This window comes from Streptomyces sp. NPDC043812, from assembly GCF_056436245.1.
Window position 1 is genome coordinate 1 of record NZ_JBWKCY010000041.1, and the last position, 47,581, is coordinate 47,581.

Sequence of the window (47,581 nt, forward strand, 5' to 3'; positions counted from 1 at the left end):
GGACCCTGAACGACCTCCCGGAACGCATGCTCCTGTTCGACCGCTCCATCGCGTTCATCCCGGCGAGCAGCGACCGGCACGTCGCCCTGGAGCTGAGGCAGCCAGCCTTGATCGCCCATCTGGCATCCGTCTTCGAGTGGTTCTGGCACCGAGCATTGCCGATGTACGGTGCTGCGCCGATGCCGGCCTCGACGGGCGTCTCGGAGCGCCAGCATTCGATCGCGCGGCTGCTGGCGGAGGGGCACACCGACGAGGTCGTGGCCCGTCGTCTGGGGATCAGTGTGCGGACGTGCCGCAAGCACGTGGCCCTTCTTGCAGGAGGCCTTCGGGTCCACGAGCCGGGTACAGCTTGGGGTGTGCATCGCCCGGTCCGGGGTGCTCGACACGCCCGGGCACCCCGGCTCCACTTGATGCAGTGCAGCAAGATGGCGGTAGTAACCGCGCCCTCTCGCAGGCATCGAGTGATGTACGGGTCGCGGGCACTCAGTCTTTCTCGTCCAGGATCCCCGACTGTGCGATGAGGTACCCGAGTTGCGCACGACTTCCGCTTCCCAACGTGGCGTTCAGCTTGGCGATATGGGCTCGACACGTACGGACGTTCATGCCCAGTCGTCGGGCGATCGCTTCGTCGACCTGACCCTCGACGAGGAGCCTTGCGATCGAGCGCTGTACACCTGTAACGCCGTTGGAAGAGGGCGAGTAAGGCAACTGCTCGGTGAGCGGGGTGGCACGCCGCCAGAGCTGTTCAAAGACTTGGGCCAGGTAGTCCACCAAGCCGGGGTGGCGCAGCTCCAATGCGATCCGGCGGTCCGAGCGGGCAGGGATGTACGCCACGGTACGGTCGAAGATGATCAAGCGCTCGATCAGTTCTTCGAGCGTGCGGATCTCGACTTTGCCCTCGGCGAGTCGCTCGGCATAGGCGAGGGTGCCCTGACTGTGCCGCACCGTGTGCTGATACAACGTGCGGATGCTGATGCCGCGTTCGACAACGGCCTTCCCGCGCTCCAGCGCCTCGCTCAGCACGTGTTCGCTGCGTCCCCCGCCGGGTTGGACGGTCAGGACTTCCGTGTGGCATTCCATGGTCGCCAGGTCGAGCGCCGCGTTGATGCGACTGACGCCCTCCAGCACAGTGATGGCGTGCGTCGTCGAAGGGTCCTGCGCACTGATATTCATGAACGGCTCGAACGAGTCGGTCAGTTCGACGGTGAGATGCCGCCGCTCCTGGATCTCTCGCTCGATGGGTTGGAGGCGCTGCGCGAGAGCTGCAGACGGTGGAACGGGACGAAGCCAGTCCGGGTCGTCAGGATCCGGGTGCAGAAGTGCGAAGTCCATCAGGCAGGGAGCGACCGCCGCTTCGGCGCGGGTCACGCGGCCCGAGCGCAGCGCACTGGCGTAAAGACGTCTTCCCGCCTCGCACATATCGGTTACGCCATGGGGATGCGCCCGTTTTGTGTTTTCTATGCTCAAATCTCCACCCCCCAGGGTCCTGAACGTGCAAGAACATGATGCATCGGTTCTGTGGCATTCGTGTCCTTGGGTGAGGCATCGTCGAAAGGGCGGGGGAGAGGAATCCATCAAGTGAGGACGAAGCTGAGTATGTACAGGAGAATGCTTCGCTCGGTGCTTGTCACGACCTTCTCCGCGGCTGTGATCTACGGCGGGGTAGCCGCCGGTGACATCGGGTGGGACACCGCACCGGCAGGGATGGCTACCGCCACCAGCACAATGGCGGGCGGGGACATCGGTTGGGACATCGCGCCGTCTCGTGCAGATTCGCGCCCTTCGAAGACGGGTTCAGACGCATGACCATCCCCCCGGACGACAGGGTCTTCCGACGCGAGATGGCGACCGCTTACCGCTCCGGGTGGCACTTCATCGACCTCGTCACGGCGATCCCGCACCGTGGCGACTCGTTGATGGTCACCCTGTTCGGCGAGCCGATCGTCGTCGCCCGCGAGGAGGACGAGGACGTCCGTGCTTACCGGTGCCTTCGTCGGCCGCGAGGTGCGCCGCAGCCAGTTCGCTGTGCCATCAGGTACGGCATGATTTTTGTCAATCTCGACGCGCGTGATCACCAGCTCGTCGAGTCCGACACCACCGCCACCCCCCGCAGTGCCTGAGCGATTCCCCCGTCGTTTCAAATCGCTCAGGTGCTTCCCCCACACAACGGCGCCATCGTGGACCTGAAACACGATGGCGCCGTTGTGCTGCCCGGACACAGTCCGGGCCCGCCGGGTGCTACGCCCTGCCCATCGCCCTGGTGAGCGCGATCTCGATGACGACCCGGTCCGGATTAGGCGTCGGGGTGCGGCCGTAGCGGTCCGCGTAGCGGCTCACCGCGTCGGCGACCGTCTCGGCCTCCGTGCGGATCGTCGCCACGCCCTCCAGCGTCGCCCAGCGGCCCTTGTCCACCTGGCAGACCGCCACCCGTGCGCCCTCCGGGCCGGCGGCCAGGACGTTGGCGACCTTGCGGCTGTGCTTGTTGGTGATCACCCGGGCCAGCCCGCGCGCCCCGCCCTCGGGGTCGTACGTCACCCCCACCGCCACCACGTGCGGAGTGCCGTCCGGGCGCGGTGTCGTCAGCGTGCACATGTGATAGTCGCGCCAGAAGCTGAGATATGACGGGTCGGGGTTGCGTGGGTCGATGGCCATGGGGCGGAAACTACCTCCGCGTTTCGCCCGAGGCACACCCTGAGTGGAATAGACTCAACTTTGTGCACGCTGACTGAGTCAGTGTTGGGGAAGAGCCCATCAGCAAGGAGGAGAAGCGCACGTGGACGCCGAGCTGACCAACAAGAGCCGTGACGCGATCAACGCGGCGAGCAACCGGGCCGTGCAGGACGGCCACGCCGATCTGACCCCGGCACATCTGCTGCTCGCGCTCCTGGCGGGCCGGGAGAACGAGAACATCACCGACCTCCTGGCCGCCGTCGACGCCGACCAGGCCGCCGTGCGCTCCGGGGCCGAACGGATCCTCGCCTCGCTGCCCAGCGTCACCGGCTCCACCGTCGCGCCGCCCGCCCCCAACCGGGAGCTGCTGGCCGTCATCGCGAACGCCGACCGGCGGGCCAAGGAGCTGGGCGACGACTATGTCTCCACCGAGCATCTCCTCATCGGCATCGCCGACAAGGGCGGACCGAGCGGTGAGGTGCTCGACGGTCAGGGAGCCACGGCGAAAAAGCTGCTGGACGCGTTCGAGAAGGCAAGAGGAGGGCGCCGGGTGACCACACCCGACCCCGAGGGTCAGTACAAGGCGCTGGAGAAGTTCGGCACGGACTTCACCGCGGCCGCCCGCGAGGGCAAGCTCGACCCGGTCATCGGCCGGGACCAGGAGATCCGCCGCGTCGTCCAGGTGCTGTCGCGGCGCACGAAGAACAACCCCGTGCTCATCGGCGAGCCCGGCGTCGGCAAGACCGCCGTCGTCGAGGGGCTCGCCCAGCGCATCGTCAAGGGCGACGTCCCCGAGTCGCTGCGCAACAAGCGGCTCGTCGCGCTCGACCTCGGCGCCATGGTCGCGGGCGCGAAGTACCGCGGTGAGTTCGAGGAGCGGCTGAAGACCGTCCTGTCCGAGATCAAGGACAGCGACGGCCAGATCATCACCTTCATCGACGAGCTGCACACCGTCGTCGGCGCGGGCGCCGGCGGCGACTCGGCGATGGACGCGGGCAACATGCTCAAGCCGATGCTGGCCCGCGGCGAACTGCGGATGGTCGGCGCGACCACGCTCGACGAGTACCGCGAGCGGATCGAGAAGGACGCCGCCCTGGAGCGCCGCTTCCAGCAGGTGCTGGTCGCCGAGCCGACGGTCGAGGACACCGTCGCCATCCTGCGCGGGCTCAAGGGCCGCTACGAGGCCCACCACAAGGTGCAGATCAACGACTCCGCGCTGGTGGCCGCGGCCACCCTCTCCGACCGGTACATCACCTCTCGTTTCCTGCCCGACAAGGCCATCGACCTCGTCGACGAGGCCGCGTCCCGGCTGCGTATGGAGATCGACTCCTCGCCCGTCGAGATCGACGAACTGCAGCGCGCGGTCGACCGGCTGCGCATGGAGGAGCTGGCGCTCAAGAACGAGTCCGATCCCGCCTCCAAGCAGCGCCTGGAGAAGCTGCGCCGCGACCTCGCCGACAAGGAGGAGGACCTGCGCGGCCTGACCGCCCGCTGGGAGAAGGAGAAGCAGGGCCTCAACCGCGTCGGTGAGCTGAAGGAACGCCTCGACGACCTGCGCGGCCAGGCGGAGCGCGCCCAGCGCGACGGCGACTTCGACACCGCCTCCAAGCTGCTCTACGGCGAGATCCCCGGCCTGGAGCGCGAGCTGGAGGAGGCCGCGGAGGCCGAGCAGGAGGCGTCGAAGGACACCATGGTCAAGGAGGAGGTCGGCCCGGACGACATCGCGGACGTGGTCGGCTCCTGGACCGGGATCCCGGCGGGCCGGCTGCTGGAGGGCGAGACACAGAAACTGCTGCGCATGGAGCAGGAACTGGGCAGGCGGCTGATCGGGCAGTCCGAGGCCGTGCAGGCGGTCTCCGACGCGGTCCGGCGCACCCGGGCCGGCATCGCCGACCCCGACCGGCCCACCGGTTCCTTCCTCTTCCTCGGCCCCACCGGTGTCGGCAAGACCGAGCTGGCGAAGGCCCTCGCGGACTTCCTCTTCGACGACGAGCGGGCAATGGTCCGCATCGACATGAGCGAGTACGGCGAGAAGCACACCGTCGCCCGCCTGGTCGGCGCACCGCCCGGCTACGTCGGCTACGAGGAGGGCGGCCAGCTCACCGAGGCCGTGCGCCGCAGGCCGTACAGCGTGGTGCTGCTGGACGAGGTGGAGAAGGCGCACCCCGAGGTCTTCGACATCCTGCTGCAGGTTCTCGACGACGGGCGGCTCACCGACGGCCAGGGCCGGACGGTGGACTTCCGCAACACCATCCTGATCCTGACCTCCAACCTGGGCAGCCAGTACCTGGTCGAGCCGCTGACCGGCGCGGAGGAGAAGAAGCAGCAGGTGCTGGAAGTGGTGCGGGCCTCCTTCAAGCCGGAGTTCCTCAACCGCCTCGACGACCTGGTGGTCTTCTCGGCCCTGTCCGAGGACGAGCTGGCGCGCATCGCGGAGCTCCAGATCGGCCGTCTGGCGAAGCGGCTGGCGGACCGCCGCCTGACGCTGGACGTCACGCCGGGGGCCCTGGCCTGGCTCGCCGACGAGGGCAACGATCCCGCGTACGGCGCGCGGCCGCTGCGCCGGCTGATCCAGACGGCGATCGGCGACCGCCTTGCGAAGGAGATCCTCGCCGGAGAGGTCAAGGACGGCGACACGGTCCGGGTGGACCGCTTCGGGGACGGCCTGATCGTCGGTGCCGCCACGGAAGGCGCAGCCACGGAAACCGTCGCCACGGAAGGCGCCGACGAGGGCGGGCAGGGCCCGGCGAAGACGCTCTGACCCGAACGCCCGGACCCGGGCCCGGTGGCGTACCGGGGCCGGGTCCGGGCGTGGGCGGGCCGGTACGGCCGGAACCTTGTCAGCTCGCAGCGGATCGCCGGTGGCAGGGCTTGCCACGGCCCCGCCGGGATGGGGGAGGATGGCAGGAACCGTACGAAGGGAAATACACGGTGACCATCGATCCGTCCTCGATTCCGAACTTCGGGGGCCAGCCCCAGCCTCAGGCCGCAGGACCGGCGGGCCCCGTCGTTCCCGACCAGGACCTCGTCAAGCAGCTCCTCGAGCAGATGGAGCTGAAGTACGTCGTCGACGACGAGGGCGACCTTGCGGCGCCGTGGGAGGAATTCCGCACGTACTTCATGTTCCGCGGCGAGAACGAGCAGCAGGTCTTCTCGGTGCGGACCTTCTACGACCGGCCGCACGCCGTCGAGGACAAGGCCAAGATCCTCGACGCGATCGACGACTGGAACCGCCGCACCCTGTGGCCCAAGGTCTACACGCACCTGCACGACGACGAGGAGGGCGCCGAGCCGTCGCTCCGCCTCATCGGCGAGGCGCAGATGCTGATCGGCACCGGCGTCAGCCTGGAGCACTTCGTGTCGTCCACGGTCAGCTGGGTGCGCGCGTCGATCGAGTTCGACCGCTTCATCGTGGAGCAGTTCGACCTGGAGAAGGCCGACGAGAACGCCGACGAGAAGCCGGCCGACGACGCCTGACGTGTCCCGCGCCGACAAGGCCCGGTGGGGGTGTCCCCCGCCGGGCCTTCGTGTCGTTCAGGACGCCAGGGACTTGAGCCGTCCGACCGCGTCGGCCAGCACCTCGGCCCTCTTGCAGAACGCGAACCGCACGAACGGCGCGCCCTGCGCCCGGTGGTCGTAGAAGACCGCGTTCGGAATCGCGACCACCCCGCAGCGCTCCGGCAGCGCACGGCAGAAGGCGAAGCCGTCGCTCTCGCCGAGCGGGCGGATGTCCGTGGTCACGAAGTACGTGCCGGCCGGGCGGTACACCGTGAAGCCGGCCGCCGCGAGTCCCTCGCTCAGCAGGTCGCGCTTGGCCCGCAGGTCGGCGCGCAGATTCTCGAAGTACGTTTCCGGGAGCCGCAGGGCCTCGGCGACCGCGTACTGGAAGGGGCCCGCCGAGACGTAGGTCAGGAACTGCTTCGCCGAGCGGACCGCGCTCACCAGGGCGGGAGCCGCCGTCACCCAGCCGACCTTCCAGCCCGTGAACGAAAATGTCTTTCCGGCGCTCGAGATCGTGACCGTACGCTCCCGCATGCCCGGGAACGACGCCAGCGGCACATGCTCCCCGTCGAAGACCAGATGCTCGTACACCTCGTCGGTGATCACCAGCAGATCGCGCTCGACGGCGAGCGCCGCGATCGCGGCGAGCTCGTCGCGGGACAGCACCGTGCCGGTCGGGTTGTGCGGGGTGTTGAGCAGGATCAGCCGCGTGCGGCTGGTGACCGCGTCGCGCAGTTCGTCGAGGTCGAGGCGGTAGGCGCCCTCGTGGGGACGCAGGGTCACCGGTACGCGCACCCCGCCTGCCATCGCGATACAGGCAGCGTACGAGTCGTAGTACGGCTCCAGAGCGATCACCTCGTCGCCCGGCTCCACGAGCGCGAGCAGGGAGGCGGCGATCGCCTCGGTCGCCCCGGCGGTGACCAGGACCTCGGTGTCCGGATCGTGCGCGAGGCCGTAGCGGGCGAGCTGGTGCTCCGCGACGGCCGTGCGCAGCTCGGGGACGCCGGGGCCCGGCGGGTACTGGTTGCCGCGGCCGTCGCGCAGCGCCCGGACCGCCGCCTCCCTGACCTCCTCGGGGCCGTCGGTGTCGGGGAAGCCCTGGCCGAGGTTGATCGATCCGGTCCGCGCGGCGAGCGCGGACATCTCGGCGAAGATCGTGGTGCCGAACTCGGCCAGCCTGCGGTTCAGCAGCGGTCGTGCTCCCGCTTCGGGTCCTGTCATGGTCGCCATCCTGGGCCGAACCTCTGGACTTGCTCAAGTCTGCTTTGGGTCCGTGGGCGCGAGGGCATTTCCTTGTCACGCAACGAGGCGTCCAGCAGGAAGCGGTCGCGCAGCGTCGCGGGGGCTCGCTTCGGGGGAACGAGGAAGACGGTGATCGGCATGTTCGGTGCAGGGATTTTCGAGATTCTTCTCATCGGCCTGGTGTTCTTCGCGGTCGTCGCGGTGGTGGCATCGATCGGCAGGAGCAGGTCCAGGGCCGGCAGGGGGCACCGCAGCGGAGCGGGTGGTGGCAGCGGCAGCGGCAGCTGGTGGGCCGGTGACGGGGGCAGCTCCTCGTCCTGCGGAGGATCCTCATCGTGCGGGAGCAGCTCCTCGTCCTGCGGTGGTGGGGGCGGTTGTGGCGGAGGCAGCTGACACGGGGCAGCTGGTCCGCGGCAGGTGAAGGTGCCCGGTGGGAGAACTCCCGCCGGGTGCCTTTCTGTTGGTGGACCGTCCTTCGTGCCCCCGACGACTGTTCTTCGTTGAACAGATGAACCGGTGGGCCCCCTAGGGGATGGAAACCATGCCAACTTGGGTAAAAACACTGTGGACGCCGCTTAGTTCGTGATTCCCTCGTTGAGGAACCTGACGGTTCCATCCAGCCCTCGGATTTCCAGCGGACCCGAGCAGGCCACCCCCCAAGTCGTGCGCCCCGTTTCCGGGGCGCCTGGTCCACGTGTCCACCCCGCCGAAGCGCGCTTGCGGAGCCGACCCATGCTCACGATCATCGATACCGCCTACACCGACACCCGTGCCGACGACCTCGCCTGGGCTCTCGGCCGGGAGCCGCTGCCCGCACTGGCCGTGCTCGATCTCGAACTGTCCGGGGCAAGGCTCCAAATGCGGCTGCTCGGCGCGTCCCACCAGGTGCTGCTCGAACAGGAACAGGGTTCCTGTTCGGAGACCGTCGCCTGCATCCCGGGCAGCAGTACGCCGCTGCCGCTGGGCGTGGCCAAGCGGCTCGGGAACTGGGAGTACGAGTTCGCCGCACGGGTGGAGACACTGTCGCGCCAGTCTTTCGCCGGACGGGCGCAGGAGTTGCTCGCACTCGTGGCCGACCATCCCGACGGCCTCGCCGGCACCTTCCCCGGTTCCCCGCACGCCTTCACCGCGATGCTCGCCCAGCGCGGCGACGGCCAGGTGCGGTGGCGCACCTGGCACGCGTATCCCCAGGAGGGACGGCTCGTCGTCACCCGCACGCGGGTCGGCGTACTGCCCCAGGGGGCTCGGGGCGCGGAGCGGCGCCCCCAGCCTGCCTCGCTGTAGTCAACTCGTATGGGCGACATGGCGTCGGCCGTTCGTGACGTAGCGTTACCCGGATGATCGACCGGCCCCGGACGTCTCCGCCGCCGGATGTGGTGCTGCTGCCCGTGCGTCCCGAGGCCGGCCGCTTCCTCGTCCTGGCCGCGGTCTTCATCTGCGCCGCCTGCGGACTCGTGTACGAACTGGAACTGGTCGCCCTCGCCTCGTACCTGACCGGCGACTCCGTCACCCAGGCGTCCGTCGTGCTGTCCGTCATGGTCTTCGCGATGGGCGTCGGTTCACTGCTCGCCAAACGGCTGCGCTGTCACGCCGCCATCGGCTTCGGAGTGCTGGAGGCGTTGCTCGCGCTCGTCGGCGGCAGCTCGGCGATGGCGCTGTACGCGGCCTTCGCCTGGATGGGCGGTTCCCGAGTCGTCCTCGTCGTGTTCTCGCTGGCCATCGGCGTGCTCATCGGTGCGGAGATACCCCTGCTGATGTCCCTGATCCAGCGCATCTCGCGAAGGGACGCGGACGGCACGGTCGCCGATCTGTTCGCCGCCGACTACGTGGGCGCGCTCGTCGGCGGGCTCGCGTTCCCGTTCCTGCTGCTGCCCTGGTTCGGCGAGCTGACGGGCGCGCTGGTGACCGGAGCCGTCAACGCGGTCGCGGGCGGGGCGCTCGTGCTGTGGCTTTTCCGCTGGGACATGACGGCGCGCTGGCGCGTGCGGCTGCTCGTCCTCAATGGCGTGGTGCTCGCCCTTCTCGCCCTCGCGACCGCGCTCGTCGGCGACTTCGAGCAGGCCGCCCGGCGGGCGATCTACGGCGACCATGTGCGGGTCGCCCTGCACACCGGTGTGCAGGAGGTCGTGCTCACGGGCAGGCCGTCCGAGGCGCCCGATCTCTTCATCGACGGGCGGCTGAAGGTGCGCGGCCGGGACGAGCACCGCTACCACGAGGCACTCGTCCACCCGGCGATGAACGGGCCGCACGCGCGGGTGCTGATCCTCGGCGGTGGCGACGGCCTCGCCGCACGCGAGGTGCTGAAGTACGGGGACGTCGCCTCGGTGACCGTCGTCGACCTGGACGAGGGCCTGGTCCGGCTGGCCCGCACGGACCCGGCGCTCACCGCGCTGAACGGCCGCGTCCACGACGACCCGCGGCTCCGCACCGTCGCGGGGGACGCCTTCTCCTGGCTGCGCCGCGAGGCACACCGCGGTCGCTACGACGTGATCGTCTCCGACCTGCCCGACCCGGGAATCACGGCGAGCACCAAGCTGTACTCCCAGGAGTTCTACGGCCTCACCCGGCGGGTCCTCGCGCCGGGCGGCCGGCTCGTCGTCCACGCGGGGCCCGCGGCCGCCAGGCCGCGCACGTACTGGACGGTCGACGCGACATTGCGGTCCGCCGGCTATGCGACCGCCGCGTACCGCGAGGGCGGCACAGGCGCCGGGAGCAGCGGAGCCGACCGCTTCCCGGGCAGTGCGGCGGCTGCGAACGACTGGGGGTTCCTGCTCGGTGCGGTGGAGGGTGCCCCGCCCCTCGGGCTGGACGACGGCGCCCCGCGGCTGCGGTCGCCGCTCGCGGGCTCGCTCGACGCGTACGGACACGCGGCCGAGCGCGCCCGGCCGGCGGAGCTGGAGCCGTCGACGCTGGTGCGTCCGCGCTACTCCCACTGAGGGGCACTGGTGCGTCCGGCCGGACCGCACGGCGTACGAAAGGCAGACGTGAGGGGTCTCTCTGAGTAGGCTCGGCTCCTATGGAGCATGAGGTGTTCGTACCGGTTCCGGCTGAGACCCTCCGACAGGCGCTGCGGGACCCCGCCCGGGTCGCCCGCTGCGTGCCGGGGCTCCAACGGGACGCGGACGCGGCCGCCGGGCCGCTGTCCGGAAGACTCAAGGTCCGTGTCGGCAGCCACACGATCACCTACCGAGGCGCCCTGCGTCTGGTGGAGCAGGCGCGTGTCTTCGGCATCGAGGGCGAGGGCGTGGAGGCACGCGGCGGCGGCTCGGTGAAGATCACGCTGACGATCCGACCGGAACCGACCGACGGCGGCACGACGCTGACGTTCAGCGGCTCGTCGATGGTGGAGGGGCGCCTGGCGGACATCGCTGCCGACACACGGATGCTGACGGGGCACCGACTGCTGGACCGCTTCGCCGAAGCACTTGCGGCCGCGGCGTTCGACGACGCTGCCGACGCGGGCCGGGCGGCGGACGGTGCCGACGCGGGCCGTGCGGCGGACGCGGGCCGCGCGGCGGACGCGGCCGACGTTCCCGATGCGGCCGGCACGGCCTCCGTGGAGCGGGACGACGCTCCCGCCCCCGCCCAGGCCGCCGAAGCCGCCGACACCACTCCGTCCGCCGAAGCCGCCGACACCGCTCCGTCCGCCGACACCGCCCCGTCCGCGTCCGATGCCCGTGTCTCCGACGACAGCGCGCCCTCCGTCTTCGACGCGCCCGTGCCGCCGCCGTCCCTCGGCCCCGATGCCGAGGACGCGTTCGACGACCTCGACGAGGCGGACGATGTGGACGAGGTCGGCGACGCCAGCGACGTCGAGGGGCTGGGCGACCCCGACGGCCCGCCTGAGCTCTCGGACATGCCGGCGGAACCTGCAGCCGAGGCCGCGCACGCCCGCCGGACGATGATCGGCCGCAGCGCCGAGGAGGTGGACCACGCGCCGCCGCGCGGCCGCTACGCGCCCACCCCCGCGGCGGAGGGAGCCGGTAACGGCGACACCCTGCGATGGGTCGCCCCTGCGGCGGCGTTCGTCCTCGCCTCGGCCGTCGTCCTCGGCCGGGCGCTGCGCCGCCGAAGGTAGGCAAAGGCTCTAATGTCGTCGTGTGAGTAGCGAAGAGAGCATCCGGCTCACCGCCGGGGACGTCGAGTTGACCGTGCATCCGGAGAACGGCTGCCGCATCGGGAGCCTGCGCGTCGGCGGCACCGAACTGCTGCGGCAGGGCGATCGGTACGGCGCGTTCCCCATGGTCCCCTGGTGCGGCCGCACGAAGGACGGCCGGTTCCGCAACGGGGACGTCGTGCATCAACTCCCGCTCAACGCAGCGCCGCACGCCATCCATGGCACCGGGCGCGACAACGCCTGGCGCACCGTCAAGGCAGGGGAGCGCGAAGCGGCCTGCACGTACGACCTCGCCGAGCCCTGGCCGTACACCGGGCGGGTCACGCAGACGTTCGAGCTGACGGAGGATTCGCTGACCGTTGCGCTGGGCGTCGAGACGTACGGGACGTCGTTCCCGGCCCAGGCCGGCTGGCACCCGTGGTTCCTCCGCAATACGGGCGGCGGCGAGGACGTGCGGATCGACTTCACCCCCGCCTGGCAGGAGGAGCGCGGTGAGGACCATCTGCCGACCGGACGGCGTATCGATCCGGTGTCCGGGCCGTGGGACGACTGCTTCGGTATGCCGGACGGCGTCCTGGTCACCCTGACCTGGCCGGGGCAGCTGGAGCTGACGGTCGCGAGCCGCGCCGAGTGGGTCGTGATCTACGACGAGCAGGCCGAGGCGGTCTGTGTGGAGCCGCAATCGGGTCCCCCGAACGGCCTCAACACCCATCCCGAACTGGTCACTCCCATCGAACCGCTGGAGATCGCGACCACCTGGACCTGGCGACGGCTCTGAGCCGACGGCGTCCACGGGCGGGCAGCGGCTCTAAGCTGGCGGGCATGACTGACGTGCGTGCTGAGCTGTTGCAGCAGATCAAGGACAAGGCCGTGGTGCACGGCAAGGTGACCCTCTCCTCGGGCATTGAGGCCGACTGGTACATCGACCTGCGCCGGATCACGCTCGACGGCGAGGCCGCGCCGATGGTCGGCCAGGTCATGCTCGACGCCACGGCCGACCTCGACTACGACTGCGTCGGCGGACTGACGCTGGGCGCCGACCCGGTGGCCACATCGATGCTGCACGCCTCCGCCGCGCGCGGTCGGCGGCTCGACGCGTACGTCGTCCGCAAGGCCGGCAAGGCGCACGGTATGCAGCGCCGTATCGAGGGCACGGACGTGAAGGGCCGCCGCTGCCTGGTCGTCGAGGACGTCTCCACCACCGGCGGTTCCCCGCTGACCGCGGTCGAGGCGGTGCGCGAAGCCGGCGGTGTGGTCGTCGCCGTCGCGGTGATCGTCGAGCGTGGCGCCGCGCCCAAGATCGCCGAAGCGGGTCTGCCGTACGTCAACGCGTACTCGCTCGAGGAGCTCGGGCTCGCCTGATCATGGCCTGACCTGCGGATACGTCAAGGGGCGTGCTGTTTCACGTGAAACAGGACGCCCCTGCCGCATGCAGGCAAGACGGGCACTGTGGAGCCGGGCCGAGAGTCTGGAAAGATGGGCCGCGACGATGACGTCGCCCCCAGGTCAGGGCCAGCACCACTACCCGCACATCACAAGGAGCGGACACATGCCCATCGCGACTCCCGAGGTCTACAACGAGATGCTCGACCGGGCGAAGGCAGGAAAGTTTGCCTACCCGGCCATCAACGTGACCTCGTCCCAGACCCTGCACGCTGCCCTGCGTGGCTTCGCGGAGGCCGAGAGCGACGGCATCATCCAGATTTCCACCGGCGGTGCCGAGTTCCTGGGTGGCCAGCACAGCAAGGACATGGTCACCGGCGCCGTCGCCCTGGCCGAGTTCGCGCACATCGTCGCCGCGAAGTACGACGTCACCGTCGCGCTGCACACCGACCACTGCCCGAAGGACAAGCTGGACGGCTACGTCCGCCCGCTGCTCGACATCTCCGCCGAGCGGGTGAAGGCCGGCCGCAACCCGCTGTTCCAGTCCCACATGTGGGACGGCTCGGCCGAGAACCTCGCCGACAACCTGGCCATCGGTCAGGAGCTGCTGGCGCTTGCCGCCGCCGCCAAGATCATCCTCGAGGTCGAGATCACCCCGACCGGCGGCGAGGAGGACGGCGTCTCGCACGAGATCAACGACGAGCTGTACACCACGGTCGACGACGCGCTGCGCACCGCGGAGGCCCTCGGCCTGGGCGAGAAGGGCCGCTACCTGCTGGCCGCCTCGTTCGGCAACGTGCACGGCGTCTACAAGCCGGGCAACGTCGTGCTCCGTCCCGAGCTGCTGAAGGACCTGCAGCAGGGTGTCGGCGAGAAGTACGGCAAGACCTCCCCGTTCGACTTCGTCTTCCACGGTGGTTCGGGCTCGACCGCCGAGGAGATCGCCACCGCGCTGGAGAACGGCGTCGTGAAGATGAACCTCGACACCGACACCCAGTACGCCTTCACGCGTCCCGTCGCGGACCACATGTTCAAGAACTACGACGGCGTCCTGAAGGTCGACGGCGAGGTCGGCTCCAAGAAGACCTACGACCCGCGCACGTGGGGCAAGCTGGCCGAGGCCGGCATGGCCACCCGTGTCGTCGAGGCCTGTGGCGCCCTGCGCTCCACCGGCACCAAGATCAAGTAAGTACAGGCACGGGCGGCGGGCCCGGCATCCCTTCGCGGGGGTGCCGGGCCCGCGCTGTTGTGGGGAGGGGTCCGTCGGCGTCTCCGACTCGTCCGGACACGTCGTCGCTGGGATGATCCCCTTATGGCCGACCGCCCGGACGACGAGCGCGACAAGAGGGTCGACGGCACGGCCGAACGGGCCCGATCCCGGGACGACTCCGGCGCCGACCGCCGCCCAGGTGTCATCCGGCTGTCCTCGGCCACCGGCCGCTGGGTGGTTCTGACGACCGTTCTCGGCTCCGGCATGGCAATGCTGGACTCCACCGTCGTCAACGTAGCTCTGCCCCGCATGGGCGAGGACCTTGACGCCGATCTGGCCGTCCTGCAGTGGACGGTCAACGCGTACATGCTCACGCTCGCCGGGCTCATCCTGCTCGGCGGCGCGCTCGGCGACCGCTACGGCCGGCGTCGGATCTTCGTGCTCGGCGTCGTGTGGTTCGCCCTCGGCTCGCTGCTGTGCGGAATCGCGCCCAACAGCGGCGTGCTGATTGCCGCCCGTGCGCTGCAGGGAATCGGCGGCGCCCTGCTCACCCCCGGTTCGCTCGCGCTGATCCAGGCGAGCTTCCACCCCGACGACCGAGCCCGCGCGGTCGGGCTGTGGTCGGGGATGGGCGGTGTCGGCGCGGCGATCGGACCGTTCGTCGGCGGATGGCTGGTGGACGGGCCCGGCTGGCGCTGGGTGTTCCTGCTGAACGTGCCGCTGGCCGTCCTCTGTGTGCCGGTGGCGCTGCGGCACGTCCCGGAGTCCCGTGACCCGCAGGCGACGGGCCGCTTCGACGTCCTGGGCGCGGTGCTCGGCGCGGCCGCGCTCGGCCTCGTCACCTACGCGCTGATCGACGCCGCGTGGTGGGCCGGTCTCCTGGGGGCCGCGACCGGGGTCGCCTTCGTCCTTGTCGAGCACCGGCGGGCCGAGCCGATGCTGCCGCTGTCGCTGTTCCGGGTGCGCCTGTTCACCGCGGTGAACGCGGTGACGCTGTGCGTGTACGCCGCCTTCGGCGGGTTCTTCTTCCTCGTCGCACTGCAGCTCCAGGTGGTCGTCGGCTACTCGGCCCTCGGCGCTGGTACGGCGCTGCTGCCGACGACCCTGCTCATGCTCCTGCTGTCCGCGAAGTCGGGCGCGCTCGGGCAGCGGATCGGGCCGCGCATCCCGCTGACCGTCGGACCACTGCTGTGCGCGGGCGGGATGCTGATGATGCTCCGGGTGGGCGAGGACGCCTCGTACGTCCTGGACGTGCTGCCCGCGCTGCTCGTGTTGGGCATGGGCATGGTGGCCCTGGTCGCGCCGCTGACGGCGACTGTGCTGGCGTCCGTGGACACCGCGCGGGCCGGGATCGCGAGCGGGGTCAACAACGCGGCCGCCCGTGCGGCGGGCCTGCTCGCGGTCGCGGCGCTGCCGCTGCTCGCGGGCATGGGCCCGGAGGCTTACCGCTCGGCGGAGGAGTTCGGGGAGACGTTCCGGCGGGCGATCCCGATGTGTGCGGGGGTGCTGGTGCTGGGTGCGCTGGTCGCCTGGACGACGGTCCGCACCCCGGCGGACGGGGCGGCGGAGGACCACTGCCACCCGGCGTGCAGGGTCAACTGCGGGGTCGCCGCACCGCCGCTGGAGAGTCCGGGCCCCGCGCAGCGTTCCTAGGGCCTTTGGTCCGGGCGGCCGTGCCCTGCGGGTACGGGACCGGCCCCACGCGGGGGCGCGCGACCTGTGACACTTGAGGCATGTCCATCCACGAAAACCTGCTCGGGGGACCGCCCCCGACCCATCTGCCCGACGAGGTCGAGCCGCGTGAGCTGCTCGCGAGCGGGACGGCTCCCGCCGACGTCGCGGCGAAGTACCCGACCAGTTCGCTGGCCTGGGCCCGGCTCGCGGACGACGCGTACGAGAACGGCAGCGTCGTCGAGTCCTACGCGTACGCCCGCACCGGTTACCACCGCGGCCTCGATTCCCTGCGCCGCAGCGGCTGGAAGGGGCACGGCCCGGTGCCCTGGGAGCACGAGCCCAACCGCGGCTTCCTGCGGGCCCTGCACGCCCTTGCCCGCGCCGCGCAGGCGATCGGTGAGCAGGGCGAGTACGAGCGCTGCACGACGTTCCTGCGCGACTCGTCCGAGACCGCGGCGGACACCTTGGGCTGAGGCTCCGGCCTCCTCGCTCCCTGGGCCTTCTCGCTCCCCGGCCCGCGCCGTGGCCTCGGTCCCCCGACCGACCGGACCGGGTAAATCCACGTGCCCGTCCGGGATGTGACACGCGCCGCAGGCCCCTGTCCTTTGCACGGGCGGGGGCCTTTGGCCGGGTACGATCGCACGCGCTGTCGATTTACACGAGTGCAGCCGTTGTCGCCGGCCGGTGCAGAGGCCCTTCCCTCTCCCCCAACACCGGCCCGAACCAGGGGAGAGGTCTGTCGTGGGCAAGCGCGCCGCCGCCGGCGGCCGTGGGCGCAGCCGTGGCCGTGATCGGGCGGGACGCCGCAGGACTGTCCCGGTCCTCGTGGTCGGCGCCCTCGTAGGAACCCTGTCCCTCGGCGGTGGCGCCGCACTCGCGCACTGGCGCGGTGGCGAGGCCGGTACCTTCGTGGCCGGCGCCGGGGCGCAGCCGGCCGAGCCGCTGAAGTCCCCCGAGGCGTCGACCGGACCGGCCCCCGAGCCGTCCGCCTCCGCCTCCCCTTCCGCCTCCCGCTCCGTCTCGCCGCGCGTCACCGTATCCGCGTCGCCCAAGGCGTCCCCGCCCCCGAGCAGGCCGCCCTCCGTGCCCGCGTCCGGTGACGGGACCTTCAGCGCCGCCCGGTCCTCCGGCGCGGCGGCCGGCACCGGCGTGCTGCGCCGCTACAGCGTCGAGGTCGAGGACGGCATCGACGTGTCCGCCCGGCAGGCGGCCGCCGAGATCGAGGCGATACTCGCCCACCCGCGGGGCTGGGCCGCCCACGGCCGCGGCCGTTTTCAACTCGTCTCGTCCGATGCCGACTTCGTCATCCGGATAGCCACCCCCGCCACCGCCGACCGGCTGTGCCTCGCCCAGGGACTGAACACCCGCGGCGAGCTGAACTGTGAGACGACCGAGGGCGTCGTCGTCAATCTGCGGCGCTGGCTCCTGGGCTCGCCGACCTTCGCGGGCACGCCCGCCGAGTACCGGCATCTGATCATCAACCACGAGGTCGGACACGAGATCGGCATCCGCGAGCACATGGGCTGCCCGGGCCCCGGGCGGCCCGCGCCGGTGATGATGCAGCAGATCAAGGGCCTGAACGGCTGTCGGTCCAATGCCTGGCCGTACGACGAGAAGGGGACGTATCTCACCGGCCCGCCGGCGTGAGCATCGTTTTATGATGCCGTTGGGGACCGGGGCCCACACCGGACAGGAAGGGGCGGACCGCTACCCGGATCGTCGAGGAGACAGCGATGTCACATGACGCCGCCCCGAATCTGGACTTCGCGGGCACCACTCCGTACGAGGACTACGTCCAGGCGGACGTCCTCACCCACCTCCAGCACCCTCTTTCGGACGACCCCGGAGAGATGGTCTTCCTGGTCACCACCCAGGTGATGGAGCTGTGGTTCACCGTCGTCGTCCACGAGTGGGAGACCGCGACCCGCGCCCTGCGGGAGGACCGCATCCCGGTCGCGATGGATGCCCTCAAGCGGTCGGCACGCGAGCTGGAGGCGCTGAACGCGTCCTGGCGGCCGCTCGCCAACCTCACCCCGGCCCAGTTCAACGCGTACCGCAGCGCCCTCGGAGAGGGCTCCGGCTTCCAGTCGGCGATGTACCGGCGGATGGAGTTCCTGCTCGGCGAGAAGTCGGCCTCGATGCTGGTGCCGCACCGCGGTGCGCCGCGGGTGCACGCGGAACTGGAGAAGGCGCTCCACGAGCCGAGCCTGTACGACGAGGTGCTGCGACTGCTCGCGCGCCGCGGCTTCGCGATCCCCGAGGACGTGCTGCAGCGGGACCTGTCGCAGAAGTACGAGCCGTCCGACGAGGTCGAGAAGGCGTGGGCCGCGCTGTACAGCGCTCAGGACGTCAACGAGCCGGACACCGAGCTGGTGCGGCTGGCCGAGGCGCTGACGGATGTCGGCGAGCTGGTGTGGCGATGGCGCAACGACCATCTGGTCGCGACCCGGCGGGCCATGGGCTCGAAGGTCGGCACGGGTGGCTCGGCCGGTGTCTCCTGGCTGGAGAAGCGGGCCCGCAAGAACGTTTTCCCCGAGCTGTGGACGGCGCGCAGCCATGTCTGAGTCCCTGGCCGAGAAGGCCGTGGCGCTGGACGCCGCAGACGAACTGGCCGGTGCGCGGAAGCTGTTCGCCCTCGACGAATCGATCTACCTCGACGGCAATTCGCTCGGCGCACTGCCCGCACATGTGCCCGCGCGCGTCGCCGATGTGGTGACGCGCCAGTGGGGCGAGCTGCGGATCCGGTCCTGGGACGAGAGCGGCTGGTGGACGGCGCCGGAGCGGACAGGCGACCGGATCGCGCCCCTCGTGGGCGCGGCTCCGGGGCAGATCGTGGTCGGCGACTCCACAAGCGTCAACGTTCTCAAGGCGGTCGTCGGCGCGGTGCGGCTGGTGGACGATCCGTCGCGCACGGACGTGCTCGCGGACGCCACCACGTTCCCCACGGACGGGTACATCGCCGAGTCGGCGGCCCGGATGACAGGCAAGCAGCTCGTGATGGTGGACCCCGCCGATCTGCCTGCCGCGCTCGGTCCCCGGACGGCGGTGGCGCTGGTCAACCACGTCGACTACCGCTCCGGCCGGCTGCACGACCTGCCGGCGCTGACGGCCGCCGTCCATGACGCGGGCGCGCTCGCGGTCTGGGACCTGTGCCACAGCGCGGGCGCTCTGCCGGTCGGCCTGGACGAGCACGGTGTGGACCTGGCGGTCGGCTGCACCTACAAGTATCTGAACGGCGGACCCGGTTCACCGGCGTATCTGTACGTCGCCGAGCGCCACCAGGCCGCGTTCGACTCGCCGCTGCCCGGCTGGAACTCGCACACGGACCCGTTCGCGATGACGCTCGGCTACGCGCCGGCGTCGGGCGCGACACGCGGCCGGGTGGGCACCCCCGACATCCTGTCGATGCTGGCGCTGGAGGCGTCGCTGGACGTCTGGGACGGCATCGCGATCGACGCGGTCCGGGCGAAGAGCCTGGCGCTCACGGACTTCTTCCTGGAGTGCGTGTCGGCATACGCCCCGCCCGGCTCGGTGACCTCGCTGACCCCTTCCGCGCACGCGGAGCGGGGCAGTCAGGTCGCGCTGCGGTGCGAGGACGCCCCGCGGGTGATGGGGGAGTTGATCAGCCGTGGGGTGATCGGCGACCTGCGCCGCCCCGACGTGCTGCGCTTCGGCTTCACGCCGTTGTACGTGGGCTTCGGGGACGCGGAACGGGCGGCGCGGGTGCTGTCGGAGGTGCTGGCCGGCTGACGCGCGGGTGCCCTGCGCGAGCCGGGCTGTTCCCTGCCCGCCCTTCCTCCGCGGCCGTCCGGCCGCAGAGGGAGGGCGGGTCACCGCCCGACGGGCGGTGGCGCCCCCACCGGCCTGGTAGCGTCCGCGCTGGTCAGGTTGAATACGCAACCCCCGCGGGACTGTTGGAGCAACACATGCCGGACCCCGTCGCCCGTGACGCCGCCGAGGAAGAGTCGGCCTTCTCGCATCCTGCCGTCGCGCCGGACGCCTCCGTCGCCTACGGGGACCACCCCGATCAGATCGTCGACTTCTACGCGCCCCGCGGCGGGCAGGCCAGCGTGCCGCTCGTCGTGCTGCTGCACGGCGGGGCGTGGCGAGCGCCGTACGACCGGCAGCATGTGACGCCGTTCGCGGACTTCCTCGCCCGCCGGGGGCTCGCCGTCGCCAACGTCGAGTACCGCCGCGGGCGCGAGATTCCGCAGCAGCGCGGGACCGGGCCTGTCGCCGGGCGGTGGCCGGACACGTTCGACGACGTGGCTGCCGCGATGGACGCCCTGCCCGGTCTGGCGCGGCGTGCCCTTCCGCAGGCCGATCCGCGGCGCATGGTCGTCACCGGGCATTCGGCCGGCGGACATCTCGCGCTCTGGGCGGCGGCCCGGCATGTGCTCCCGGTCGGCTCGCCCTGGCGGCTGCACACGCCGCCCGCGCTGCGCGGTGTCGTCGCACTCGCCCCGATCGCCGACTTCGCGCACGCCGTGGGGCTCGATGTGTGCGGCGGTGCGGTGCGCCAACTCCTCGGCGCGGAGGGCGAGTACGAGCAGCGGGCCGCGCACACCGATCCCGCGGTGCTGCTGCCCACCGGTATCGCGACCGTCGTGGTCCAGGGCCGTACCGACATCGTGGTGCCGCAGGCGGTCAGCGAGGCGTATGTCGACGCCGCGGCCAAGGCCGGCGAGACGGTGGGGCTGACCCTGCTGGAGGAGGTCGGCCACTTCCCGCTGATCGACCCGGCCGCGGACGCCTGCGCCGTCGTCGCGGAGGAGATCGCCCAACTGGCCTGGTGAAAAAGGCTGCTGTTTGCGGACAGAAGCTGACCGCAAACCTTCCTACGTTGTTCCCATGACGAATCTCGTGACGCTCGTGACCGGAGCAACCGGAACCGTCGGCCGCCAGGTCGTGGCCGAACTGCTGAACCGTGGGCACGCTGTCCGTGCCCTCACCCGTGACCCTGCCAAGGCCGCCTTCCCCGCGGAGGTCGAGGTCGTGCAGGGCGACCTCACCGACCCCCGGACCCTGGCCGGTGCGCTGGAGGGCGTCACCGGCCTGCACCTGATCACCTTCGGCGGGCCGTACTTCGCCCCGCTGGAGACCGGCCCCCGCATCCTGGAACTCGCCCGCGAGGCGGGCGTGCGGCGGATCACCGTGCTGCACGGTGGCGGGCCGAGCCCGCTGGAGGACGCGGTCCGGGCCGGAGCCGTTCCGTGGACCGTGCTGATGCCGGTGGAGTTCATGGGCAACGCCCTGGAGTGGGCGGATGCCGTCCGTGCCGCCGACGAGGTGCGGGAGCCGTTCGTCGACCGGCTCAGCGCCATGGTCCACGAGGGAGACATCGGCGCAGTCGCCGCCGTGGCACTCACCGAGGACGGCCATGGCGGACAGACGTATGTGATCACCGGGCCCGAGGTGCTCACCCTCAAGGACAAGACGGACACCCTCGCCGCCGCCCGCGGCCGCGAGATCCGGCTCGTCGAACTGACCGGTGAGCAGGCCGTGGAGCAGTGGCGCGCGTCCGGCCTGCAGGAGGACGTGATCGGCTTCCTGCTGGAGGCGTACGGGAACACCCCGCCGGTGGGCCGCACGGTCGCGGACACCGTCGAGAAGGTCACCGGCCGGCCGGGACGGACCTTCGCCGAATGGGCGAAGGAGCACGCGGACGCCTTCCGCGGATGACGGGGGCGGGGGCGGGGCGGCCGGCTCGGTATGAGGGCCGGGGGCCGCCCGCCCCTACCCGTGATACCTGAGAGCTACGCCGCAAGTGTGCTCCCCGGGTGGACGCAGGCGACAGGGCGATGTTCGTAACTTCCTTTCCGGACACAGCAATCCGGACCGGAAGGACTCCCCATGGCGACCCGCCTGCGCCGCACCCGCCTGCGCCGCACCCTGCTCGCCGCGCTCCTCGCGGCCGCCGTCGCCGTCCCGGTGTCGGCCGCGGCACGGCCGTCCGCCGTTCCCGCGCCGGAGCCCGCCGCGCTCGCACCGCTGACCGCCGCCGAACTGCCGTTGCTGAAAGCCCGTTACGGCATCAATCGCGCGGGTGTCGGGGCCGCCGCCCGTGCCGCGGAGGAGCACGGGGACCGCCGTCGGGCGGGTGCGCTGCGGGCCATGGCGGGGCCGGGGCGCCAGTTCCTCACGTTCGACGGACGCAACGGGGGCCGCACCACGGAGGTGTTCGGGGACCTTGCCCGTGCCGAGCGGATCGCCGTGCTCGTACCCGGCTCGGACACCGACCTCGACACGTACACACGCTTCCACACCGGAGCCGCGGCCCTGTACGAGGAGCTGCGCACGGCCGGCGGGCCGCGTACCGCCGTGGTCGCGTGGCTCGGGTACGCGACCCCCGGGACGATCAGCACCGACGCGCTGACCGCGGGCCGGGCCGATGACGGCGCCGCGCAACTGGCCGCATTCTTGGAGCAGTTGCACGCTCTCAAGGGCAGGGCGCCTGTGGCGCTGCTCTGCCACTCCTACGGTTCCGTCGTGTGCGCCCGCGCGGCCGGTGCCGTCGACAGCGCCGGGGTGCGGGACATCGCTCTCTACGGCAGCCCCGGCACCGGCGCCGACAGCGCCGATGCGCTGCGCACCCGCGCGACTGTCTGGGCGGGCCGCGGCGACGGCGACTGGATCTCCGGCGTCCCGCATGTGCGGCTCGAACTGCTGGACACAGAGGTCGGCTTCGGTACGGACCCCGTGTCACCCGCTTTCGGTGCCGAGGTCTTCGAGGCCGGGGACGGCGGCCACAGCGACTACCTGCGCCCCGGTTCGGCCGCGCTGCGGGCTCTCGCGCTCATCGCCGCGGGGCGTTCGGCGGAGGTGCCCCGTGCCTGATCTGCGCACGCTCGCCCGCCGCATCGAGACCGCGACCCCGCCCGGCCGGGACCGTGCCGTGGACGCCCTGCGCGCCTTCGCGATCCTCGGGGTCGTGCTGGGCCACTGGCTGGTCACCGCGCTCGTCGCCGACGGCGGCGAGCTGCGGGGCGCGAGCCCGCTCCAGCACATGCCGCAACTGGCGCCGGTCTCCTGGGCGTTCCAGACGCTCTCCGTCTTCTTCCTGGTCGGTGGCCATGTGGCGGCCCGCAGCCTGGCGTCGGCCGCGCCGGGCAGCGGATACCTGACATGGCTGCGGGCCCGGCTCGCGCGGCTGTTCCGACCAGTGGCCGCCCTCCTGACGCTGTGGAGCGTCATCTGCGGGGGCATGCTCGCCGGTGGAACGGGGCCGGAGACCGTGCGCACCCTGCTCGCTCTGGCGTTGTCCCCGCTGTGGTTCCTGCTCGTGTTCGCGGCGCTGACGGCGGCTGCTCCCCTCGTCGCCCGGCTGCACCCGCTGTGGCCGCTCGCCGTGGTCCTGCACGTGGACCTGTTCCGGTTCGGCTTCGGTGCGCCCGACGCACTGGGGTGGCTCAACCTCGCGGCGGGCTGGCTCGTGCCGTACTGCCTGGGTGCGGCGTGGGCCCGTCGCGAGCCGGGCCGGGGTGTGCGCTGGGCGCTGTTCGCCGGCGGTACGGCGGCCACCGCCGCGCTCGTCGCCTGGGCCGGCTACCCGGCGTCCATGGTCGGCGTCCCCGGCGCGCACGTCTCCAACCTGAACCCGCCGACGCTCGCGGCCGTCACCTTCGGAATCGCACAGTGCGGTGCCGCCCTGCTGCTGCTCGACCCGCTGCGCCGCGCGCTGCGAAGGCCCCTGGCCTGGGCGGCGGTTGCCCTGCTCAACCTGTCCGCGATGACGGTCTTCCTCTGGCACCAGACGGCACTGATGGCGGTCACGGCGGGGGCGCTGCCCGCGGGCCCGCTGCCCGGACTGCACACCGTCCCGGACGGTCCGGCGTGGGTGTTCGCCCGGATCGCCTGGCTGCCGGTGTTCGTCCTCGCCCTGGCGGTGTGCCGGGCGGCCTTCCACGCCCATGAATCCGGCGCAGGCCGGTCCCGTGTCGTGCGGACCTCGCCCCACCGGAACGCGACGGCCCCCGGCCGAAGGAGTCGAACTCATGTCTAGGGTAGGCACGGTGAGAACGTGGGGATCTGCGGGCACCGCCCTGCGCGACGGGTGGCACGCCACGCGTGCGCATCTCCTGACCGCCCGCCGCGACCCGCTGCCCCCGATGGGCGGTCCGCGCCTGCTGCGCAGGCTGCCGCATGTCGTGGTGGTCTGGCTGGCCGTCGTCCTCACCGTCGCTCACGGCGACCAGCTTGTCGCCAGTTACGGCCTGGCACCCACGACGGGGGTGCCGCTGGCGATCATCATGGGCTGCGCGATCGTGCTCGCGATGTTCCGTCCCGTGCCCGGCTGGTGGCTGTCGCTCGCGGTCGGCGCCCTGGGCGCCGGTTCGGGCAGGACGTACGACATCGGATCGGACGGACCGTGGCCCTGGCCGTTCACCGGGATGCTCGCCCACGGACTCGTCCTCCTGCTGCTCGCGCTGCGCGTGCGGACCAGGTTCGCCTTCGAGGCGTTGGCGATCAGCGTGCTGTGGGGGGTCGCCGCCGAGGGGATGGCGGGCGATCAACCCCACATCTCGTCCGTGCCGCTGTCCGCCGTGATCTTCACCGTGGCCGTCGTCCTCGGGGCCGCGCTGCGCGGCCGGCGTGACGCCCGTGGCCGGCTCGTCGAGCAGGAGGTGCTCACCGCGGAGGAGCGCACCCGCCGCACCGTGCTGGAGGAACGCAACCGGATCGCGCGCGAACTGCACGACGTCGTCGCCCACCACATGTCGGTGATCTCCATCCAGGCCCAGGTCGCCCCGCACCTGGTGCCGGAACCCACGGACGAGCTGAAGGAGAATCTGGCGGGCATCCGGCAGAACGCCCTCGACGCGCTCACCGAACTCCGCCGTGTCCTCGGCGTCCTGCGCTCGGAGCATCCGGAGTCCGCCGAGGCCGCGCCGCACGCCCCGCTGCCCACGCTCTCCCGCCTCGGCGTGCTCGTCGAGAACGCCCGCGCCGCCGGACTCGACGTCGGCTGCGAGACGACCGGGGACCACCGCCCGCTCACCCCGGGCGTCGAACTGTCCGCCTACCGGATCGTGCAGGAGGCCCTGAGCAACGCGATCCGGCACGCGCCTGGCACGACCGTACGGATAGAGCTCGCCCACTCGCGGCCGGGGCTGCGGGTCAAGGTCACCAACACCGCGCCCCGTCGTCCCGCGCCCACGTCGCCGGGAGCCGGTCATGGTCTGCTGGGCATGCGTGAGCGGGCGGCGATGCTGGGCGGCGACCTCGCCACCGGGACGACACCGGACGGCGGCTACGAGGTGACGGCCTTCCTGCCGAGCGATCTGCCGGACGGGATGACCATCACGGGGGAGAGGAAGACATGACGATCCGGGTGCTGATAGCCGACGACCAGATGATGGTCCGGCAGGGCTTTTCCGTGCTGCTGAACGCCGAACCTGACGTCGAGGTCGTCGGCCAGGCCGTCGACGGGCTCGACGCCGTCGCCCTGGCCGCCGAGCTGGCTCCCGACGTGGTCCTCATGGACATCCGGATGCCCGAGCTCGGCGGAATCGAGGCCACCCGCCGCGTCACCACGGCCGACCCGGGGATCAGGGTCCTGGTGCTGACCACGTTCGACCTCGACGAGTACGTCTACGAGGCGCTGCGCGCGGGCGCCTCGGGGTTTCTCCTGAAGGACGCGTCGGCGGAGGAGCTCGCGAACGCCGTGCGGGTCGTGGCGGCCGGGGACGCGCTGCTGTCGCCGAACATCACCAAGCGGCTGATCGACGAGTTCTCCCGTACGGCCGGCGCCCCGCGCGCCCCGCTGAAGGAGCGGATCGGCGACCTCACCGAACGCGAGACGGAGGTGCTCACCCTCATCGCGCAGGGCCTGTCGAACTCCGAGATCGCCGGCGCCCTCGTCGTCGCCGAACAGACCGTGAAGACTCATGTCGGGCGGGTCCTGGTGAAGCTGGGGCTGCGGGACCGGACCCAGGCGGCGGTCTTCGCGTACGAGACGGGTCTGGTGCGCCCGGCCGGTTACTGACCGTCGACGGACCCCGCCCCACCAGGTAGTACTCAGGACGGATACCGCAGGATCCATAGCGATGCTGACGACCCCGGTCACCGCTCCGCTTACCTTTCTTACGTGACCGAGAAGACCCACAGCCCCGAGTACCGCCTGGCCCAAGGGGCGCTCAGCGGCCTGCGCCAGGACCTCTTCCACAATGCTTCCGCCTACCGGCCGCTGCCCCCGCTGCGGGCCGACGGGCCGCTGGTCCGCCGCCTGCCGGGCGAGCGGATACGCAAGGCCGCGGTGTGGCTGCCGCACGCCCTGGTCCTGTTCATCGCCTTCTGCGTGATGTTGCTCGCCGGTGCCAGCGGGGACGGCGACTTCGGCGACCTCCTGTTCGCGCTCGTCCCGGCCGGTGCGGTGGCGATGACGCTGATCAGGCCGGTCGGCGCTTGGTGGGTGTCGATCGCGAGCACGCCGTTCGTGAGTGTTCTCGGCGGCTCCTTCGGCGACTGGCCCTGGTCGCCCGGCGGCTTCCTCTCCCATCTGACCGTGCTGACCGTCGTGGCGCTGCGGACCCGGCCGCGGACCGCGGGCTGGATGTGGGCGATCACCGGCGTCTACGGGGTGTTCGCCGACACCCTCCTCAGCCGCGGCTACGGCTCCGACACCGCCGCGATGATGTTCACCTCCGCCGTGTCCCTGCTGGTCGTGAGCATGTTCCTGATCCGCCGCGACGCGAACGAGGAGGTCGCCGCCCAGCAGACCGTCACCGCCGTCGAACGGGACAAGCGCACGGTGCTGGAGGAGCGCACCACCATCGCCCGCGAGCTCCACGACGTGGTCGCCCACCACATGTCGGTGGTCGCCATCCAGGCCGAGGCGGCGCCCTACCGGGTGGAGAACCCGCCGGAGGAGCTGGAGCGGGCGTTCGCCACGATCCGGGAGAACGCGGTCGCCGCGCTGACCGAGCTGCGCCGCATCCTCGGCGTCGTACGGGCCGAGGACTACCAGGCTCCCGACGCCCCGCAGCCGATGCTCACGGATCTCGACACGCTCCTGGCCAACGTCAGGGAGGCGGGTCTCGACGCCGAGAAGACGATCACCGGCGCGGTACGTGAACTGCCGCAGGGCGTCGAACTGTCGGCGTACCGCATCGTCCAGGAGGCGCTCAGCAACGCGCTGCGGCACGCCCCGGGGTCGACCGCGAAGATCGAGATCTCGTACGTGCTGGGCGGCATCGGCCTGCGGATCGTGAACACCGCGCCTGTCGGACTGGTCAATCCCGCCCGCCGCCCGACCGCCACCCCTGAACGAGGGCTTCGCCCGCCCCTTTCGAAGGGCGCGGGTCACGGCATCACCGGCATGCGGGAGCGTGTGACGATGCTGAACGGCGAGATCACCGCCGAGCCCACCGCGGAGGGCGGGTACGAGGTGACCGCGTTCATCCCCGTCGCCGCCCCCGCCCCTGCCGCCCCCGAGGAGACGTCATGACGATCCGTGTGCTCATCGTCGACGACCAGAGCATGGTGCGCGAGGGCTTCTCGGTCCTGCTGAACGCCATGCCCGACATCGAGGTCATCGGTGAGGCCGTCAACGGCCGCGAGGCGGTCACCAAGGTCGCCGAGCTCGCGCCCGACGTCGTCCTGATGGACATCCGCATGCCGGAGCTGAACGGCATCGAGGCGACCCGCGAGATCGTGGCCGCGGACACCGGGGCGAAGGTGCTGGTGCTGACCACGTTCGACCTCGACGAGTACGTGTACCAGGCGCTGCGCGCCGGGGCGTCCGGCTTCCTGCTCAAGGACGCCTCCGCCCGGCAGCTCGCCGACGGCGTGCGGGTGGTCGCGGACGGCGAGGCGCTGCTGGCGCCGACGGTCACCCGCCGGCTGATCACGGAGTTCTCCAAGCTCGCCGAGAACCCCCGGCCGGCCGCGATGACCCAGGTCGGCGATCTGACCGAGCGCGAGACGGAGGTCCTGGTGCTGATCGCGCAGGGTCTGTCGAACGCGGAGATCGCCTCCCACCTGGTCGTCGCCGAATCGACGATCAAGACGCATGTGAGCCGGGTCCTGGTGAAACTGGGCCTGCGGGACCGTACGCAGGCGGCGGTGTTCGCGTACGAGGCGAGACTGGTCACGCCGGGATAGCCGGGTTAGCGTCCGCCCATGGACGCGCCTTTCGAGCCCTGGTCCCCTTCGTTCGTCGCCGACCCGTACCCGGCTTTCGCCGAGCTGCGGGCGCGGGGGCGGGTGCACTGGTTCGAGCCGACGCAGCAGTGGCTCGTACCGCACCACGCCGATGTGTCGGCCCTGCTGCGGGACCGGCGGCTGGGGCGGACGTATCTGCACCGCTTCTCGCACGAGGAGTTCGGCCGGACGCCGCCGCCCGCCGCGCACGAACCGTTCCACACGCTCAACGACCACGGCCTGCTGGACCTTGAGGCACCGGACCACACCCGGATCCGGCGGCTGGTGACCAAGGCGTTCACGCCGCGGACCGTCCAGTCGCTGGAGCCGGTGGTCCGGAAACTGGCGGCGGACCTGGTCGCGGACTTCGCACGCGCGGGCGGCGGCGATCTGCTCGCGGACATCGCCGAGCCGCTGCCGGTGGCGGTGATCGCGGAGATGCTCGGCATTCCGGAGTCGGACCGGGATCTGCTGCGGCCCTGGTCGGCGGACATCTGCGGGATGTACGAACTGAACCCGTCCGAGGAGTCGGCGGCGCGCGCGGTGCGGGCGTCGCTCGAGTTCAGCGCGTACCTGCGCGAGCTGATCGCGGCGCGCCGGGCGGACCCCGGCGACGACCTGATCTCGGCGCTGATCGCGGCGCACGACGAGGGGGACCGGCTCAGCGAGCAGGAGATGATCTCCACCTGCGTGCTGCTGCTGAACGCGGGCCACGAGGCGACGGTCAACACGACGGCCAACGGCTGGTGGACGCTCTTCCGACACCCCGAGCAACTGGCGGCGCTGCGGGCCGACCACTCGCTGCTGTCCACAGCTGTGGAAGAGCTGATGCGCCACGACACCCCGCTCCAGCTCTTCGAGCGCTGGGTCCTCGACGACATCGAGATCGGCGGGGTGGTGGTGCCACGCGGAGCCGAACTGGCGCTGCTGTTCGGCTCCGCGAACCGTGACGGTGAGCGCTTCGCGCGCCCGGACGAACTGAACCTGGGGCGGGCGGACAATCCGCATGTGAGCTTCGGGGCGGGCATCCACTACTGCCTGGGGGCGCCGTTGGCGCGTATCGAACTGGCGGCGTCGTTCGGGGAGTTGCTGCGGCAGGCGCCGACGATGCGGGTCGTGGTGGAGCCGCGGTGGAAGCCAGGTTTCGTGATCAGGGGGCTGGAGGAGCTGCGTGTGGAGCTGTGACGGTCCCTCACTCCGCCCTTTCCCGTAACCGGGGCATGCCCCGGACCCCGTACCGCACTTCGCGCGGTGCACCCGAGCGCCGGTTCACCTCACGACGTCACCACGTCACGGCGCCGCAGCCCCACCAGCCCCGCCGTCACCAACACCACTGTCACCGCGGTCAGTACCAGCGGTGCGCCCCACTCCATCTCCGCTCCCGGCAGCTTCGGCAGGTGCCCGAACGGCGACAGGTTCATCACCGACTGCGGCACGTTCAGCGCCGGTCCGATCCACCCCAGCAGCAGCGCCGCGCCCGCCGCGCCCCAGGCGGCCACCGCGGTCTGCGGGAAGGCGCCGTGGAGGACCACCGCCGCGCCCCCCAGGGTCCACACGGCCGGCAGCTGGACCAGGCAGGCGCCCAGGATCGGACCGAGGTCCTTGCCGTACGACAGCCACAGGCCGGTGCCGGCGACGAGCATGATCAACGCGGCGCCGCCGAAGGCGATCAGCAGGTGACCCGCGGCCCAGCGCAGCCGGCCGACCGCGTTCGCCAGGATCGGTTCCGCGCGCTGGGAGGTCTCCTCGCTGTGCAGCCGCAGCACCGAGGCCACCACGTACAGCGCGGCGACCATCCCGAACATGCCGACCATCGTGGCCAGGAACGCCTCGGTCAGCACGGTCTGCCCGCCCATCCGCTCGAAGATCTCCCGTGCTTCCTCGTTGTCGCCGACCAGGTCCGCCGCGCCCTCGACCATGCCGCCGAAGACGGCCCCGGCGACGAGGAAGCCGAGCGTCCAGCCGAGCAGGCTGCCGCGCTGCAGCCGCCAGGCGAGGGAGCCCGCGGTGGCGAGCCTTCCCTCCGCCGGTCCCGGCCGGGCGGGCAGGAAACTCATGCCGACGTCACGCCGGCCGGTCAGCTCGTAGGCGATCACGGCCTGCACGGTGACGGCGCCGGCGATCAGCAGCAGGACCCACCAGCGCTCGTCGGAGAAGGCGCGGACGTTCTCGGCCCAGCCGATGGGCGAGAGCCAGGTGAGCGCCGAGGAACCGTCGGCGTTGCCGGCGTCGCCCGCGGCGCGAAGGAGGAACGCGAACCCGAGCACACCGCCCGTCGCGCCCTTCGCGAGCCGTGCGCTTTCGGTGACCTGCGCGATGCTCGCGGCCAGGGTGGCGAAGACCATGCCGGTGCCGCCGACGGCGAGGCCGAGGGCGACGGCGCCGCCCATGCCCTGGCCGGCCAGGCCGCCGATGATGATGAGGGTGACGACGGTGTTGGCGGCGAGCGCCGCGAGCAGCGCTGCGGTCAGCGGCGCACGGCGCCCCACCACTGCGGAGGAGAGCAGCTCCTGACGGCCCGTCTCCTCTTCCTCCCGCGTGTGGCGGACGACGATGATCAGGTTCATCACGGCCGCGAGCACTGCGGCGAAGGTGCCGAACCGCCAGGCGACGAGACCGCCCACCGAATCGTCGAACACCGGCCCGTACAGGGACCGCATGGAGCTGTTGGCGGTCATCGAGGCGGCGATCTCGGCACGGTCGGCGGCCGTCCTGTACAGCGACTCCAGTGTGCCGACACCGCTTGCGACCATGCCGCCGACGACCACGGCCCAGACGGGCAGCATGATGCGGTCGCGACGCAGGGCGAGCCTGAGCAGGGTGCCGGTGCCGGCCAGGTGGCGGCTGCGGCGCCGGCCCGCGGCAACGGCTGGTGCGTGGGCCACGGCGGTCATCGCGACATCGCCTCTTCGGGTGCGTAGTGACGGAGGAACAGCTCCTCCAGGGTGGGCGGGGTGCTGGTGAGGGACCGCACCCCGGACTCGGTGAGCGACCGCAGGACGGCGTCGAGCTTGTCGGTGTCGACCTGGAGCTTGACGCGCCTGCCCTGCACATCGAGGTCGTGCACGCCCGGCAGCAGGGCCAGCCCGTTCGGCGGTCCGGCGAGCTCGGCGGTCACGCTCGTACGGGTCAGATGGCGCAGATCGGCGAGTGAGCCGGATTCGACGGTCCGGCCCTTGCGGATGATGCTCACGCGGTCGCACAGTGCCTCGACCTCGCTCAGCACATGGCTGGAGAGCAGGACGGTGCGGCCGCGGTCCCTGGCCTCGGCCACGCAGTCCTGGAAGACCTCCTCCATGAGCGGGTCGAGGCCGCTGGTCGGCTCGTCGAGGATGAGCACGTCGACGTCGGACGCGAAGGCGGCGACGAGGGCGACCTTCTGGCGGTTGCCCTTGGAGTAGGCGCGCCCCTTCTTGGTGGGGTCGAGCTCGAACCGCTCGATCAGCTCCGTGCGCCGGGCCCTGTCGAGCCCTCCGCGGAGCCTGCCGTAGAGGTCGATGACCTCTCCGCCGGAGAGGTTGCGCCACAGGGTGACGTCGCCGGGTACGTAGGCGATGCGGCGGTGCAGCTCGACGGCGTCCTGCCAGGGGTCCTCGCCGAGCAGCTGGGCGGCGCCGGAATCGGCGCGCAGCAGGCCGAGAAGGACCCGGATGGTGGTCGACTTGCCGGCGCCGTTGGGGCCGAGGAAACCGTGGACCTCTCCGGTCTCGACCGCGAGGTCGAGGCCGTCCAGAGCGTGGGTCCGGCCGAACGACTTGTGGAGTCCGGAGACGGTGATTGCCTTCGTCATGATTCAGAACGTACGCTACTTTCACAAAATTGTGAAGTTAAGGAAGCATATAAACTCGCAGTGCTGAGGTCGACGAGGGAGACGATGACCGGTATGAGCAACGAAGAGGCGGTGTCGCGCTTCGTGGAGCGCTTCGCGTCCGAACTGACCGAGGCGGGGATGCAGCGCATGGCGTCCCGGGTCTTCGCGGCGCTCCTGGCGTCCGAGACGGCGTCCATGACCTCGGCGGAGCTCGCCGAACAGCTGCAGATCAGCCCGGCGGCGGTCTCCGGAGCGGTCCGCTACCTTTCCCAGGTCAACATGGTCAGCCGCGAACGCGACCCCGGCTCGCGCCGCGACCGCTACGTCCTGCACAACGAGCTCTGGTACGAGACCTTCGCCAATCGCGACCAGGTCCTCACCCGCTGGGAGAAGGTGCTGCGGGACGGGGCCGACATGCTGGGCCCCGACACACCGGCGGGCGCGCGTGCGGCGGAGACGGCGGAGTTCTTCGAGTTCGTGCAGAAGGAACTGCTGGGCATGCTGGAGCGCTGGCGCGAACACAAGGCCGCGGGCGGCTCCGCGAAGTGACGGGCGCCGGCGCGGATGTCCGTGCCGGCCTCCCGCCCGCGTCTACGTCGCCGCGGGAAGCGTCAGTCCCCACGCTCCCGGGCGCACGGTCCAGGTCCGCGTCCGGACCGGGCCCGTGACACGGGCGTCCGCGCGGTAGCGGAAGTCCGCGCCCGAGACCGTCACGGTCAGGGCACGCGTGCTGACCGGCTCCGATCCGGAGTGGTGCTGGACGACCACCTCCGCGTGGCCGTCCAGCGCTGCCCGCACGCTCACGCCCTCGACCGGCCGGTCGAGATCCGTCAGCAGCACGCCGTCCGCCTCCACGCGCAGTCGGTGCGTCCGGGCAGTCGGAGCGGGCGGCGGATGGACGAGGGTGCGCACCAGGGAGCGGGCGGCGTGCCACACCGATGCCTCGGCCCGTGCCGCGGCACGCACGGCGGGGATCGTCAGGCTCCCGAGCACCACGCCGTCGGACTCGTCGACCAGCAGGTCCAGCCGGCGCACCACGCCGTCGAGCACGGCCCGCGCCGCCGCGACCGGGCCCGCGGGCACGCCGAGGGAGTGCGCCAGCTGCACCGAGGTGCCCACCGGAACGAGTGCGATTGCCCCGTCGCCGAGCCAGCGATCGCGGTGGAGCAGGGCGACGGTCCGCAGCAGTGCGCGGTCGTCACCCACCACGACCGGCCGTCTCGACCCCCTGCGGGCCAGGGCCCGGGCGAATTCTTCCGGTCCCTCGGGAAGACAGATTTTCGCCTCCGACCCGCCACACAGCACATCCTTCGCGATACGCACGGATTCGCCGTCCATTCGGCGGGCGACCGGGTCGATGACCACCAGCAGCTGGTCGTGATCCGACACCTCGGTCCTTCCTCGGGTAGCATCTTTGTGCAAGAGCCCCTTGCGCTATTGCGCCAGGGGCTTCGTCTATTCCGGGGCAACCGGTCCGAAGACTCAGGCACGGCTCAGGCCCCCTGACCTTGGTCTTGCCCCGCCCGGAAGGGGTGTACGCCTGTGCCCGCACTTGTGCTGCTCGGTGCTCAGTGGGGTGACGAGGGCAAGGGAAAGGCCACCGACCTCCTCGGTGGATCCGTGGACTATGTGGTGCGCTATCAGGGCGGCAACAACGCCGGCCACACGGTTGTCGTGGGCGACCAGAAGTATGCGCTGCATCTCCTCCCTTCCGGAATCCTCTCGCCCGGATGTACTCCGGTCATCGGCAACGGCGTCGTTGTGGACCCGGCGGTTCTGCTCTCCGAGCTGAGCGGGCTGAACGACCGCGGCGTCGACACGTCCAAGCTGCTGATCAGCGGAAACGCGCATCTGATCACCCCGTACAACGTCACCGTCGACAAGGTGACGGAACGGTTCCTTGGCAAGCGCAAGATCGGCACGACCGGGCGCGGAATCGGCCCGACGTACGCTGACAAGATCAACCGCACCGGCATCCGCGTCCAGGACCTCTACGACGAGTCGATCCTGGAGCAGAAGGTCGAGGCGGCGCTGGAGTCCAAGAACCAGCTGCTCGCCAAGGTCTTCAACCGGCGCGCGATCGAGCCGGCGAAGATCGTCGAGGAGATGCTGCAGTACGCCGACCAGATCAAGCCGTACGTCGTGGACACCACGCTGATCCTCAACGACGCCATCGACGAGGGCAAGGTCGTCCTCTTCGAGGGCGGCCAGGGCACGCTGCTCGACGTCGACCACGGCACGTACCCCTTCGTCACCTCCTCGAACCCGACGGCGGGCGGCGCCTGCACGGGCGCGGGCGTGGGCCCGACGAAGATCAGCCGCGTGATCGGCATCCTGAAGGCGTACACGACCCGCGTCGGCGCCGGACCGTTCCCGACCGAGCTGTTCGACGAGGACGGCGAGGCGCTGCGCCGTATCGGCGGCGAGCGCGGCGTGACGACCGGCCGCGACCGCCGCTGCGGCTGGTTCGACGCGGTCATCGCGCGCTACGCGACCCGGGTCAACGGCCTCACCGACTTCTTCCTCACCAAGCTGGACGTCCTCACCGGCTGGGAGCAGATCCCGGTCTGCGTCGCGTACGAGATCGACGGCAAGCGCGTCGAGGAGCTCCCGTACTCCCAGACCGACTTCCACCACGCGAAGCCGGTCTACGAGATGCTGCCGGGCTGGTCCGAGGACATCACCAAGGCGAAGACCTTCGCCGACCTGCCGAAGAACGCGCAGGCGTACGTGAAGGCGCTGGAGGAGATGTCGGGCGCGCCGATCTCGGCGATCGGCGTGGGCCCGGGCCGGACAGAGACGATCGAGATCAACTCGTTCCTCTAGGCACCGCTGAACAGAGCAGGGCCCGGCACGGGAGAACTCCCGTGCCGGGCCCTGGGCGTGACGTCCTAGGGATGCTCGAAGAACTGCAGCACGCCGCCGACCGCGAAACACGCCGCACCGGTGAGCGTGCTCCAGTTCGCGATCTCGGCGCTCACCAGGTCGCCCGTGCCCGGCACGGTGAAGTCCGCGAGCGCCGCCGCCATGAACAGCACCGATCCGAGCTGGTTGACGGCCACGATCCACCAGCCGATGTCGTGCACGCGGACGCCGATCGGTGCATGGCTCACCTCGGCGAGTGCGAGCTGCCCCGAGATCAGGAACAGCACACAGCCGATGACATCGGGCGCCCAGACCAGCCGGTTCGCCTGCTGGGCGGTCAGGCCCTGCAGGAACGAGTCCAGCAGATTGACACCGAAGACGAGCGTCCCGGCGAAGAGCAGGAACGTGCCGAGCCAGTCGATCCGCATGGGCTCGTATCTCCACCACCTCCAGGGCACGGGCTCCAGGGAGCCGGCGCCGCTGCGCTGCCGGGGCGCGTTGATGGTCTGGAGCAGGGAGACATAGCCGCCGGCGGAGAAGAACAGCCCGCCCGCGAAGTAGACCGCAGCGCCCGTGAGCGTCCCCCCGGAGGCGAGCGTGAGAGCCGCCCCGAGGGCGAAGAGCGCGCCGCCGACCGTGAAGCTTGCGGCGGCAACGGTGTTGAGCATGCGCATGCGGGCGAGGGTGTGCGGGTCCGCCGGCCGCGGCAACGCCTCCGCGTCCTCGGCCGCCCGTACCGTGAGCGCCCCGAGCTTGCGCACGGCACGCGACTCCCAGACCGCGATCTCGCCTTCGGCGGAGCGCCAGGTCAGCCTGGTGGTGAACGGTCCGGCGCCTTCTGCGCGTTCCTCGGTGTGAGCCACGCGGGTCAGCGTAGTGACGAGTCCGTCCGTGTACGGGGATTGCGACGCGGCCGGAATTCCCGTACATGACCCCTTCGTCGGTCGGGGTGAACCCGCCTCCTGACGAGTGCGGCGACGGCCGCTCAGTGGTGGCCGCACCTCGACGGGGCGACCCTGCGAGTCGGTCCGGCCGCCGGCGGGCTTGAGGGCGCAGCCCCGGGTGCTCTCACTTGAGCCGGCTGATGCACGAAGCGGTGATGACCAGCCAGGTCAGGAGCCAGAACCAGGTCCAGATCCGAGTGCGCGTGTGCTGCGGCAGGCGGCTCTGCCCTACGACGGTGTGCTCGGGCGGCGGCACATCTGGGAAAGGGTCCTCGTACCGGGCCGGTGGGGGGACGTCCTGGAACGGGTCATGGTGCGTGTCCGGTGGCGTGGGGGCAATGGCGGTCGGAGCGAGAGGGGGCTCGGGCGCGGCGGGTTCCGCGGTGACGGTCGCGAGGTCCGCAACAGCGGCAGCCTTGTCCGGCACCATGAGTGTGCGGGAAGCCGCCGGTGCAGTGTCCGCAGGAGCCGGCGATTCGGCATGCAGCAAATCGGCTGCCCTGCGGCCCAGTTGTACCAGCACCTCGCCCGGAAGTCAGGCGCCGGACGGGAGGTGCGGGAGCCGCTCCACCAATTCTTCCACGGACGGCCGGACATGCGGATCCTTGCGCAGGCAGTCCTCGACGAGCTCCGTGAGTCCTTCAGGTATGCCGGTGGTGTCCGGCGGCTCCTCCACGATGCGCCACATCAGCGCGTGGAACCCCATCTCGGTGGTTCCGAAGGGGAGACGCCCTGTGGCCGCGTAGGCCAGGACCGCGCCGAGGCAGAACACATCTCCCGCCGGCGTGACCCGCTCACCCCGGACCTGCTCCGGCGACATGAAGCCCGGTGAGCCGACCACGACACCGCTCCGGGTCGCGAGCCCGGTCGCAACCGTGTCGAGTGCCCGTGCGATGCCGAAGTCGATGACGCGCGGTCCGTCGATGGTCACCAGCACATTGGAGGGCTTGAGGTCACGGTGCACCAGCCCCGCGGAGTGGATCGCCCCCAACGCCCTGACCAGGCCGCCTCCGAGTGCCCGCACCGAACTCTCCGGCAGCGGCCCGTGGTCACGGCGGACAACCTCTTCCAGCGACGGTCCGGGGACGTATCCCGTGGCCACCCATGGTGTTGTCGCCGTCGTGTCCGCGTCGAGGACCGGGGCAGTCCAGTCACCGCCGACCCGACGGGCGACGGCCACTTCCTGGGTGAACCGCCTGCGGAACTCCGGGTCCGGCGCCAGCTCGGGAAGCACCAGCTTCACCGCGACGGTCCTGCCGCCCTCCGACCGGGCGAGGTACACCCTGCCCATTCCACCGGCGCCGAGGCGCCCGAGAAGGCGGTACGGGCCGGGTCGTCGGGGAGCAGAAGATCCACTCGGTGATCCTTGCACGCGGTTGCGGCCACCGTCAGTCATCTCAGGGGATCCGCAGGTCGCTCGGGCAGGGGTGCGCCCGCGGTCAGGAACGCAGAGATGCCTCACTTGCGGAAGTAGACTCCCGGCTCCCCGTCCGCGCTCATCCCGTACATCTGCAACCGCTCCTTGCCCTCGAAGCGGTCGACCCGCAGGTTCACCGACGCGGCGTCCGGTGTGCATTCGGTGTCGGATGCCTGCTCGTCCGGGGTCGCCGGGCCCACGACCACGAGATTGCCGACGCCCGCGAGCACGGCCGTGGACGCGCACGTGTAGGTCCCGCCCGTCGGCGCGCCCGTCTCCTCGTCCGTACGCGGGGACGTCTGTTGGAAGCGGACGACCGGTGAACCGACCGGGCCCTGCGTGACGGTCACCTGGCGCTCGAACAACTCGGCCTGGCCACCGTCCCATTCGGGACCCGACTCGTCCTCGATCCAGGTGCCGATGAACTTCGCGGGCACCACCTCCGGCCCGGTGCGGGCCTTGCGGAACGTCGCCGTGGCCGAACCCGACGTCCACTCCAGCACGTCGGGGGAGCGCACCGTGAGCGTCTGATGCGCTGCCGGGGTGCACCGCTTCTCCGGGACGCTCACCGTCACGTCGCTCTCGCCGAACACGATCCGGTCCGCATCCGCCGAGACGAGTACGGAGCGGCCCATGCACAGCCGTTCGCCGGTGACCGTGACGTACACCGCCGTCTTCTCGCCCCTGCTGCCCTGGCCGATCTCGATGCGGCCGGTGGAGTACGGGGCGTCGGCGGTGCCGTCGAGCACGCCCTCCCAGGCGCCGATGAACGCCGCGGGGACATCGCCGGCCGGGCGGCCTCCCGAGCCCGTGCCGGGTGGTGTCGTGCCGGACGACGTCGGCCGGTTGCCTGTGCCGTTCGCTTCCTGTTCCGGCCAGAACTGCACCGCCGCGCCGCCCGCCGCGAGCAGCGTCACCACCAACGCGGCCACGAGCGCCGTCCGCCGTCCGCGGCGGCGCGGTGGCGCGGGGTCCACGACCGGCGTCGGATCGCCGAGCCCGGGTACCGGGGTGTCCGCGTCGAGCAGCCGTGCCGCGCTCCTGCCCACCCGGGCGAGCACCTCGGCGGGCAGCCACGCACCGGCGGGTCCCTGGTCGCCTGCGGCGAGCACGGACGCCGGCGGACGGCGGTGCGGATCCTTGTCCAGGCAAGCACGGACGAGCGGTTCGAGCTCCTGCGGCAACCCGCTGAGGTCGGGCTCGTCGTGCGCGATACGGAACATGGTCGCGTGCGCGCCGCTGTCCGCGGACCCGAACGGGGGCACCCCGGTCGCCGCGTACGCCAGGACGGCGCCCAGGCAGAAGATGTCGGACGCGGGGGTGAGCTTCTCGCCCCGCACCTGCTCCGGCGACATGAAGCCGGGAGAGCCGACGACCGCGCCCGTGCCCGTCAGGCCCCCGTCCGTGACGGTGTCCACGGCGCGGGCGATACCGAAGTCGATGATGCGTGGACCGTCCACCGTGAGCAGGATGTTGGACGGTTTGAGGTCCCGGTGCAGCAGCCCCGCCGTGTGGACGTGCGCGAGGGCGTCGGCGAGCCTGCTCGCCAGCGCCCGCACGGTGACCGGCGGCAGCGGGCCGTACTCCTCGCCGACCACGGTCCGCAGCGAGGGCCCCGGCACATAGGTGAGCGCGACCCAGGGCGCGTCGGCGGCGGTGTCGGACTCGATGACGGGCGCGGTACCCACTCCGCCCACGCGTTCCAGCGAGGCGACCTCACGGGCGAACCGCCGCCGGAACTCGTCCTGTTCGGCGAGCTGCGCGTGCACCACCTTCACGGCCACGGTCCGCCCGCCCTCGGACCGCGCGAGATACACCCGGCCCATGCCGCCGGTGCCGAGCCTGCCGATGAGTCGGAACGGGCCGATGCGGGTGGGGTCGTCGGGGGTGAGGGCATCCACGTGGCGATCCTTCCACAGCGCCCGGCGCGGTGGTGACATGTTCACGGTCGGTAATTCCGGGCTCGGCTGAACAGCCGGGCGGGGAGCCACGTATAGACCTGATGACACCCGGACGGTACGACCTTGGGGCCGCGGATGAGGCACGCACGACGGAAGATCCAGCGGATCGTGCGACTGGCCGCTGTCGGTGGGCTGCTCTGCGGCGGGCTGATGGTTTGTCCAACGCGATGGCCGGCGAATCCACCGGCCGGGGCGGAGCCGCGCAGGCCGCCGACCCCGCCGCCGAACTCGTGTCGCAGCTCGGCACGTCCCGGACCGCGGGCAGCTGGATCGGCGCCGACGGGCGGCGGGTCGTCGCCGTGACCGACAAGGAAGCGGCGGACGAGGTACGGGCCGCGGGTGCCGATGCCAAGGTCGTGCGCAACAGCATGGACCGGCTGCGCGCGGCCACCGAGACGCTGCGCACGGCGCCCCGTGTGCCCGGCACCGCGTGGGCGATGGACTACGCGTCCAACGAGATCATGGTGCGCGCCGACAGCACCGTCTCCTCCGGCGACTGGTCGCGCATGACCGGGATCGCCGAGGAGATCGGCGGCTTCGTCCGGATGGAGCGCACCCCGGGTGCCTTCACCACCCGCGTGAACGGCGCCGAGCCGATCTTCGGCGAGGGGCGCCGCTGCTCCGCGGGCTTCAACGTGACCGACGGACGGGACACGTTCATCCTCACGGCAGGTCACTGCGGGCCCGAGGGCACGGCCTGGTTCCAGGACGGTGCGGGCTCCGAACTGGTCGGCACGACCACCACCACATCCTTCCCCGGCAGCGATTTCTCGCTCGTGCGGTACGAGAGCACCGAGACCGTCGACAAGACGAACGTGGTCGGCATCGGGAACGGCCGGGGGGTGCGCATCGTGGGGGTCGCCGATCCCGTCGTCGGCCAGCAGGTGTTCCGCAACGGCAGCACGACCGGTTTCCGGTCCGGCGAGGTGACCGCGGTGAACGCGACGGTCAACTACCCCGAGGGCACGGTCACCGGCCTCATCGAGACCACGGTCTGCGCGGAGAGCGGGGACAGCGGCGGCCCGCTGTTCTCCCAAGGGCTGGCCATGGGCGTGACGTCGGGCGGCGACGGGGACTGCGACAGCGGTGGCACGACGTACTTCCAGCCGGTCACCAAGGTGCTCCAGGACCTGGGGATGAACCTCTCGGGCGTGGCGGCCCCGCCCTCCGCGAGCGGGACCGGGAACGCCGCGGCGCCGCCCGTGGCCACCGGATCGGACGCCGCGGGTGCGCCGGACGGATCCGGATTCCCGGGCAGGGACGCCTCGCAGAGGGTCACCAGCATCGTCGACTTCGACAGCCCCGGGCTGGGGCTGGGGGTGCTCGGTCTGAGCCTGGTCGGGCTGGTGGGCGCGCGCTGGATCGTCTCGGCGCAGGAGCGCAGGGAATTCCGCAGCTTCTACTCCGCGAGCTGGGGGTAGCGCTGCCCGGCGGGGCGTCCTGGGGTCCGGGGGAGGGCGATCAGTCCGTCCTCGTGTAGGTGAGCGGGGCGCCGCCCGAGCCGACCAGTTCGCGCACGATGGTGCCGTCGGTCATGTCCAGGCGGCTCCACTGCCCCGGTGAGCAGGACGTCGGATCACCGAACGTGACGGTCGTCGGGCCCAGTTCGAGCGGCGGACCCGAGGCGCGCAGGGAGGCGGACCAGCGGCAGTCGTAGTTGGGGCCGGTGCCCGAGAGGGTCATCACCTGCTCGCCCGTCCTGCCCTGAGTGATCGTCATGGTGCGGGTGTTGGAGCCGTCCGCGGTGTCGAACGTCGCCTGCCAGCGGCCCACGTACTCCTGCGGGACGCCGCCCGTGGCGGTGGACGGCGAGGACGAAGCCGACGGCGACGGGGTGCCGGGGCCGCCGGAGGGGGTTTCCTCGCCGGACGGCTTCGGCCCGGGCTTCTGGTCCGCCGTCGTCGATCTGTTGTCGTCCTTCGTCTTGTCCTTGGCCATGAACGCGTAGACGGATCCGCCCGCGCCGACCGCGACCACCAGGGCGACGGCAATCAGTGCGAGGGTGCCGCCGCGGGAGCTGCTTCGCCGCGGCGCGGCAGGGGGCGGAGTGTAGGCGGGTGTGGGCGCGGGGGTGTACGCGGCGGGCGGGGTGTACGGCTGCGGGTAGCCGTACGCGGCACCGGCCGGGCCCGGCGGGGGCGGCGGCGGTGTGGGCGCGGGTGGGGTCGCCGGCTGCGGCGCGGGCGCGGCCGTCTGTGTCGGCGTCTGTGCGGCGGGGACGGCCGCCGGCTGCTCGTACTCCAGCAACTCGACGGCATGGCGGCCCAGTTGCGCCACGAGCGCGCCTGGCAGCCACGGCTCCCCGGCCGTGTCCTCCGTGGTGCGCTCGAGGATCTGCGGCAGGGTCGGCCGGGCCGCCGGTTCCTTGTGGAGGCAGTCGCGCACCAGCTCGCGCAGGCCCTCGGGGACACCGTCCAGGGACGGTTCCTCCTGCGCGATGCGGAACATCTGCGCGTGCACCCCGCTGTCGGCAGCGGCGAACGGAAGCCGCCCCGTCGCCGCGTATGCGAGCACGGAACCGAGGCAGAAGATGTCGCAGGCCGGCGTGACGCGGTCGCCGCGTATCTGCTCCGGGGACATGAAGCCGGGGGAGCCGACGAGCGCGCCGGTGCGGGTGAGACCGCCGTCGGTGACCGTCTCCAGCGCGCGGGCGATACCGAAGTCGATGACGCGTGGGCCGTCGATGGTGACGAGGATGTTCGACGGCTTGAGATCGCGATGGATCAGCCCGGCCGAGTGGATGCTCGTCAGTGCGTGCGCGAGTCCTGAGGCGAGGAAACGCACGCTGCGCTCGGGCAGGGGGCCCAGCTCGCCGGAGACGACGGTGTGCAGCGCGGGCCCGGCGATGTACCCGGTGGCGACCCAGGGCACGGACGCCTCGGTGTCGGCGTCGAGTACGGGCGCCGTCCATTTCCCGCCGACGCGCAGCGCCGAACGCACCTCGAGCCGGAAGCGGTTGCGGAACTCCTCCTGCTCGGCCAGCTCCTGCCGGACGAGCTTCACGGCAACGGTCCGGCCCCGGTCGGAGCGGGCCAGGTACACCTGGCCCATGCCGCCGGCGCCGAGCCGGGCCAGCAGCCGGTACTCGCCGATGTTCCGGGGATCCCCCGGTGCCAACTGCTCCATGGCCGTGCGGCCTCCCCCGTAGCCGAGTGTGCGACGGACCGAGGATAGTGCGGCCGCGGGCGTCGATTGGGTCAGGATCCGACCTGTTCGCGGCCTACGGTCGGTCATACGAGCACGAAGCACGAAGCCGGTCCGAGAACCCGGGCCGTGCATCCTTACGCGAGGAGACTGCCGTGACCGTCAAGCCGGTTCCCGAGGGCTACACCACCGTGACGCCGTGGATCATCTCGCACGACACCGCGGGTGTCATCGACTATCTGCAGTCCGCCTTCGACGCGGTCGAACTGGGCCGCTTCACCAACGACGACGGGCGCATCGGGCACGCGGAGGTGCGGATCGGCGACGCGGTCGTGATGCTCTTCGACGCCCGCCCCGAATGGCCGCCGACGCCTGCCTTCCTGCGGCTGTACGTCGAGGACGCGGATGCCGTGCACCGTCGGGCGGTGGAGGCGGGTGGCACATCGGTGTCGGAGGTGACGCATCTGTTCTTCGGCGACCGGGTGGGGCGGGTGCGGGACCCGTTCGGGAACCTGTGGTGGATCCAGACCCACATCGAGGACGTGAGCGAGGAGGAGATGGGGCGGCGGATGGGGGACCCGGTGTTCACGAAGGCGATGGAGTACGTGGCGAACGCGGACTTCGTCCCGGGCCGCGAGTAGGTCCTGTGCCGGCCCGGGTCCGTGCACGGGCGCGGGCGCGGGCGGATCACCGGTCCCGCAGGGACGTCTCCGTCTCGATCGCGTCCATCGCCTTCGAGAGCTGCTCCAGCACCCGTACCGTCTCGGCGAACTCCTCGGGGCCCAGTGCCTCCAGCAGCCGGTGTGCGAGCCGGGCGTGACCGGGGTCTATCTTCGCGATCGCCTCCCGGCCCAGCTCTGTCGCATGCAGCAGTTTCGCGCGGCGGTGGGCCGGATTGGGGCCGTACTCCGCGAGTCCCTGCTCGGCAAGGAGATCGGCGATGCGCTGCACGCTCTGCCGGGTGATGCCCATCGTCCGTGCGATCCCGGCCACCGGCTGCGGATCGCGCAGTACGGCTCCGAGAACCTGCCAGCGCGCGGCCGTGAGCCCCGCGTCCCGGGCCAGTCCGTCGGCGACGGTGATGAACTGGCCGTTCAGCCGGAAGACGCCGAGTGCCGCGCGGGTCAGCAGCTCCTGGGGGTGGTCGTCGGGCCTCATGCGTCGAGTGTCTCGTACGCCGATGCGTCCGAGTCGTGGAACAGCCGGTACCAGGCGTCCAGCTTCTCGTCCTCGTAGACGCCGAGCCTCGCGAAGACCTCGCGGGCGAACGCCACGGGCTCGGTCGGGCCCGCGGTGATCAGATCGCCGTCGGTGACGGCGTCGGCCTCGCGGTAGTGCTCGGCGCCCTTGTAGCCGGTGGCGTCCAGATAGAACGAGACGGCGCTGGTGTGGTCGCGGTCGTCGAGCAGACCCTCGCGGGCGAGGCCGGCGGTCGCTCCGCAGATCGCGGCCACCGGAACGCCCGCGTCGAGGAATGCGCGCGCCTCGGCGGCGAACGGCGCCAGCTCGTCCCCGGTGTCCCACTTGTCCGCCCCGGTGAGGATCAGCAGCGCACTGTCGGCCGGGTCGAGGTCGTCGAGCGCAAGATCGGGCTGGATGCGGACGCCGCCCATGGTGGTGACGGGGGCGGTCGTGGCGCCGACCGTCTTCACGGTGAATCCGTGCTGGGTGAGGTGGGCGGTGGTGTGGCCCGTCTCCCAGTCGGCGTAGGTGTCGTACACGGCCAGATGAACGGTCTTGCGGGACATGGTGTCCTCCTCCGCGTGCCCTGCTTGCTATGACAGTAGCCTGTCATATCGACAGCATGCTGTCAATCGAACGGGCGTCTCCCGCCCGCCCTCCAGGGGGCCGGGCGGCCGACAACCTGCCCAGATAAGTGGCCGAGGCCATACAAGGTGGCCATGTCGGGCACCACCCGCCCCTCCATACGCTGAGTCGCATGACCCCTCATGCCGATCCGCAGACCGGCGCCGCCGTCAAGGCGGCGGACCGTGCGCACGTGTTCCACTCCTGGTCCGCCCAGGGCCTGATAGACCCGCTCGCCGTCGCCGGCGCCGAGGGGGCGTACTTCTGGGACTACGACGGGAACCGCTACCTCGACTTCACCAGCGGACTCGTCTTCACCAACATCGGATACCAGCACCCGAAGGTCGTCGCGGCGATCCAGGAGCAGGCCGGGAAGCTCGCGACCTTCGCGCCCGCCTTCGCCGTCGAGGCGCGTTCGGAGGCCGCCCGGCTGATCGCCGAGCGCACCCCCGGCGACCTCGACAAGATCTTCTTCACCAACGGTGGCGCCGAGGCCGTCGAGAACGCCATCCGCATGGCCCGCCTGCACACGGGCCGTCCGAAGGTGCTCTCCGCCTACCGCTCGTACCACGGCGCCACCTCCACCGCGATCAATCTGACCGGTGACCCGCGCCGCTGGCCCTCGGACAGCGCCTCCGCCGGTGTCGTCCACTTCTGGGCGCCATTCCTCTACCGCTCCCCCTTCTACGCCACGACCGAGGCGGAGGAGTGCGCGCGTGCCCTCCAGCACCTCGAGGACACCATCGCCTTCGAGGGCCCGGGGACGATCGCCGCGATCATCATGGAGACGATCCCCGGCACGGCGGGCATCATGACGCCTCCGCCCGGCTATCTCGCGGGTGTCCGCGAGATCTGCGACCGGTACGGGATCGTCTTCGTGCTCGACGAGGTCATGGCGGGCTTCGGCCGCACCGGCAGGTGGTTCGCGGCGGAGCACTTCGACGTGGTGCCGGACCTGCTGACCTTCGCGAAGGGCGTCAACTCGGGATACGTGCCGCTGGGCGGCGTCGCGATCTCGGCGGAGATCGCCGCGACGTTCGACAAGCGCCCGTACCCGGGCGGTCTGACGTACTCCGGCCACCCGCTCGCGTGCGCGGCCGCGGTCGCCACCATCCAGGTGATGGAGGACGAGAAGGTCGTCGAGCACGCGGCGGCCCTCGGCGAGACCATCCTCGGCCCCGGCCTGCGCGAACTGGCCGAACGCCACCGGTCGGTGGGCGAGGTCCGCGGAACGGGCGTGTTCTGGGCCCTGGAACTGGTCCGCAACCGCGAGACCCGCGAGCCGCTGGTGCCGTACAACGCGGCGGGTGAGGCGAACGCGCCGATGCTGGCGTTCGGCGCGGCCTGCAAGAAGAACGGCGTGTGGCCCTTCATCAACATGAACCGCACGCACGTGGTCCCGGCGTGCAACGTCACGGAGGCGGAGGCGAAGGAGGGCCTGTCGGCCCTGGACGCCGCCCTGTCGGTGGCGGACGAGCACACAACGGCCTGACGTGCCGTTTCGGTACGGGGCCGGGGGCAAGCCCCGGGCCCCGTACCGCGTTTCCGCCCGCCCTCCGGGAAGGGCGGTACGGGAACGTCACACCACCGACAGCACCACCTTCCCCGCCGTCCCGCCCGCCTCACCCAGCTCGTGCGCCTTCGCCGCCTCCTCCAGCGGCAGGACGGTGTCGACGTGCACCCGCAGCCGGCCCGCTTCCACGAGCGCCGCGATCTCCCGCAGGCCGCCGTTGTCCGGTTCCACGATCGTGAACCCGGCGCGCAGGCCGCGCCGTTCGGCCACCTCCGCCAAGTAGGCCTCCGCGGGTGAGGCGATCGAGACCAGCGTCCCGCCCGGGCGCAGAACATCGAGCGAGCGCGGACCGTAGTCACCGCCGACCGCGTCGAGCACGACGTCCACGTCCCGGACGGCCGTCGTGAAGTCCGTGGACCGGTAGTCGACGACCTCGTCCGCGCCCAGGTCCTTCACGAAGGCGTGCTTCGACGCGCTCGCCGTGCCGATGACGTACGCGCCGCGGGACTTGGCGATCTGGACGGCCAGATGGCCGACCCCGCCCGCCGCGGCGTGGATCAGTACGCGCTGACCCGCACGGACGTCCGCGGTGTCGACGAGCGACTGCCATGCCGTCAGCGCCGCCACCGGCAGCGCGGCGGCCTCCGTGTGGGAGAGCACGGCCGGTTTACGGGCCAGATGGCGGGCGGGCGAGGTCATGAACTCCGCGTATGCGCCCGCGGGTTCGGGCAGCCGGGGCATGCCGAAGACCTCGTCGCCCGGCCGGTACATCGTCACCCCGAGCCCCACCGCCTCCACCACGCCCGAGACGTCCCAGCCGAGCGGTACGGGGCCGTCCGCGAGCAGGCCGCCCGTCGCACGGTGCCATCGGTCCGTCGGGTTGACACCCGCCGCGTGGACCCGCACCAGAACCTCGGACGGCCCGGGCTCGGGCCGGTCCACCTCGACGAGTTCGAGTACGTCGGGACCGCCGAGGACGTCCTGGCCGATGGCACGCATGATCCGCTCCTTCAGGGAGGTGAGTGGCTGTGGGAACCACCCTGCGGCAGCGGCGAGGACCGTTCGAGTGGCCGTATGGCCAACGTGTGCAAGGATCTGGCCATGCCCGTGGCCACGCACCGAGTCGTCGTACTCGCCCTCGACGGCGTCTACCCCTTCGAACTGAGCATCCCGGTACGGATCTTCGGCACCGCGGCCGGCCCGGACGGCGAGCCTCTGTACGAGGTGATCACGTGCAGCTCGGACGCCGGCACGGTCCGCACCAGCGCCGACTTCACCATCAATGTCGAGCACGGCCTCGACGTACTCGGGACCGCGGACACCCTCGTCGTGCCGCCGTTCGCCTGCGGCCCGCAGGAGGGCCGGGACCGGCTCCCCGCCCCACTCGCACAGGCCCTCGGGGACCTGCGCCCCGGCAGCCGCATCGTCTCCATCTGCACGGCGTCGTACGTCCTCGCCGCCGCCGGCCTCCTCGACGGCCGCCGCGCCACCACGCACTGGAACGACGCGGACGACTTCCAACGCGCCTTCCCGCACGTGGAGGTGGACCCGGGCGTGCTGTTCGTCGACGACGGCGACGTGCTCACGGCCGCGGGCGTGGCCGCGGGCGTCGACCTGTGCCTGCACCTGGTCCGCCGCGACCACGGCAGCGAGATCGCCAACCGGGTCGCCCGGCTGTGCGTCGTACCGCCGTGGCGGGACGGCGGCCAGGCGCAGTTCATCGAACGCCCGGTCCCTTCGCCGTCCGCGGCCTCCACGTCCGCGACCCGCGCCTGGGCGCTGGACCGGCTCTCCACCCCGCTCACCCTCGCCGAACTCGCCGCACACGCCCGCATGAGCGTGCGCACCTTCTCCCGCCGCTTCCGCGACGAAGTCGCGATGACGCCGGTCCAGTGGCTGACCCAGCAGCGCGTCGCCCACGCCCGACGCCTCCTGGAGTCCACGGACCTGCCGGTCGACCGGGTGGCAGCGGAATCGGGCTTCGGCACGGCGGCTTCCCTGCGGCAGCACATGGCGGCGGCGATCGGGGTGTCCCCGATGACGTACCGGCAGACGTTCCGCGCAAGGCCGGGGGAACTGGTCAGCAGCTAGTGACCTGAGTCGGAGGTTCGTCGGCAGTAGGTGGCGACTTTGTCGAGGATCTCGTCGGCGGTCTTCGTCCAGACGAAGGGCCGTGGCTGGT

Annotated in this window: 40 protein-coding genes and 2 pseudogenes; 29 read left to right on the forward strand and 13 right to left on the reverse strand. The window is 71.3% G+C overall.

Features of this window, described 5'->3' with window-relative positions:
- Window positions 1–483 precede the first annotated feature (483 nt).
- Window positions 484–1,419 (reverse strand): helix-turn-helix transcriptional regulator, encoded by a 936-nt coding sequence (locus AC067Z_RS35965; RefSeq protein WP_478793890.1) that lies wholly within the window; start codon window positions 1,417–1,419, stop codon window positions 484–486.
- Window positions 1,420–1,802: 383 nt separating this feature from the next.
- Between AC067Z_RS35965 and AC067Z_RS35970 the strand changes: the two genes are divergently transcribed.
- Entirely contained in the window at window positions 1,803–2,120 is a 318-nt protein-coding gene (locus AC067Z_RS35970; RefSeq protein WP_147987356.1) for a Rieske (2Fe-2S) protein, read from the forward strand.
- Between the two features lie 118 nt (window positions 2,121–2,238).
- On the opposite strand, the gene AC067Z_RS35975 is transcribed toward AC067Z_RS35970, so the two are convergent.
- Window positions 2,239–2,652, reverse strand: coding sequence for a pyridoxamine 5'-phosphate oxidase family protein (locus tag AC067Z_RS35975; protein WP_478793853.1), 414 nt, complete (start codon window positions 2,650–2,652; stop codon window positions 2,239–2,241).
- A gap of 121 nt (window positions 2,653–2,773) precedes the next feature.
- On the opposite strand from AC067Z_RS35975, the gene clpB reads away from it, so the two are divergent.
- Window positions 2,774–5,431, forward strand: coding sequence for an ATP-dependent chaperone ClpB (gene clpB / locus AC067Z_RS35980; protein WP_478793854.1), 2,658 nt, complete (start codon window positions 2,774–2,776; stop codon window positions 5,429–5,431).
- Window positions 5,432–5,601: 170 nt separating this feature from the next.
- Complete coding sequence (locus AC067Z_RS35985) at window positions 5,602–6,147, forward strand: YbjN domain-containing protein (RefSeq protein WP_478793855.1); 546 nt, start codon at window positions 5,602–5,604, stop codon at window positions 6,145–6,147.
- A gap of 57 nt (window positions 6,148–6,204) precedes the next feature.
- On the opposite strand, the gene AC067Z_RS35990 is transcribed toward AC067Z_RS35985, so the two are convergent.
- The gene (locus tag AC067Z_RS35990) at window positions 6,205–7,392 is read right to left on the reverse strand and encodes a pyridoxal phosphate-dependent aminotransferase (RefSeq protein WP_478793856.1); all 1,188 of its coding nucleotides are present in this window, start codon (window positions 7,390–7,392) and stop codon (window positions 6,205–6,207) included.
- A gap of 753 nt (window positions 7,393–8,145) precedes the next feature.
- On the opposite strand from AC067Z_RS35990, the gene AC067Z_RS35995 reads away from it, so the two are divergent.
- The 20 genes from AC067Z_RS35995 (at window position 8,146) to AC067Z_RS36090 (ending at window position 29,123) form a co-directional block, all read left to right on the forward strand.
- Window positions 8,146–8,697, forward strand: a complete 552-nt coding sequence (locus AC067Z_RS35995) for a DUF2617 family protein (protein WP_478793857.1) — start codon at window positions 8,146–8,148, stop codon at window positions 8,695–8,697.
- Window positions 8,698–8,750: 53 nt separating this feature from the next.
- Window positions 8,751–10,349 (forward strand): polyamine aminopropyltransferase, encoded by a 1,599-nt coding sequence (locus AC067Z_RS36000; protein ID WP_478793858.1) that lies wholly within the window; start codon window positions 8,751–8,753, stop codon window positions 10,347–10,349.
- A gap of 80 nt (window positions 10,350–10,429) precedes the next feature.
- On the forward strand, window positions 10,430–11,491 hold the full coding sequence (locus AC067Z_RS36005) for an SRPBCC domain-containing protein (protein ID WP_478793859.1): 1,062 nt from the start codon (window positions 10,430–10,432) through the stop codon (window positions 11,489–11,491).
- Window positions 11,492–11,513: 22 nt separating this feature from the next.
- Entirely contained in the window at window positions 11,514–12,308 is a 795-nt protein-coding gene (locus AC067Z_RS36010) for an aldose epimerase family protein (protein WP_478793860.1), read from the forward strand.
- 44 nt (window positions 12,309–12,352) lie between these two features.
- Window positions 12,353–12,892 carry an orotate phosphoribosyltransferase gene (gene pyrE / locus AC067Z_RS36015; RefSeq protein ID WP_478793861.1) on the forward strand — a complete coding sequence of 180 codons (540 nt, stop codon included), beginning with the start codon at window positions 12,353–12,355 and terminating at the stop codon, window positions 12,890–12,892.
- Between the two features lie 187 nt (window positions 12,893–13,079).
- Window positions 13,080–14,102 carry a class II fructose-bisphosphate aldolase gene (gene fbaA / locus AC067Z_RS36020; protein WP_478793862.1) on the forward strand — a complete coding sequence of 341 codons (1,023 nt, stop codon included), beginning with the start codon at window positions 13,080–13,082 and terminating at the stop codon, window positions 14,100–14,102.
- 123 nt (window positions 14,103–14,225) lie between these two features.
- Window positions 14,226–15,776 carry an MFS transporter gene (locus tag AC067Z_RS36025; protein WP_478793863.1) on the forward strand — a complete coding sequence of 517 codons (1,551 nt, stop codon included), beginning with the start codon at window positions 14,226–14,228 and terminating at the stop codon, window positions 15,774–15,776.
- Between the two features lie 80 nt (window positions 15,777–15,856).
- Window positions 15,857–16,270, forward strand: a complete 414-nt coding sequence (locus tag AC067Z_RS36030; protein WP_478793864.1) for a DUF3151 domain-containing protein — start codon at window positions 15,857–15,859, stop codon at window positions 16,268–16,270.
- A gap of 268 nt (window positions 16,271–16,538) precedes the next feature.
- Entirely contained in the window at window positions 16,539–17,444 is a 906-nt protein-coding gene (locus tag AC067Z_RS36035; RefSeq protein WP_478793865.1) for a DUF3152 domain-containing protein, read from the forward strand.
- A gap of 86 nt (window positions 17,445–17,530) precedes the next feature.
- Window positions 17,531–18,361, forward strand: a complete 831-nt coding sequence (locus AC067Z_RS36040; protein ID WP_478793866.1) for a tryptophan 2,3-dioxygenase family protein — start codon at window positions 17,531–17,533, stop codon at window positions 18,359–18,361.
- The gene (kynU, locus tag AC067Z_RS36045; protein ID WP_478793867.1) at window positions 18,354–19,547 is read left to right on the forward strand and encodes a kynureninase; all 1,194 of its coding nucleotides are present in this window, start codon (window positions 18,354–18,356) and stop codon (window positions 19,545–19,547) included. Before AC067Z_RS36040 ends, kynU begins: the two co-directional genes overlap by 8 nt.
- Before the next feature lie 176 nt (window positions 19,548–19,723).
- Window positions 19,724–20,593, forward strand: a complete 870-nt coding sequence (locus tag AC067Z_RS36050; protein ID WP_478793868.1) for an alpha/beta hydrolase — start codon at window positions 19,724–19,726, stop codon at window positions 20,591–20,593.
- Window positions 20,594–20,648: 55 nt separating this feature from the next.
- A complete protein-coding gene (locus AC067Z_RS36055) occupies window positions 20,649–21,479 on the forward strand; it encodes an SDR family oxidoreductase (protein WP_478793869.1) in 831 nt (276 codons plus the stop codon).
- Between the two features lie 171 nt (window positions 21,480–21,650).
- A complete protein-coding gene (locus AC067Z_RS36060) occupies window positions 21,651–22,634 on the forward strand; it encodes an alpha/beta hydrolase (RefSeq protein ID WP_478793870.1) in 984 nt (327 codons plus the stop codon).
- A 1-nt stretch (window position 22,635) separates the two neighbouring features.
- Entirely contained in the window at window positions 22,636–23,799 is a 1,164-nt protein-coding gene (locus AC067Z_RS36065) for an acyltransferase family protein (protein WP_478793891.1), read from the forward strand.
- A gap of 10 nt (window positions 23,800–23,809) precedes the next feature.
- Window positions 23,810–25,120, forward strand: coding sequence for a sensor histidine kinase (locus AC067Z_RS36070; protein ID WP_478793871.1), 1,311 nt, complete (start codon window positions 23,810–23,812; stop codon window positions 25,118–25,120).
- Window positions 25,117–25,782 carry a response regulator gene (locus AC067Z_RS36075; RefSeq protein WP_478793872.1) on the forward strand — a complete coding sequence of 222 codons (666 nt, stop codon included), beginning with the start codon at window positions 25,117–25,119 and terminating at the stop codon, window positions 25,780–25,782. Before AC067Z_RS36070 ends, AC067Z_RS36075 begins: the two co-directional genes overlap by 4 nt.
- 102 nt (window positions 25,783–25,884) lie before the next feature.
- Window positions 25,885–27,243, forward strand: coding sequence for a sensor histidine kinase (locus AC067Z_RS36080; RefSeq protein ID WP_478793873.1), 1,359 nt, complete (start codon window positions 25,885–25,887; stop codon window positions 27,241–27,243).
- Entirely contained in the window at window positions 27,240–27,899 is a 660-nt protein-coding gene (locus tag AC067Z_RS36085) for a response regulator (RefSeq protein WP_478793874.1), read from the forward strand. Before AC067Z_RS36080 ends, AC067Z_RS36085 begins: the two co-directional genes overlap by 4 nt.
- 18 nt (window positions 27,900–27,917) lie before the next feature.
- On the forward strand, window positions 27,918–29,123 hold the full coding sequence (locus tag AC067Z_RS36090) for a cytochrome P450 (protein WP_478793875.1): 1,206 nt from the start codon (window positions 27,918–27,920) through the stop codon (window positions 29,121–29,123).
- Window positions 29,124–29,212: 89 nt separating this feature from the next.
- Here AC067Z_RS36090 and AC067Z_RS36095 read toward each other — a convergent pair whose 3' ends face one another.
- Window positions 29,213–30,832 (reverse strand): ABC transporter permease, encoded by a 1,620-nt coding sequence (locus tag AC067Z_RS36095; RefSeq protein ID WP_478793876.1) that lies wholly within the window; start codon window positions 30,830–30,832, stop codon window positions 29,213–29,215.
- Window positions 30,829–31,728 carry an ABC transporter ATP-binding protein gene (locus tag AC067Z_RS36100; protein WP_478793877.1) on the reverse strand — a complete coding sequence of 300 codons (900 nt, stop codon included), beginning with the start codon at window positions 31,726–31,728 and terminating at the stop codon, window positions 30,829–30,831. Before AC067Z_RS36100 ends, AC067Z_RS36095 begins: the two co-directional genes overlap by 4 nt.
- 93 nt (window positions 31,729–31,821) lie before the next feature.
- Here AC067Z_RS36100 and AC067Z_RS36105 point away from each other — a divergent pair, with 93 nt between their 5' ends.
- Window positions 31,822–32,298 (forward strand): GbsR/MarR family transcriptional regulator, encoded by a 477-nt coding sequence (locus tag AC067Z_RS36105; RefSeq protein ID WP_478793878.1) that lies wholly within the window; start codon window positions 31,822–31,824, stop codon window positions 32,296–32,298.
- A 42-nt stretch (window positions 32,299–32,340) separates the two neighbouring features.
- Here the strand turns inward: AC067Z_RS36105 and AC067Z_RS36110 are convergent, their stop codons facing one another.
- Entirely contained in the window at window positions 32,341–33,138 is a 798-nt protein-coding gene (locus AC067Z_RS36110; protein WP_478793879.1) for a diacylglycerol kinase family protein, read from the reverse strand.
- A gap of 153 nt (window positions 33,139–33,291) precedes the next feature.
- Between AC067Z_RS36110 and AC067Z_RS36115 the strand changes: the two genes are divergently transcribed.
- Window positions 33,292–34,575: an adenylosuccinate synthase gene (locus AC067Z_RS36115; protein WP_478793880.1), complete on the forward strand. Its 1,284-nt coding sequence runs from the start codon at window positions 33,292–33,294 to the stop codon at window positions 34,573–34,575.
- Between the two features lie 65 nt (window positions 34,576–34,640).
- Here the strand turns inward: AC067Z_RS36115 and AC067Z_RS36120 are convergent, their stop codons facing one another.
- The 3 genes and pseudogenes from AC067Z_RS36120 to AC067Z_RS36130 form a co-directional block, all read right to left on the reverse strand.
- A complete protein-coding gene (locus AC067Z_RS36120; RefSeq protein ID WP_478793881.1) occupies window positions 34,641–35,477 on the reverse strand; it encodes a hypothetical protein in 837 nt (278 codons plus the stop codon).
- A 331-nt stretch (window positions 35,478–35,808) separates the two neighbouring features.
- Window positions 35,809–36,954, reverse strand: a pseudogene (locus AC067Z_RS36125) (serine/threonine-protein kinase); the annotation flags it as partial.
- 62 nt (window positions 36,955–37,016) lie between these two features.
- On the reverse strand, window positions 37,017–38,876 hold the full coding sequence (locus AC067Z_RS36130; protein ID WP_478793882.1) for a serine/threonine-protein kinase: 1,860 nt from the start codon (window positions 38,874–38,876) through the stop codon (window positions 37,017–37,019).
- Between the two features lie 135 nt (window positions 38,877–39,011).
- Here AC067Z_RS36130 and AC067Z_RS36135 point away from each other — a divergent pair.
- Window positions 39,012–40,357, forward strand: a pseudogene (locus tag AC067Z_RS36135) (S1 family peptidase).
- Between the two features lie 40 nt (window positions 40,358–40,397).
- Here the strand turns inward: AC067Z_RS36135 and AC067Z_RS36140 are convergent.
- Complete coding sequence (locus AC067Z_RS36140; RefSeq protein WP_478793883.1) at window positions 40,398–42,062, reverse strand: serine/threonine-protein kinase; 1,665 nt, start codon at window positions 42,060–42,062, stop codon at window positions 40,398–40,400.
- A gap of 173 nt (window positions 42,063–42,235) precedes the next feature.
- Here AC067Z_RS36140 and AC067Z_RS36145 point away from each other — a divergent pair, with 173 nt between their 5' ends.
- Window positions 42,236–42,721, forward strand: coding sequence for a VOC family protein (locus tag AC067Z_RS36145; RefSeq protein ID WP_478793884.1), 486 nt, complete (start codon window positions 42,236–42,238; stop codon window positions 42,719–42,721).
- Between the two features lie 46 nt (window positions 42,722–42,767).
- Here the strand turns inward: AC067Z_RS36145 and AC067Z_RS36150 are convergent, their stop codons facing one another.
- Window positions 42,768–43,238 (reverse strand): MarR family winged helix-turn-helix transcriptional regulator, encoded by a 471-nt coding sequence (locus AC067Z_RS36150; RefSeq protein ID WP_478793885.1) that lies wholly within the window; start codon window positions 43,236–43,238, stop codon window positions 42,768–42,770.
- A complete protein-coding gene (locus AC067Z_RS36155; protein WP_478793886.1) occupies window positions 43,235–43,828 on the reverse strand; it encodes a type 1 glutamine amidotransferase family protein in 594 nt (197 codons plus the stop codon). The genes AC067Z_RS36150 and AC067Z_RS36155 overlap by 4 nt, the downstream gene beginning before the upstream one ends.
- A 191-nt stretch (window positions 43,829–44,019) precedes the next feature.
- On the opposite strand from AC067Z_RS36155, the gene AC067Z_RS36160 reads away from it, so the two are divergent.
- Window positions 44,020–45,378 carry an aminotransferase class III-fold pyridoxal phosphate-dependent enzyme gene (locus AC067Z_RS36160; protein WP_478793887.1) on the forward strand — a complete coding sequence of 453 codons (1,359 nt, stop codon included), beginning with the start codon at window positions 44,020–44,022 and terminating at the stop codon, window positions 45,376–45,378.
- A gap of 87 nt (window positions 45,379–45,465) precedes the next feature.
- Here the strand turns inward: AC067Z_RS36160 and AC067Z_RS36165 are convergent, their stop codons facing one another.
- Complete coding sequence (locus AC067Z_RS36165) at window positions 45,466–46,398, reverse strand: NADP-dependent oxidoreductase (RefSeq protein ID WP_478793888.1); 933 nt, start codon at window positions 46,396–46,398, stop codon at window positions 45,466–45,468.
- 102 nt (window positions 46,399–46,500) lie between these two features.
- On the opposite strand from AC067Z_RS36165, the gene AC067Z_RS36170 reads away from it, so the two are divergent.
- Window positions 46,501–47,490 carry a GlxA family transcriptional regulator gene (locus AC067Z_RS36170; RefSeq protein ID WP_478793889.1) on the forward strand — a complete coding sequence of 330 codons (990 nt, stop codon included), beginning with the start codon at window positions 46,501–46,503 and terminating at the stop codon, window positions 47,488–47,490.
- Window positions 47,491–47,581 lie beyond the last annotated feature (91 nt).

What these genes read in the sequence shown, in the direction of transcription:
- AC067Z_RS35965 (WP_478793890.1), bottom strand. Translation starts at nt 1,419, where the DNA reads ATGTGCGAGGCGGGAAGACGTCTTTACGCCAGTGCGCTGCGCTCGGGC.
- AC067Z_RS35970 (WP_147987356.1), top strand. Translation starts at nt 1,803, where the DNA reads ATGACCATCCCCCCGGACGACAGGGTCTTCCGACGCGAGATGGCGACC.
- AC067Z_RS35975 (WP_478793853.1), bottom strand. Translation starts at nt 2,652, where the DNA reads ATGGCCATCGACCCACGCAACCCCGACCCGTCATATCTCAGCTTCTGG.
- AC067Z_RS35990 (WP_478793856.1), bottom strand. Translation starts at nt 7,392, where the DNA reads ATGACAGGACCCGAAGCGGGAGCACGACCGCTGCTGAACCGCAGGCTG.
- AC067Z_RS35995 (WP_478793857.1), top strand. Translation starts at nt 8,146, where the DNA reads ATGCTCACGATCATCGATACCGCCTACACCGACACCCGTGCCGACGAC.
- AC067Z_RS36000 (WP_478793858.1), top strand. Translation starts at nt 8,751, where the DNA reads ATGATCGACCGGCCCCGGACGTCTCCGCCGCCGGATGTGGTGCTGCTG.
- AC067Z_RS36005 (WP_478793859.1), top strand. Translation starts at nt 10,430, where the DNA reads ATGGAGCATGAGGTGTTCGTACCGGTTCCGGCTGAGACCCTCCGACAG.
- pyrE (WP_478793861.1), top strand. Translation starts at nt 12,353, where the DNA reads ATGACTGACGTGCGTGCTGAGCTGTTGCAGCAGATCAAGGACAAGGCC.
- fbaA (WP_478793862.1), top strand. Translation starts at nt 13,080, where the DNA reads ATGCCCATCGCGACTCCCGAGGTCTACAACGAGATGCTCGACCGGGCG.
- AC067Z_RS36025 (WP_478793863.1), top strand. Translation starts at nt 14,226, where the DNA reads ATGGCCGACCGCCCGGACGACGAGCGCGACAAGAGGGTCGACGGCACG.
- AC067Z_RS36030 (WP_478793864.1), top strand. Translation starts at nt 15,857, where the DNA reads ATGTCCATCCACGAAAACCTGCTCGGGGGACCGCCCCCGACCCATCTG.
- AC067Z_RS36040 (WP_478793866.1), top strand. Translation starts at nt 17,531, where the DNA reads ATGTCACATGACGCCGCCCCGAATCTGGACTTCGCGGGCACCACTCCG.
- kynU (WP_478793867.1), top strand. Translation starts at nt 18,354, where the DNA reads ATGTCTGAGTCCCTGGCCGAGAAGGCCGTGGCGCTGGACGCCGCAGAC.
- AC067Z_RS36050 (WP_478793868.1), top strand. Translation starts at nt 19,724, where the DNA reads ATGCCGGACCCCGTCGCCCGTGACGCCGCCGAGGAAGAGTCGGCCTTC.
- AC067Z_RS36055 (WP_478793869.1), top strand. Translation starts at nt 20,649, where the DNA reads ATGACGAATCTCGTGACGCTCGTGACCGGAGCAACCGGAACCGTCGGC.
- AC067Z_RS36060 (WP_478793870.1), top strand. Translation starts at nt 21,651, where the DNA reads ATGGCGACCCGCCTGCGCCGCACCCGCCTGCGCCGCACCCTGCTCGCC.
- AC067Z_RS36075 (WP_478793872.1), top strand. Translation starts at nt 25,117, where the DNA reads ATGACGATCCGGGTGCTGATAGCCGACGACCAGATGATGGTCCGGCAG.
- AC067Z_RS36085 (WP_478793874.1), top strand. Translation starts at nt 27,240, where the DNA reads ATGACGATCCGTGTGCTCATCGTCGACGACCAGAGCATGGTGCGCGAG.
- AC067Z_RS36090 (WP_478793875.1), top strand. Translation starts at nt 27,918, where the DNA reads ATGGACGCGCCTTTCGAGCCCTGGTCCCCTTCGTTCGTCGCCGACCCG.
- AC067Z_RS36095 (WP_478793876.1), bottom strand. Translation starts at nt 30,832, where the DNA reads ATGACCGCCGTGGCCCACGCACCAGCCGTTGCCGCGGGCCGGCGCCGC.
- AC067Z_RS36100 (WP_478793877.1), bottom strand. Translation starts at nt 31,728, where the DNA reads ATGACGAAGGCAATCACCGTCTCCGGACTCCACAAGTCGTTCGGCCGG.
- AC067Z_RS36105 (WP_478793878.1), top strand. Translation starts at nt 31,822, where the DNA reads ATGAGCAACGAAGAGGCGGTGTCGCGCTTCGTGGAGCGCTTCGCGTCC.
- AC067Z_RS36140 (WP_478793883.1), bottom strand. Translation starts at nt 42,062, where the DNA reads ATGGAGCAGTTGGCACCGGGGGATCCCCGGAACATCGGCGAGTACCGG.
- AC067Z_RS36150 (WP_478793885.1), bottom strand. Translation starts at nt 43,238, where the DNA reads ATGAGGCCCGACGACCACCCCCAGGAGCTGCTGACCCGCGCGGCACTC.
- AC067Z_RS36155 (WP_478793886.1), bottom strand. Translation starts at nt 43,828, where the DNA reads ATGTCCCGCAAGACCGTTCATCTGGCCGTGTACGACACCTACGCCGAC.
- AC067Z_RS36160 (WP_478793887.1), top strand. Translation starts at nt 44,020, where the DNA reads ATGACCCCTCATGCCGATCCGCAGACCGGCGCCGCCGTCAAGGCGGCG.
- AC067Z_RS36165 (WP_478793888.1), bottom strand. Translation starts at nt 46,398, where the DNA reads ATGCGTGCCATCGGCCAGGACGTCCTCGGCGGTCCCGACGTACTCGAA.
- AC067Z_RS36170 (WP_478793889.1), top strand. Translation starts at nt 46,501, where the DNA reads ATGCCCGTGGCCACGCACCGAGTCGTCGTACTCGCCCTCGACGGCGTC.